43 protein-coding genes and 1 pseudogene are annotated in these 49,116 nt (G+C 40.4%); 12 read left to right on the top strand and 32 right to left on the bottom strand.

Features of this window, described 5'->3' with window-relative positions:
• The coding region (locus Q1W14_RS09620) for a beta-eliminating lyase-related protein (protein ID WP_300701114.1) at nt 1–369 on the top strand (369 nt) is incomplete at its 5' end.
• Nucleotides 370–374: 5 nt separating this feature from the next.
• Here the strand turns inward: Q1W14_RS09620 and Q1W14_RS09615 are convergent.
• From Q1W14_RS09615 to mutY, 4 genes are all read right to left on the bottom strand, one after another.
• Entirely contained in the window at nt 375–1,001 is a 627-nt protein-coding gene (locus tag Q1W14_RS09615; protein WP_300701112.1) for a 4'-phosphopantetheinyl transferase superfamily protein, read from the bottom strand.
• On the bottom strand, nt 979–2,331 hold the full coding sequence (locus Q1W14_RS09610; RefSeq protein WP_300701111.1) for a gliding motility-associated protein GldE: 1,353 nt from the start codon (nt 2,329–2,331) through the stop codon (nt 979–981). The genes Q1W14_RS09615 and Q1W14_RS09610 overlap by 23 nt, the downstream gene beginning before the upstream one ends.
• Nucleotides 2,332–2,354: 23 nt before the next feature.
• Entirely contained in the window at nt 2,355–2,825 is a 471-nt protein-coding gene (ssb, locus tag Q1W14_RS09605) for a single-stranded DNA-binding protein (RefSeq protein ID WP_300701110.1), read from the bottom strand.
• A gap of 71 nt (nt 2,826–2,896) precedes the next feature.
• On the bottom strand, nt 2,897–3,940 hold the full coding sequence (mutY, locus tag Q1W14_RS09600) for an A/G-specific adenine glycosylase (RefSeq protein ID WP_300701109.1): 1,044 nt from the start codon (nt 3,938–3,940) through the stop codon (nt 2,897–2,899).
• A 159-nt stretch (nt 3,941–4,099) separates the two neighbouring features.
• Here mutY and Q1W14_RS09595 point away from each other — a divergent pair, with 159 nt between their 5' ends.
• Both Q1W14_RS09595 and Q1W14_RS09590 read left to right on the top strand, forming a co-directional pair.
• Complete coding sequence (locus Q1W14_RS09595) at nt 4,100–4,375, top strand: HU family DNA-binding protein (protein WP_294585828.1); 276 nt, start codon at nt 4,100–4,102, stop codon at nt 4,373–4,375.
• Between the two features lie 240 nt (nt 4,376–4,615).
• Nucleotides 4,616–6,190 carry an Rne/Rng family ribonuclease gene (locus tag Q1W14_RS09590; RefSeq protein ID WP_300701106.1) on the top strand — a complete coding sequence of 525 codons (1,575 nt, stop codon included), beginning with the start codon at nt 4,616–4,618 and terminating at the stop codon, nt 6,188–6,190.
• A gap of 49 nt (nt 6,191–6,239) precedes the next feature.
• Here Q1W14_RS09590 and Q1W14_RS09585 read toward each other — a convergent pair whose 3' ends face one another.
• The 7 genes from Q1W14_RS09585 to Q1W14_RS09555 form a co-directional block, all read right to left on the bottom strand.
• Nucleotides 6,240–6,950 carry an HAD family hydrolase gene (locus Q1W14_RS09585; protein WP_300701104.1) on the bottom strand — a complete coding sequence of 237 codons (711 nt, stop codon included), beginning with the start codon at nt 6,948–6,950 and terminating at the stop codon, nt 6,240–6,242.
• 18 nt (nt 6,951–6,968) lie between these two features.
• On the bottom strand, nt 6,969–7,988 hold the full coding sequence (locus Q1W14_RS09580) for a lysylphosphatidylglycerol synthase transmembrane domain-containing protein (RefSeq protein WP_300701102.1): 1,020 nt from the start codon (nt 7,986–7,988) through the stop codon (nt 6,969–6,971).
• A gap of 3 nt (nt 7,989–7,991) precedes the next feature.
• Nucleotides 7,992–8,900 (bottom strand): CDP-alcohol phosphatidyltransferase family protein, encoded by a 909-nt coding sequence (locus Q1W14_RS09575; RefSeq protein ID WP_300701100.1) that lies wholly within the window; start codon nt 8,898–8,900, stop codon nt 7,992–7,994.
• Entirely contained in the window at nt 8,897–9,766 is an 870-nt protein-coding gene (locus tag Q1W14_RS09570) for a hypothetical protein (protein WP_300701098.1), read from the bottom strand. The genes Q1W14_RS09575 and Q1W14_RS09570 overlap by 4 nt, the downstream gene beginning before the upstream one ends.
• A gap of 7 nt (nt 9,767–9,773) precedes the next feature.
• Entirely contained in the window at nt 9,774–10,475 is a 702-nt protein-coding gene (locus Q1W14_RS09565) for an NDP-sugar synthase (RefSeq protein WP_300701096.1), read from the bottom strand.
• A 14-nt stretch (nt 10,476–10,489) separates the two neighbouring features.
• Nucleotides 10,490–11,779 (bottom strand): inositol-3-phosphate synthase, encoded by a 1,290-nt coding sequence (locus Q1W14_RS09560; protein WP_300701095.1) that lies wholly within the window; start codon nt 11,777–11,779, stop codon nt 10,490–10,492.
• 107 nt (nt 11,780–11,886) lie between these two features.
• Nucleotides 11,887–14,424: a DUF5686 and carboxypeptidase-like regulatory domain-containing protein gene (locus Q1W14_RS09555; RefSeq protein ID WP_300701093.1), complete on the bottom strand. Its 2,538-nt coding sequence runs from the start codon at nt 14,422–14,424 to the stop codon at nt 11,887–11,889.
• Between the two features lie 183 nt (nt 14,425–14,607).
• Between Q1W14_RS09555 and aspT the strand changes: the two genes are divergently transcribed.
• Both aspT and aspD read left to right on the top strand, forming a co-directional pair.
• Complete coding sequence (gene aspT, locus Q1W14_RS09550) at nt 14,608–16,302, top strand: aspartate-alanine antiporter (RefSeq protein WP_300701092.1); 1,695 nt, start codon at nt 14,608–14,610, stop codon at nt 16,300–16,302.
• A gap of 266 nt (nt 16,303–16,568) precedes the next feature.
• A complete protein-coding gene (gene aspD, locus Q1W14_RS09545; RefSeq protein ID WP_300701090.1) occupies nt 16,569–18,179 on the top strand; it encodes an aspartate 4-decarboxylase in 1,611 nt (536 codons plus the stop codon).
• Nucleotides 18,180–18,189: 10 nt separating this feature from the next.
• On the opposite strand, the gene Q1W14_RS09540 is transcribed toward aspD, so the two are convergent.
• The 8 genes from Q1W14_RS09540 to Q1W14_RS09505 form a co-directional block, all read right to left on the bottom strand.
• Nucleotides 18,190–19,503 (bottom strand): ATP-binding protein, encoded by a 1,314-nt coding sequence (locus Q1W14_RS09540; RefSeq protein WP_300701088.1) that lies wholly within the window; start codon nt 19,501–19,503, stop codon nt 18,190–18,192.
• Between the two features lie 5 nt (nt 19,504–19,508).
• On the bottom strand, nt 19,509–20,867 hold the full coding sequence (locus Q1W14_RS09535) for a sigma-54 dependent transcriptional regulator (protein ID WP_300701085.1): 1,359 nt from the start codon (nt 20,865–20,867) through the stop codon (nt 19,509–19,511).
• Between the two features lie 46 nt (nt 20,868–20,913).
• The gene (locus tag Q1W14_RS09530; RefSeq protein WP_300701083.1) at nt 20,914–22,401 is read right to left on the bottom strand and encodes a TolC family protein; all 1,488 of its coding nucleotides are present in this window, start codon (nt 22,399–22,401) and stop codon (nt 20,914–20,916) included.
• Between the two features lie 212 nt (nt 22,402–22,613).
• Nucleotides 22,614–23,714, bottom strand: coding sequence for a bifunctional histidinol-phosphatase/imidazoleglycerol-phosphate dehydratase HisB (gene hisB, locus Q1W14_RS09525; protein ID WP_300701118.1), 1,101 nt, complete (start codon nt 23,712–23,714; stop codon nt 22,614–22,616).
• A 3-nt stretch (nt 23,715–23,717) separates the two neighbouring features.
• Nucleotides 23,718–24,755, bottom strand: coding sequence for a histidinol-phosphate transaminase (hisC, locus tag Q1W14_RS09520; protein ID WP_300701081.1), 1,038 nt, complete (start codon nt 24,753–24,755; stop codon nt 23,718–23,720).
• 86 nt (nt 24,756–24,841) lie between these two features.
• Nucleotides 24,842–26,122 (bottom strand): histidinol dehydrogenase, encoded by a 1,281-nt coding sequence (gene hisD / locus Q1W14_RS09515; protein ID WP_300701079.1) that lies wholly within the window; start codon nt 26,120–26,122, stop codon nt 24,842–24,844.
• Nucleotides 26,123–26,137: 15 nt separating this feature from the next.
• On the bottom strand, nt 26,138–26,989 hold the full coding sequence (gene hisG / locus Q1W14_RS09510; RefSeq protein WP_300701078.1) for an ATP phosphoribosyltransferase: 852 nt from the start codon (nt 26,987–26,989) through the stop codon (nt 26,138–26,140).
• Between the two features lie 289 nt (nt 26,990–27,278).
• A complete protein-coding gene (locus Q1W14_RS09505; RefSeq protein WP_300701077.1) occupies nt 27,279–27,770 on the bottom strand; it encodes a PaaI family thioesterase in 492 nt (163 codons plus the stop codon).
• A gap of 200 nt (nt 27,771–27,970) precedes the next feature.
• Between Q1W14_RS09505 and Q1W14_RS09500 the strand changes: the two genes are divergently transcribed.
• Nucleotides 27,971–29,083: a DUF4421 domain-containing protein gene (locus tag Q1W14_RS09500; protein WP_300701076.1), complete on the top strand. Its 1,113-nt coding sequence runs from the start codon at nt 27,971–27,973 to the stop codon at nt 29,081–29,083.
• Between the two features lies 1 nt (nt 29,084).
• Here Q1W14_RS09500 and Q1W14_RS09495 read toward each other — a convergent pair whose 3' ends face one another.
• The 5 genes from Q1W14_RS09495 to Q1W14_RS09475 form a co-directional block, all read right to left on the bottom strand.
• Complete coding sequence (locus Q1W14_RS09495; RefSeq protein WP_300701075.1) at nt 29,085–29,747, bottom strand: DUF2490 domain-containing protein; 663 nt, start codon at nt 29,745–29,747, stop codon at nt 29,085–29,087.
• 265 nt (nt 29,748–30,012) lie between these two features.
• Nucleotides 30,013–31,287 (bottom strand): histidine-type phosphatase, encoded by a 1,275-nt coding sequence (locus Q1W14_RS09490; RefSeq protein WP_300701074.1) that lies wholly within the window; start codon nt 31,285–31,287, stop codon nt 30,013–30,015.
• 19 nt (nt 31,288–31,306) lie between these two features.
• The gene (locus Q1W14_RS09485; RefSeq protein WP_300701072.1) at nt 31,307–31,966 is read right to left on the bottom strand and encodes a CatA-like O-acetyltransferase; all 660 of its coding nucleotides are present in this window, start codon (nt 31,964–31,966) and stop codon (nt 31,307–31,309) included.
• A 55-nt stretch (nt 31,967–32,021) separates the two neighbouring features.
• A complete protein-coding gene (locus Q1W14_RS09480; RefSeq protein ID WP_300701070.1) occupies nt 32,022–34,049 on the bottom strand; it encodes a cytochrome c biogenesis protein CcdA in 2,028 nt (675 codons plus the stop codon).
• 27 nt (nt 34,050–34,076) lie between these two features.
• Nucleotides 34,077–34,376: a Dabb family protein gene (locus tag Q1W14_RS09475; protein WP_300701068.1), complete on the bottom strand. Its 300-nt coding sequence runs from the start codon at nt 34,374–34,376 to the stop codon at nt 34,077–34,079.
• Between the two features lie 114 nt (nt 34,377–34,490).
• Here Q1W14_RS09475 and udk point away from each other — a divergent pair, with 114 nt between their 5' ends.
• Entirely contained in the window at nt 34,491–35,099 is a 609-nt protein-coding gene (gene udk, locus Q1W14_RS09470) for a uridine kinase (protein WP_300701066.1), read from the top strand.
• Between the two features lie 30 nt (nt 35,100–35,129).
• Nucleotides 35,130–36,521 carry a transglycosylase SLT domain-containing protein gene (locus tag Q1W14_RS09465; protein WP_300701064.1) on the top strand — a complete coding sequence of 464 codons (1,392 nt, stop codon included), beginning with the start codon at nt 35,130–35,132 and terminating at the stop codon, nt 36,519–36,521.
• Between the two features lie 85 nt (nt 36,522–36,606).
• Here the strand turns inward: Q1W14_RS09465 and metH are convergent, their stop codons facing one another.
• From metH to Q1W14_RS09440, 5 genes are all read right to left on the bottom strand, one after another.
• Entirely contained in the window at nt 36,607–39,375 is a 2,769-nt protein-coding gene (gene metH / locus Q1W14_RS09460) for a methionine synthase (RefSeq protein ID WP_300701062.1), read from the bottom strand.
• Nucleotides 39,376–39,423: 48 nt separating this feature from the next.
• On the bottom strand, nt 39,424–39,876 hold the full coding sequence (gene smpB / locus Q1W14_RS09455) for an SsrA-binding protein SmpB (protein WP_300701060.1): 453 nt from the start codon (nt 39,874–39,876) through the stop codon (nt 39,424–39,426).
• Between the two features lie 7 nt (nt 39,877–39,883).
• Nucleotides 39,884–40,459 carry a Yip1 family protein gene (locus tag Q1W14_RS09450; RefSeq protein ID WP_300701058.1) on the bottom strand — a complete coding sequence of 192 codons (576 nt, stop codon included), beginning with the start codon at nt 40,457–40,459 and terminating at the stop codon, nt 39,884–39,886.
• A gap of 3 nt (nt 40,460–40,462) precedes the next feature.
• Nucleotides 40,463–41,278: a hypothetical protein gene (locus tag Q1W14_RS09445; RefSeq protein WP_300701055.1), complete on the bottom strand. Its 816-nt coding sequence runs from the start codon at nt 41,276–41,278 to the stop codon at nt 40,463–40,465.
• A 342-nt stretch (nt 41,279–41,620) separates the two neighbouring features.
• Nucleotides 41,621–42,127 carry a DMP19 family protein gene (locus Q1W14_RS09440; RefSeq protein ID WP_300701053.1) on the bottom strand — a complete coding sequence of 169 codons (507 nt, stop codon included), beginning with the start codon at nt 42,125–42,127 and terminating at the stop codon, nt 41,621–41,623.
• A 222-nt stretch (nt 42,128–42,349) separates the two neighbouring features.
• Here Q1W14_RS09440 and Q1W14_RS09435 point away from each other — a divergent pair, with 222 nt between their 5' ends.
• Both Q1W14_RS09435 and Q1W14_RS09430 read left to right on the top strand, forming a co-directional pair.
• Nucleotides 42,350–43,051, top strand: coding sequence for a hypothetical protein (locus Q1W14_RS09435; RefSeq protein WP_294585882.1), 702 nt, complete (start codon nt 42,350–42,352; stop codon nt 43,049–43,051).
• A 23-nt stretch (nt 43,052–43,074) separates the two neighbouring features.
• Nucleotides 43,075–44,085: a GGGtGRT protein gene (locus Q1W14_RS09430; protein ID WP_300701050.1), complete on the top strand. Its 1,011-nt coding sequence runs from the start codon at nt 43,075–43,077 to the stop codon at nt 44,083–44,085.
• Nucleotides 44,086–44,253: 168 nt separating this feature from the next.
• Here Q1W14_RS09430 and Q1W14_RS09425 read toward each other — a convergent pair whose 3' ends face one another.
• Together Q1W14_RS09425 and Q1W14_RS09420 are read right to left on the bottom strand one after the other, a co-directional pair.
• A complete protein-coding gene (locus Q1W14_RS09425; RefSeq protein WP_300701116.1) occupies nt 44,254–45,402 on the bottom strand; it encodes an elongation factor Tu in 1,149 nt (382 codons plus the stop codon).
• A 156-nt stretch (nt 45,403–45,558) separates the two neighbouring features.
• Nucleotides 45,559–45,927, bottom strand: a pseudogene (locus Q1W14_RS09420) (toll/interleukin-1 receptor domain-containing protein); the annotation flags it as partial.
• A 327-nt stretch (nt 45,928–46,254) separates the two neighbouring features.
• On the opposite strand from Q1W14_RS09420, the gene Q1W14_RS09415 reads away from it, so the two are divergent.
• Together Q1W14_RS09415 and Q1W14_RS09410 are read left to right on the top strand one after the other, a co-directional pair.
• Complete coding sequence (locus Q1W14_RS09415) at nt 46,255–46,854, top strand: hypothetical protein (RefSeq protein ID WP_300701048.1); 600 nt, start codon at nt 46,255–46,257, stop codon at nt 46,852–46,854.
• 303 nt (nt 46,855–47,157) lie between these two features.
• Nucleotides 47,158–48,591, top strand: coding sequence for an aspartate ammonia-lyase (locus Q1W14_RS09410; protein ID WP_300701047.1), 1,434 nt, complete (start codon nt 47,158–47,160; stop codon nt 48,589–48,591).
• A 279-nt stretch (nt 48,592–48,870) separates the two neighbouring features.
• Here the strand turns inward: Q1W14_RS09410 and Q1W14_RS09405 are convergent.
• The coding region (locus tag Q1W14_RS09405) for a hypothetical protein (protein WP_300701045.1) at nt 48,871–49,116 on the bottom strand (246 nt) is incomplete at its 5' end.

The following is a 49,116-nucleotide window of genomic DNA, read 5'->3' as shown; positions in this document are numbered from 1 at the left end:
TATCAACGTCCGGCAGGTGGACACGCCATCTTTGTAGATGCGCCCAAAGTATTGACTCATGTTCCAAAAGAAGAATTTCCCGCACAAACCTTAACCGTGGAACTCTATTTGGAAGCAGGTATACGTGGATGCGAAATCGGTTATTTACTTGCCGACCGTGATCCCTTAACCCGCGAAAATCGATTTAATGGGTTGGATTTACTTCGTCTGGCAATTCCAAGACGGGTATATACAGATAATCACATGAATGTAGTAGCTGCCGCACTAAAAAATGTATTTGATAAACGCGAAAGTATTATCCGGGGTGTACGTATTGCTTGGGAAGCTCCATTGATGCGCCATTTTACCGTACAATTGGAAAGATTATAAAAAAACTAATCAACATGCCAAGTTAAAACGAAATCAGGATGGAGCAAATAATCTATTTTAAAGTATTGTTGCAGCTCCGTCCTGTATTCGTAGGCATTAAAGACACCCTGTTCCTGCGGGACAAAAGGTTCTATATACAAATGTTTCCTAAAATCGACTTCTGCTATATCCATACACTTGAACATAACCTCCTTAGCCGACCAATGCAATAGAAGACTCCAAGTATCATCCCCCTGATAGGGATGTACAGTTTCATCTTCTCGCATATATTTATGAGCAACTTTATGTACCCGTTGTCCATACTGCTCAATATCAACACCTACCGGAGTTGTTCCAAGAAGTACCGCTACATATCCTTTGGTATGTGAAATACTAAGGTGGAAAGAACCATCCACCAGATATGGTTTACCGGAAGGCAAATAGCCTATTTCTTTTTGTTCATGGAGCAAATGATAGAGTAATACACGTACTGACAACCACTCCAATTGACGGTGTAAAGACGTGAATCGCCTAACTGCCTCTTCAAACAAGGTGGTATTTGATAACTCATCCTGTAAAGCCGCAAGCGATTCCTCCATCCGCCAAACACCTAATGTCCAGGAATCTTCTTTAAGCTGAATGAGAAGTGCCATTGGTAGAAGGTTCATTAATCTTAAACTTCACTTTCAAAATGCGACGATTATCCATCTCCAAGACTTCAAATTCATAACAGTCGTATGTGACTTTTTCGTGAAGTGCAGGGAACTCGCCTTTCAATTCAAGAAGAAGACCTGCCAAAGTATCGGCATCTCCTGCTACAGCATCGAAAGTTTCCTCGTATATCTTAGTGATTTTGTAGAAATCGGTCAATTGTGTCTTGGCTTCGAATATCCAAGTATGTTCATTAAGGACTACGTATGTACGCTCTTCGTCATCATATTCATCATGGATTTCCCCTACAATCTCTTCAATAATATCCTCCATAGTTACAATACCCGAAGTACCTCCGAACTCATCCACAACTATAGCAATATGAATCTTATTTGCTTGAAAGTCACGAAGCAAGTCATCTATCATTTTCGTCTCCGGAACAAAGTATGCAGGCCGGATCAACGACTGCCATCGGAAATTATCTCCTTTATTCAAATGAGGCAATAAGTCTTTTATATAAAGTACTCCCTTAATATTATCACGTGTATCTGCATAAACCGGGATACGTGAATAAGCGTTCTCTATAATACATTTCAGCACTTCCTTAAACGGAGTACGAATATCCAAATCGACTACATCCAAACGGGATGTCATAACCTCTTTCGCAGTTTCGCCACCAAAACGAATGATTCCTTCCAGAATATTATTCTCTTCTGAAAGTTCAGCTTTATCCGTCAGTTCAAGAGCATGCGAAAGTTCGTTTACCGAAATATTATGATTTTTACGTGCAATATGCTTGTTCAGGAAAGAAGTAGATCGTACTAGTAAAGAAGCTAACGGATAAAAAACAGAACGGAACATGGTAATGCCCGGTGCTGCAAAACGACAAAAAGTCAATGTTTTCTGCGCAGAATAAATCTTTGGCATTATTTCACCAAAAAGCAATAACAAGAAAGTAAGTGCTATCGTCAAGAGAACAAACTCTGCTATTTGCGAATGAAACTGGAACACATTCATAAAAAAGAAATTGCAGAGCATGATAATGGTTACATTCACAAAGTTATTGGTAATCAAAATCGTAGCTAGCAATCGTTCTGTGTTTTCCAGTAAATTACTGATTTTCTCATCCGAAGGATGTTTCTTCTCTGCAATAGAGTTTAAGTCGGATGGCGAAAGCGAGAAAAAAGCTATTTCAGAAGCCGAAGCAAAGCCGGAAACAAGCAGAAGCAATCCTGCCAATACAATTGATACGATAGCTGAAATAGAAGGAGTATGTACGGAAATTCCGTTAAAAACATCTGCCAACTGGCATAAATAAGCGTCTGGGTCCAAAGATTTTGGTTTTAGTTAAACAATTAGAACGGCAAATCGTCCGCAGGATTATTTTGCACTGGATTATTCTGTGGTTGTGTCGGTTGCTGTGTAGGAGCAGCTGGCTGTCCGGGTGTTCCGGTCTGAGGAGCAAAAGGAGTATTTCCCGGCGTAGCAGTACCTTTCGGCGACAGCATTTCCATAACATCCACAAAAATTTCCGTAACATTACGTTTAATTCCTGCCTGATCGTCATAAGAGCGGGTACGGATTTTACCCTCAATATAAAGTTTATCTCCTTTATGCACAAATTTTTCAGCTGTTTCTGCCAGTCCACGCCAAAGAACAAGATTATGCCACTCCGTACGCTCGGGTACCTGCGTACCATTTGCCAATGTATAAGCGCGGTCGGATGTAGCCAAAGAAAAAGTAGCCACTGCAACGCCACTATCGAGATATCTCACTTCTGGGTCTCTGCCGACATTTCCTAACAATATCACTTTATTTACTGACATAAGCTTCTAAATTTTAATTTGCTGCCAAAATTAACGAGAATATTCACACAATGCAAGAATACAAACAAATTTTATACATATTTCTCCAAGAAAGCATGTATCAACCGAGGTACGGCATATTGATCCAAATCTTCTATTCGAATCTTCTGGTAGCCTGAAAATGAAGATGTTCCTTCGGGTAATTCCACTTCATAAAAGTTAGTATAAATAACCCGGTGAGACAAGACATGTTTTACATTCCGAAGAACCGAACGCACCACCAACTCCCCTCCTACTTCCATAAAAAGTCTATGCAACTGCTGACACGAAAGAAATTCTTCTTCAGATAAATCTTTCTCCGTTTCAATCAATGGTAATTCAAACAGGTTCTTCCAAATATCATTTTCAGTCCTCTTATGTATTAATGTATACGCGCCCATACGTACATAAATATAATTAAAGTAACGGTTGGTTGTTTTCGTCTTATGCTGTTTCACCGGTAATTGCATAACTTTGCCTTTTGCTAATGCAGAACAACTATCCGACAAAGGACAAAACAAACAATTCGGAGTTTGCGGTGTACATTGAATAGCACCAAAATCCATTATAGCCTGATTATAATCAGCCGGATGGGATTTATCCAGCATTTCTTCCGCCAAAGCCGCAAAAATTTTCTTTCCTTCGGTAGAATCTATCGGGGTATCGATGCCGTAATAACGAGCAAGCACCCGATATACATTTCCATCTACAACCGCATAAGGCATGTTATAAGCAAAGGAACAAATGGCAGCAGCCGTATAATCACCTACGCCTTTCAACGCGCGTACCTCATTATAGGTTACAGGAAATACACCATTCATACTCCTCGCTGCAGCATGCAGATTACGTGCACGTGAATAGTATCCTAAACCTTGCCAATACTTCATCACTTCATCTTCTGAAGCCGAAGCCAGCGTCTCTACATCAGGAAAACGACGCACAAATCGAAGAAAATATTCATATCCTTGCACTACCCTGGTCTGCTGCAAGATAATTTCGGATATCCATATCACATAAGGGTCCTTAGTTTCCCTCCACGGTAGCTCGCGCTTATTGCCGGCATACCAATCCAGTAAAGCCTCAGTCAGTATATTCATTTCAGAACAAAAGTACTGCTTTTCAATCTAACAAAACTTAATCATCAGACTTTTTTAGAAAAATGTCTGGAATATATTTTTTAGAGCCGCCAAAAAGCTATATATTTGCAGTCCAAAAAATTAGGAAAACTATAGTAATAATATTTTTTTTAAAGAAAAATGACTAAAGCTGATATTGTAAACGAGATTACAAAGAACACCGGAATTGACAAAGTCACAGTACTTACAACCGTTGAAGCATTCATGGACGCAGTGAAAGCATCTTTATCTAAAGATGAAAATGTTTATCTTCGTGGATTTGGCAGTTTTGTAGTGAAGAAGAGAGCTCAGAAAACAGCTCGTAACATCTCCAAGAACACTACAATTATTATTCCGGAACATAACATTCCGGCTTTCAAGCCTGCTAAAACATTCACCATCTCAGTGAAGAAATAATAAACAATAGTATTAACCCATAAAATTAGAAGCTATGCCAAGCGGAAAGAAGAAAAAAAGACATAAAATGTCTACGCACAAGCGTAAAAAGAGACTAAGAAAGAACAGACATAAAAGCAAAAAGTAATTTTTTAGTCTGAAGGACAAAATAAAGAACAAACTTGTGAAGCAAAATGTCTCGCGAGTTTGTTCTTTGTTTAAGTACCCAATTGAATAATTAAAAATTAAAAGCTAATAATTGTGACAAGCGAACTCGTTGTAGATGTACAGCCCAAAGAGGTTTCCATCGCATTGCTCGAAGATAAGAGCCTGGTGGAACTTCAAAGCGAAGGAAGAAATATCTCCTTTTCAGTGGGCAATATGTATTTAGGACGCGTCAAGAAATTGATGCCCGGCCTGAATGCCTGCTTCGTGGATGTAGGTTACGAGAAAGATGCTTTCCTTCATTACCTGGACTTAGGTCCTCAATTTAACTCATTAGAGAAATACGTAAAGCAAACTTTAAGCGACAAAAAGAAATTAAACCCTATTACAAAAGCAACTATACTTCCTGACCTTGAAAAAGACGGCACTGTTGCCAATGCACTCAAAGTCGGACAAGAAGTTATAGTGCAAATTGTCAAGGAGCCTATCTCTACCAAGGGACCCAGACTGACTTCCGAACTTTCCTTTGCCGGAAGATATCTCGTCCTCATCCCTTTTAACGATAAGGTTTCTGTTTCACAAAAAATTAAATCAAGCGAAGAGCGCGCACGCCTCAAGCAATTGCTGATGAGCATCAAACCGAAGAATTTCGGTGTTATCGTCCGTACCGTTGCCGAAGGAAAACGTGTAGCTGAGCTTGACGGAGAGCTTAAAGTTTTATTGAAACATTGGGAAGATGCCATTACCAAGGTACAAAAAGCCACCAAGTTTCCGACGCTGATTTACGAAGAAACCAGCCGCGCCGTAGGATTACTACGCGACTTGTTCAATCCTTCTTTTGAAAACATCCACGTGAATAACGAAGCGGTATTCCACGAAATAAAGGATTACGTAACTCTCATCGCCCCAGAACGGGCAGGAATTGTAAAACTGTACAAAGGACAACTCCCCATCTATGACAATTTTGGTATCACCAAACAGATCAAATCGTCATTCGGCAAAACCATTTCATACAAAAGTGGTGCCTACCTGATTATTGAGCATACTGAGGCGCTTCACGTAGTAGACGTGAACAGCGGTAACCGCACCAAGAATGCCAACGGGCAGGAAGGCAACGCACTAGAGGTGAATCTGGGAGCAGCCGACGAACTGGCACGCCAGTTAAGACTGAGAGATATGGGTGGTATCATTGTAGTAGACTTCATTGATATGAATGAAGCCGAAAACAGACAAAAGCTTTACGAACGTATGTGTGCAAACATGCAGAAAGACAGAGCACGCCACAACATCCTGCCGCTCAGCAAATTCGGGTTGATGCAGATTACCCGCCAGCGCGTACGCCCGGCCATGGATGTCAATACTTTGGAAACCTGTCCCACCTGCTTTGGTAAAGGCACCATTAAATCATCTATCCTCTTCACAGATACTTTAGAGAGTAAAATTGACTATCTGGTCAACAAATTGAAGGTAAAGAAATTCTCGTTACATATCCACCCGTACATTGCCGCATACATCAACCAAGGATTTGTCTCCTTGAAGCGTAGATGGCAAATGAAGTACGGATTCGGTATCAAGATTATTCCGGATCAGAAACTCGCGTTTCTGGAATATATCTTCTTCGACCCGCAAGGGGAAGAGATTGATATGAAGGAAGAGATCGAAATCAAATAAAAAAGAGAGTGCATCAAACATTTCAGTAAAGATGCACTCTCTTTTATTTTTAAAGCAATGTCAAAAGTTGCCGCAACTCTGTCACGTAAGTTATTCCTACCGGCTTTTCTTTTGAATCAGGGCAACCCAGTATCACCTGACACCCCAAGCTGATACCCGGTAATATATCATTCTTCATCGAATCACCAACAATTAGTACTTCTTCAGGACGGAAGCCTGCACCCTCAATAGCCAGCCTCCAAAGAGTAGGATTGGGTTTACGTACACCGGCAATAGTAGAATCGGTAATTGATTTGAAATACGAAGCAATTTCTAAATCACCAGCTATTTTGCTGACATTACCATAGTAGTTAGACACCAGCAACAGAACATACTTTTTTTGCAATTCCGCAAGTACACTGCGTGAAGCTGCTACATATTCGGAAGAGTATTCGGTAGACAAAAGAGCCGCCTGCAAGGGAAGTTCATTCCTATTTTCCGATGTATCAGCTAATATCCCCTTCTCGATGAGATGAGAAAATTGTAAGTCTGTTTTAAATTTCTGAGTCTCTTGCAGCGAATGCGAAGGTTGCACCAATTGCAACCGTTCCATCATTTGCTCGGCATAGACGTAAGAATCCCTAAAGTTTTCACGTGTCAGCGGCAGATTCAATTTAGTGGTATATAGATACAAATAAATATCCATCCAGTGAAGGAAAGGTGAGTCTAAAGTTCCTCCAAAATCAAATGCAACCGCTTTTATATTACTTTTATTAATCATTTTTTCTATAGTGCAATGTTATTTCTCCAAATCCTTTACTTTAGCGGCGGCTTTCTTATTGCCAATCTTCATCAAAGCAAGCCCTATCACAATCCATACTAATTCGCGCACGCGGGTTATTAAAGCTGTATATACTCCATAGGCTCCCGAAAGGGCCAATCCGCCAACAGCTAAAGCAAAACCTCCTTCACGTCCACCCAACTGCATAGGCAAGAAGAATAAAAGATTTGCAAGCAAAGAAGAAAAAGCCAGAATGAGGAAGCAATTGATGAAGCTCACATCAGTAGTAAGCACATTCAATATCAACCATACTTCGGCACAACTTACAATGCGAGATGTGAATTCGAGGGTCAACGCACTATAAAATGTACTTTTACGCTGCTGGTGAAGCAAAGCAATCTGCTGATCGATATTTTCTAATTTTTCTTTATTCACCTCAGCAAAACGTACAACCTTCTTTTTCAGGAAAGGTATTTTGCTTCCTACACGCATACATGCCACCGCCATTCCATGTTTATATCCTTTCGCCATTAGTGTGCCCAAGAATATGCAAAAAATAGTAATAAGCCCCAGTATAATACCCATCTCCCAGTTTACAGGAAAAAAGAGAACGTATACAACCACTGCACTCATCCAAAATACAAAATGCGAGAAAATATGTGTCATCACATACAGAATAACGGAAGAAGTGGAACGCTCTACCCCTAAATAAGGAGTAAGCTCCATTATGCGATATGGCTCTCCCCCCATCAGTCCGACTGGAGTAACATAGTTGAGTGCAAAACCAGAAATGGTATACTTGAACAGTTTGCCAAAAGTCAAACCACCCAGTTTCCCCCCACTCTTTATGATGATATACCAAGAAAGGGTATTTATGCAATAAATTACCAACCATAGCAATAGTACCAGAGGCAAGTATATACCTGCACGCTTCAAATTGCCCAACAACTCATCATAAGACACATCGAAAGTAAACAGCATAATAATCACCGCTACAATGCCGAATACTAAAAAAACATTCCTGAACTTGCTACTCATAAATTACGAAAGTTTTCGGTACATAAATCTACTCAACGCTTCGTGTTTGAAAATCATATAAACCAATAAAATATTGAGCACTGTAAGTTCAAACACAAAATAAGCCCAAGGTACGTTGAATATTAATGAAACAAACAATGCAATGACACGCGTATTGAACGAAAGTATATTTGTATATTTCATCAGAGGCAAACTGCCTTTACGAAATTCGTCACTGATACTCTGAGGATATACTTCACCATAAGTGGTTGTCAATGCTTTAAAGAACCGCTGAAAAGCAGGCGAAAGTTGCTCTTGTGAAGCAGTGTAATTTCCATAAAACCATAAGAACGTTTTACGGATAAGATCTTTCTTCCAGGATAAAGAGGCAAATAGTTCCCGTTGCTGTTTGGAATTGTCAAACTCACTACCTGATTTCCCCTTGAGGAAAAACAGATGAATGTTGCGGTAATAGTCGGCCATAGCAGCTTGTTTGCTATGCGCAAAGCCTGCCACAGCAGCCAATAACCATATATACCAGCCCCACTCCGGAGTCATTCGAAGACAAAGCGCCGCATAAATCGATATGAACCACAAATCACCGGAAACTCCGTCAAGAATACGTCCCAACTCAGACTTCTGTCCGGTCATACGGGCCAGCTGCCCATCGGCACTATCGTACATGTTTGCCCAGATAAGCAAACACATTCCTATTAAATTAAGAAGTAAATTGTTATAATAAAAAAGAAAACCCGATGCGACTCCTAAAAAGATGGATACAATAGTAATTGCATTCGGCGTCACTCCCAGTTTCTCAAATAAAATCGCCCAACGGTAACCGATAGGGCGATAGAACAACAGGTCAATCCACTCTTCCGTATCCGAGGATTTTAACGAAGCTTGCAGATTTGACTTTTTTGTTTCTCCACTCATAAAATACGATTTTTAAATACTTGCAGAATTGTTTCACCGATAGCCTTGGATGCCTCTTTACGACAAGGTGCAAAACTGGGCCAGTCGTTAAAGTCTATGATCCGAATGCTTGAGTCGGGTGATACAATACAGTCTCCGCCATATATATGAACCTTTAGAACACGAGCGGCATTCTCGCAAAGCTGTTGTAACTCATCCAATGAAAAAGAGATTCCATGAGGTGCTCCATTAATGGCTTCAAGTCCGAACTTACTATGCCCTCCCTCTTGTGGATAAAACCAATAGAAAAAGTTAGTGCCGGCCACACCATAGAATTTTATCAGGTCTCCCTTCAGGTGTTCGTTAATCACTACCCGTTCAATACCACGTAAAGCATATTCAGCTACTACATCACGAAGCTCTTCAATACTGCGTACATAGGTTACATCTTCACGGTGAATGGCATGAAAATCGGCACGCTTTACCCAACATGGTTCGAACTTCTTCTCAAGTAAGTCCAATGGAATACTTTCTCCTGTATTGCAAATCAGGCTATCCGGATGGGCAACCTGATTTTCGAGTAGAAGAGTAGTCATTCGTTCGCGTGTGCAATTTTCGATTCCTAATCCCGAATTAACGGCTACAGTACCTTCAGCCTGTAGTTTTTGCAATTTACGTACGGCAGCTTTGCTGCGCATCATCGTAAATATATGTTTTTCTCCTTGCAGCGAGTCAGTCAGGAACTCCTGTTCAGTATACATATTCACTTTATGTCCATTCTCCGTAAGATATTGGGAAACAGCCGAAAACACAGCTGCATCATTTCCCACATGATTCGGAGAAAACAGGGAATATCTCTGTATTCCCGCAATAGTCAATGGTTTCATTATAAGTTTATGTCTCTAAAAAAAGTTCTGCTTTCCGAATGTCAGCCGTATGATCAATATCAATTATCTTGGAAAAAGGATGAGCTTGCATTTGCAAACCCGCATCCACCAAATATTGCTGAAAGCCACGCATACGGGCAACTCCAGCTTCCATAGCAGCAGGCAGTTGTGAAAGTGCTTTTTGATTCATACAGTATATACCACCTGAAATATACCGAAAGCCGTTATAAGGTTCGCTGGCATATCCGGTTATACGCATATCGGGAGACGTCTTCACATAGAGAGGCTTTTCATCATCAACATAATCGGTGACCGCCATCAGCGCATCATTAGTCTCATCCGCACAAAACGTTCGGATATAAGAAGAAAACTCTTGTTCGCGGAAGATAGGGTCAACTGTAGTCAGGCAAAACTTCCCCTTTCCCTGTAAATAAGGAGTAAGCTCATAAAAGCTATGAAAAGAATCAGGCGTAGACTTCACCACTATATCAAGAGGTACAGGAAGTTGTTGTTGCTTGAGAAAATCATAAACTTCGGTCATTTCTTTATTAATAATGATGCAGAAAGACTCTGCATCATTATTAAGAAAAATCCGAAACAGCCTGCTCAACAAAGGTACTCCTCCGACTCTAACCAACGGTTTGGGAATCTGCATTCCTTCCGAAACTAAGCGAGAACCTTGTCCTGCAGCAATCAGTGCATATTTCATTCAGAATCTATAAATTAGTCCAGATAACTCGGTGATGTTTCACCCACCATGTTACGAAGGGTTTCTTTCACCATTCTCCACTGAGTAAACAAATCATGTATCGGCTCATGCTCGAAGTCATGCATCGGGCTCTTGCAGAAGAATGACAACCAAGTCTGGATGCCACACATACCTACACGCATAGCAAGGTCACTAAAGATAACCAAGTCAAGTGCGATAGGAGCTGCAAGGATAGAGTCACGACAAAGGAAGTTAACCTTAATTTCCATCGGATATCCCATCCAACCAAAGATGTCGATGTTATCCCATGCTTCCTTATTGTCTTTACGAGGAGGATAATAGTTGATACGTACTTTATGATATACATCACCATACAAATCAGGGTATTTCTCAGGCTCGAAAATGTTATCAATAACAGACAACTTGCTGACTTCTTTTGTCTTGAAGTTTTCGGGTTGATCAAGTACCTCACCGTCACGGTTACCCAAGATATTAGTTGAAAACCAACCGCTTACGCCTAACATACGAGTCTTAAACATCGGAGCAAGAACTGTTTTCATCAATGTTTGACCGCTCTTAAAGTCCTTACCGGAGATAGGTACACACATTTTCTTAGAGAATTCCCACATAGCCGGAGTATCTACACACAAGTTAGGAGCACCCATGATAAATGGAGCACCTTCTGCGATAGCTGCATAAGCATAACACATACTTGGTGAAACAGCTTCGGTATTATTTTCCTTCATTGCTTTTTCCAAAGCAGCAAGAGATTCATGTTCTTTTGACAGAGGAACATAGATTTCCGTACTTGCAGCCCACAGTACAGCGATACGCTCGCAGTTGTTAGCAGCTTTAAAGTTACGGATGTCCTCACGAAGCTGTTCAACCATATCCCAACGAGTAGCGGCATTCTTAATATAAGTACCGTTCAAACGTTTTGCAAAATTATGGTCAAAGGCAGCAGGCATCGGTTTGATGGCTTGCAATTCATCTTTTACCAAATTCAAGTCTTTCTCTTTCAATACTTCTGCATACATGGCAGCTTCGTATGCATTGTCGGGAAATATATCCCAACCGCCAAAAACGATATCGTTTAAATCAGCCAAAGGCACAACGTCTTTAATGAGTTTTTCTTTACCGTCTTGCATGCGCATAGTAGCCATCTGTGAGATTGAGCCTATTGCTTTTGCCAAACCCTTACGGGCAGCTAATGTTCCGGTAATCATGGTGGTTGCAACCGCACCCCCTACTCCGACTACCAAGACGCCTAGACGTCCAGTTGCCGGCTTAATGTTTTCTTTCATTGCCATTGTTATTATTTAGAGTTTAAAAATTGTTCAAATTTAGACTATTTTGTCCAAAGTCAATTAGTCATTTTATCAGATTTAATGTCCCATTAGTAAGATTTAAGTTAAAAAGTCATGTGCAAACTAATTCTAAGTCCTGATTTGTCGATATTTGGTAAATTTCGGTAAGTCAAACGCCAGACATAATCTACTCGCAAAATTTTAAAAATATTTTCAATTCCTACCCCAGCTTCCACATAAGGCGTGTGTCCCATTGTAGTACTTCCTGCCGGGAAATGGAATAGATTTTCACTGAATGCAGGATTATTCTTGTCACTCAAATTGCCGTACAAGCCACGGCATGAAAGAACTTCCCGCCATTTCAACTTTTTAAACAAAGGTATGCGATTAAAAACAAACCCATTCAAATAGTAAGTTACATCCCATGAGGCATATTCGTCGTTCATAAATTCCATCGCATTCATCAGTGAATAAGATTCCGGCTGAATGGTATATGACAAGTTCGCATTAGGAATAATCAGTAACGGAAAAGGTACTTTGTTCCAGACCTTTCCGGCTTTTAGAATAACATCGGTATACCCGAATGCCGAAAACCAAAAACGCTTCTGAAAACCAGCCTCGGTATAATGATAGGTGTAATCTCCCCCTAAAACACCTTTGGCAGCCAGGGTATGTGTGAGTGTAAAAACCGGTGCATCAAGCGATACCGGAAAGCGATTCCATTGGGTCTGGAAGAACTTTTCATTAGGAGCATACCTCAGTTTCAGTTCCAATTCGCTAGTGGAAATACTTTTTACATAAGTTTCCTCCGCATTCTGCTTGATAAAAGGAATAAGATAAGAAGATTCATCCTTTCTAAGTCGGGTAGTCATTTGAAAGGAAAATCCAGAATGAAACTCATTAGTATAAGTCAGCTCAGCCTTTCTTTGATAACCGATACGATCATCTTTCTGGCGTTTTAATGCTAAGAAAACATTATCTTGGCTAGTATACAGATAGTGTTGCCCATACTGATTGACATCCGATAAATAGCTTACTTTCAATGAGTGGATAGGAAATTCATTAGCATATTCTTTTTTCTTGTGGAAAGAATATTCCAATTCGGCAAGTCCTTTCACCCGGTGATCACGAAATCCATAAGCGACATAACCTTTTCCAAACAAATATGGATTTAGCCAAGCAGTTGTCATTCCACCAGCTCTGAGACGTACTCCTTCCAAGGTGTTTCCACTAATTGTGGTGTTCATCATACCTATATAGAAAAAAGGATTCTTGTCTTTAGGAGCTGGTATATACCCTGTAAACAACACTTTCAAAACCTTTTCAGTCCAGTAATAAACAGGATAGCTACGTAGTTGTGCCATCATCTTATCCACAGACGTTTCTTTCTTACTTACCTCCACGTGTCGGTTGGCATCCCAATATTCTTCCGAACAGTTGGATGCTTCCAAATCCTCTATGATTTTTTCAGGTTTACGAAATGCTTGCAAGGCTTTATCATCTGGCTCGTATTCATAATTCCTATAAAACACATCCCGCTTAGCATAAATGCCATCACTGTTATCCGCCAACTTGAATTCCGTTGTAATGCTTTCACTGAGGAGCTGACGTGTACCATCTTCTGCACGGTCGAAGCTCTGCTCTATCTTCATATAATCCACAAAGTTCAGATTGATTTTCTGAGGAAAATTCATCACAATCCGACGTACAAAATAGGTACTATCCAACATTACGTACAAATGTCCTGTAAAGCCGAATGATTCGGAGTTAAACGGCACAAACGTCAAATCAACACAAGGTTTTCCAGCAATAGAAAGTGTATCCATCAGGTAATACTTGTAAAATGAAGGACCTAATGAAGAGAGTGGACTAACAAATTTATTAGTGAACAGAGATATATTATTCTCATAAATATCCACATCGGTCATTGTAACACTAATTGCCTGTTCCATTCCTTGTTGGGACATCATCTCATCAACTCCCGCCTGTCTGCGTGCCTTTACCCACTGTTTTTGACTATGTGGAGACTTCCGATAATAGTCCGTTGCAAGCAACTCCCGATTGGAGATTGCCAGTACCGGTTTGCCTGTAACAGCAGAGGTGTCGACATAGTTGGTCAGGAATTTAAATTTACGGTAAAGCCATTTTTGTTGCTTTACGCTATCAAAGTTATTAATAGCAAAGGTCATTTTCTCATAACGATCCCGCTGCCAAAATTCACGTTCATCGGGTGAATAGTCATCTCGATGCTCTATCATCTTCCGAACAAATTCCACCGCAGGATTATCCTTCTTCTTATACCGTTCCCGATGAGGTTTCACAACAACCTCGTTCAAAGAGTAGGTTGCAGGTGAAAGAGCTACATTTATACGGGAAGAGCGTGCGGGATGAATCAAACGGCTATATTCGTTATAGCCCACGACCGAAATGACCAGTACACCCTCCGAACGGTAAGTTTTAAAAGAGAATTTACCGTTATCATTAGTCATTCCTCCTTCCGTAGTCCCTTTCAGATAAACGGATGCATAAGGTATCGGCTCCTTTGTCAACGAGTCAGTAACAACACCTTGTACTATATATTGTGCCTGTAATGGCAGAACAATCAGTTGCATGAACAGAAATACCCTCAAAAATAATTTCATACCTATCTTTACCTATTTAGCCCGCAAAGGTACGAAAGAAAACTTTTTTTAAAAGTTCAGTTTTACAGAATAAATGTTCTAAAAAACCTCTTTCATTCCAAACACTTCACGTTAAAAGCCGTTGTATAGCGAAACGAAGCATAAAAGCATCGAATTAACCAGCAAAACCTAAACAAATTAATTATGGAATGGATCTTCAATCAGCTTAGGGAACGACCCGAATTAGCTATTTTTCTCACTATTTTCCTGGGATTCTGGCTGGGAAAGCTGCACATTGGCAAGTTTACACTTGGAACTGTTACCAGCGTACTGCTTGTCGGTGTTCTGGTAGGACAATTGAATATTGCCGTACCCGGTCCAATTAAATCAGTGTTCTTTCTATTGTTTCTGTTTGCTGTCGGCTATAAAGTAGGTCCCCAATTTTTCCGAGGATTAAAAAAGGATGGATTGCCTCAGGTGGCATTTGCAGTACTGATGTGCACATCTGTACTGGTCGTGACCTGGTTGCTCTCCATGTTAATGGGCTATAATCCCGGTGAAGCTGCAGGCTTACTAGCTGGCTCGCAAACGATTTCCGCCGTTATTGGAGTAGCGGAAGACACTATGGCAAATATGGGACTGGATGAAGCACAACGTCAAAGTTACGTTAATATCATCCCTGTATCGTATGCCGTAACTTACATTTTCGGTACAGCAGGTTCCGCATGGGTTTTATCATCTCTAGGACCCAAAATGCTGGGAGGACTGGAAAAAGTTAAAGCAGCCTGTAAGGAACTGGAAGCCAAGATGGGCAATTCTCAAGCAGACGAACCCGGATTTATGCCTGCAGCACGTCCTGTTACTTTTCGTGCCTATAAAGTAGAAAATGATTGGTTTAAGAATGGAAGAAGAGTTATCGACCTGGAAGTTTATTTCCAACAACATGATAAGCGTCTTTTCGTAGAACGTCTTCGTAAATCCGGAATCATAGTGGAAGTCAGCCCCAATATACAGATAGAGCCAGGTGACGAAGTTGTATTAAGCGGACGACGTGAATACGTGATAGGCGAAGAAGATTGGATCGGTCCCGAAGTACTCGATCCACAACTGCTCGATTTTCCTGCTGAAAAGCTACCGGTTATGGTAACCCGCAAAACATTTGCCGGAAAGACAATAGAAGTAATCCGCAAAGAAACATTTATGCACGGAGTAAGTATCCGAAGGATAAAGCGTGCAGGAATAGATATTCCGGTACTTGCCCAAACCATTGTAGATGCGGGCGACGTTATAGAAGTAGTAGGAACCAAACAAGAGGTTGAGACTGCTGCCAGACGACTGGGATATGTAGACCGCCCCACTAATCAGACTGATATGATTTTTGTAGGTTTCGGTATTCTTATCGGAGGATTATTCGGTGCCCTATCCATTCATATTGGTGGCATCCCCATCAGCCTGAGTACCAGTGGTGGTGCACTGATTGCCGGATTATTCTTCGGATGGTTACGTAGCAAACATCCTACTTTCGGACGTATTCCGGAGGCTTCCCAATGGGTATTGAATAATGTCGGATTGAACATGTTCATCGCAGTAGTAGGTATAGCAGCCGGTCCCAGCTTTGTACAAGGATTCCGTGATGTCGGCGTCAGTTTGTTCTTGGTTGGTGCAGTTGCCACTACCCTGCCACTGATTATCGGTCTGTTACTAGCAAGATATCTTTTCAAATTCCACCCGGCAATAGCCTTGGGAGTTTGTGCAGGAGCGCGTACTACTACCGCTGCACTAGGAGCTGTACAAGATGCTGTAGAAAGTGAAACACCTGCATTAGGATACACAGTAACCTATGCCGTAGGAAATACCTTATTAATAATATGGGGTGTAGTTATTGTTTTGCTGATTTAGCAGCATAACAAACTAATTCTAAACATACGAATATTTATAGTAAAAGATACCAGAAACTAAATTCTTCCTTACTAGAGACTATTCGTGTGACAATTGACATCTATTCGTTCGACAATTATCTAACAATCATTCGACAATTGTCGAATGAATAGAAAACAGATATCGAATGATTAATTCTTCATTACGGTAGAAATAGTTTGTCGGATGAACAAAAATAGTTTATCGAATGAACAGAAATAATTTAAAATAAACCTAAACTAGAAATTATGGATACAAAACTTTTAGAAAAGAAGATGGAAAATATCAGTCCCTTCGAGCTGAAAAACCGTCTTATAGACATGGCCGACGAAAGTCTAAAAAAGACAGCGCGTACTATGTTGGATGCCGGACGTGGTAACCCCAACTGGATTGCTACCACTCCGCGTGAAGCTTTCTTCCTGCTAGGACAATTCGGACTGGAAGAATGCCGCCGTGTAATGGATCTTCCCGAAGGTATTGCCGGAATTCCTGAAAAAACAGGCATTGCCTCACGCTTCGAAGCATTCTTAAAAAAGAATAAGAGTGTCTCAGGTGCCAAGTTGCTGGAACAAACCTACAGTTATCTTTTGATGCAGCATGCTGCTGACCCCGACTGTCTGGTTCATGAATGGGCAGAAAGTGTCATCGGTGACCAATATCCGGTACCCGACCGCATTCTCCATTTTACAGAACTGCTGGTTCAGGATTATCTCTCACAGGAGATGTGCGACAACCGCCCGCCACGTGGTATTTTCGACCTGTTTGCCACTGAAGGTGGAACAGCTGCCATGTGCTACATCTTCGACTCTCTACAGGAAAACTTCCTGCTGAATAAAGGAGATCGTATTGTACTTATGGTTCCGGTCTTTACCCCCTATATTGAGATTCCGCAACTGGACCGTTATCAGTTTCAAGTAACCAAATTACATGCCAATCGCATGAGTCCCGATGGTCTGCACCTGTGGCAATACAGCGACGAAGATATCGACAGGTTAAAAGATCCGTCTATCAAGGCACTATTTGTTACTAATCCCAGCAATCCGCCCAGCTATGCCCTCAGCCCGGAGACAATGGCACGTATCGTAAAGATTGTACGTGACGACAATCCGAATCTGATGATTATTACGGATGATGTTTATGGAACTTTCAGCCCCCATTTCCGTTCGTTCATGGCAGAAATACCTTATAATACACTCTGCGTGTATTCTTTCTCCAAATACTTCGGTGCAACCGGTTGGCGAGATGCCGTTATCGCGTTACACGAGTTCAATGTTTATGATCGACAGATATCTCGTTTACCTAAAGAGAAACGGGAAGCACTCAACCAGCGCTATGCGAGCCTGACATTACAGCCGGAGAAACTGAAATTCATCGACCGTATGGTGGCTGATAGCCGACAAGTAGCCTTAAACCATACTGCCGGTCTTTCACTTCCGCAACAGATGCAAATGAGTTTGTTCTCCTCTTTTGCTTTACTGGACAAAGAAAATAGTTATAAACTAAAGATGCAGGATATTATTCTTCGCCGTTTGCATGCCCTTTGGGATAATACAGGCTTTACATTGGCAAAAGATCCGCTTCGTGTGGGCTATTACACCGAGATCGATATGCTGGTGTGGGCAAAGAAATTCTATGGTGATGAATTCGTAGAATATCTGAAACGCACCTACAATCCGCTGAATGTCGTCTTTCGCCTTGCCAAAGAAACGTCTCTGGTACTGCTGAACGGAGGTGGATTTGATGGCCCGGAATGGAGTATACGCGCCTCTCTTGCTAACCTGAACGAAAAAGATTACGTCATTATCGGTCAGGGTATCAAGAGAATATTGGACGAGTATGCGAAAGAGTGGAAAAAGTAATCACTAACCACTAAGGAAATAATATGCGGAAGCGAGTCAAACCATCGTTGTAAGTACGCAGGGAGAAAGTACAACCATGACGACTCAGCACTTCCCGGATAAACACCAGGCCGATTCCCTGCCCGTTCGGTTTGGTGGAAAAGAAGGGGCTGAAGAGTTTAGCTTCGGCCTCTTTGCTAATCCCAGGACCATTGTCAACGACTTCAATAGAAGCGGGGGCAGTGGTCCTAACTATGATTTCACTTCTCTTATCTGATTCCGAAGCAGCACCTTCTATGCTTTCCGCTGCATTCTTAATGATATTTACCAGTACTTGTTCAAAAAGTGGGGCATCCAAACGAACCATTCCTACAGTCGGGTCGCACTCCAGACGCAAGTTGATATTGCGATCATTACACATGCCTTCCATAAAACGCTTGCACATAGACACCAAATTGTTCAATTGAACCGGAGCCAAGGTTGGTTCGGGAATCTTTACCACATCGGCAAAGCGAGTAATGAATCGGCTCATAGAAAAACAACGGTCGGTACAAACGCGCATTACCTCGCAAATATCTTCCATTCCATCTTCAGTAGAAAGAGCCTGTTCTACAGTATCCAAAGTCGAAGTTATACCGGCAGTTGTATTGTTCACTTCATGGGCAATCATTCGAATCACTTTTTCATACGCACGCTTTTCCGCACGCATCACTTCTTCTGTCATACGTTCTATCAAATAGAAAGGATGCTTGAATCCTCTATCTATAAAAAAGGAGTGGGTACATTTATAAATATTGGCATCATTCAAGCGAACAACAGAGGTTTCTTCTTTTTGAATTTCTGCCAGTTCCATTGCCAATGGAGAATCTACCGATTCCAATCGTTTATTCATGGCTTCATCCAAACGGACACCCAGCATTTTCACTGCCATTGGATTCAGCTGCGAAATTACACCATCCATTGTTGTAATAACAACGCCCATAGGCGATGCTTCAATCAATAAATCCAGAAAATGATTCTGCTCGCGCATGCGCAACCGTTCATTCTTTAACTGCTCCATCATGCGGTTAAAGATGTTCACTATACGATCCGCCTCATACTGCCCTACCTGACTCAATCTACTGCTGAAATCCTGCTCGCGCAACAATTCCATACCGCTACCAATAGTGTTCATCGGTTTTACAATCTTACGATAGAACACTGTCAAATAGATCAACACAAATAGAATAAGCCCCTCTATAATATATAGGTGCATAATCTGCTTTTCACCGATTAAAAAAATCAGTGCTCCACTCAAACCGAGCAGAAACAGGACGAGGATAAAAAAGAAGAATTTAATGCGCACGACGACTAATCATTAATCACTATATTATATTTTTCCAAACGGCGATAAAGTGCAGCACGACTAATGCCCAACGATATAGCTACCTGGCTAAGATTTCCTTTATGTTGATCCAAAGCTTGCAAAATAGTTTGGCGTTCTATTTCGTCCAAAGTCATTCCTGCAAATGAAGTACCTTCTGCTGCCTTTACCGGTTCATCGTGACGCAAGTATTGAGCATCGAAATCAGTAGCATCCAACACAGATTTACCACTAACCAGAATCGTACGTTCCACCAAATTCTTCAACTCACGTATATTGCCCGGGAACGGTAAACGTGAAAGGAAGTTCAGGGCATCTGCCGAGAAATCGGTACGAGGCAATCCATTCACTTCTGCTTGACGGTCGGCAAAATGACGTGCCAACAAAGGGATATCCTCACGACGTTCACGCAAAGAAGGCAGTTTCACTGTTATCAGGTTTATACGGTAAAATAGATCTTCGCGGAATGTACGCTCGGAAACCATCTTACGCAAGTCGGCATTGGTAGCCGAAACAACACGTACATCTACTTTACGGGGACGACTATCACCCAATACTTCAAAAGTCTGATCTTGCAAAACCCTCAAAAGCTTTACTTGGCAAGAAGGATCCAGATCACCAATTTCATCCAAAAAGATTGTACCTTTATTTGCCATTTCAAAGCGTCCTATGCGGTCGGCACTTGCATCGGTAAATGCACCTTTTTTATGACCGAACATTTCACTTTCGAACAAACTCTGTGATATACCACCCAAATTAACTTTAACAAAAGGTTGTTTCAATCGTTGGCTATTGATATGTATAGCTTCGGCTATCAACTCTTTACCGGTTCCACTTTCGCCAGTGATAAGTACGGAAGCATTGGTACGGGCTATACGGCCTACTGTATTCAGTACTTCCATCAATCCTTGTGATTTGCCGATAATATGGCTACGATTCAGCGTGCTACTTTGTTCCTCGGAAACTTCTTTAGGTGCAGCAGTCAATTCAAGAGCCGTTTCAATACGCTGCAACAAAGCTGCATTATTCCATGGTTTAGTGATGAAGTCGAATGCACCAGCTTGCATACCTTGAACAGCCAGTTGAATACTTCCCCACGCTGTCATCAAGATAACAGGGACATCAGGACGGAACACCTTTACTTGCTTCAACAAAGTAAGTCCTTCCTCACCGGTAGTAGAGAGAGTGAAATTCATATCCATCAGTATCAATGCAGGAGCCTCAGCACGGACTATATCCATTGCCTCACGAGGTCCCGGAGCCGTTTTAACTTCATATCCGGCACGTTTCAACATAAAACTCAATGAAGAACGTACAGCACTATCATCGTCTATTATCAGTATCATAATAAATTTGCAGTTTGTTTCCTGCAAAAATAGAGAAAAATATATATTATCCTCTTATGATATCATCAAAATCTGCTTCAAGTTCTGCGTTTCGTTCAAAATCCCAAAGTGTCAGACTACGGAGTTGATAGAAATAATACCAGAAATAATAAAGTTCGGAGATATGTTTCTGACGAGCCTCATCCTTAGAGTTCTGTGCATCATTCAAATCCAATGTACTAATTTTGCCAATCATAAAGGTTTCTACACTGGTTTTGTAACGCTTCTCAGCAATCACATCCGCTTCTTCTGCAATATCCAGTTGCTGAGCCTGATTATTGAAATTGGCTACTAACAAGAAGATATTCTGACTAAAATCCATTTGCTCCTGGCGAATCTTGGAGAGAGCGACCTCACGATTGCTCTTTGCTACGCGAACTTTTCCACGACGTTTTCCCCAATCAAGAATAGGAATCTTAACCCCCACCTGTACAATCTGGTTATCCATTAAATCCTTATATGCAGAAGAAAACTCATGATTTTGTCCGGTATAACCTACGCTGGCAAAAAGATCAACGCTACGCAAATTTCCTCGTGCAGTAGCTACTTCGTAATCAGCCTCTAATTGGCGGCGGCGAATATTCTGAGCAAACGAGTTACGCTCCAATGCTTTATTCAGTACTCGGTCGTATTCTATTTTAATATCAGGTACGGTAGCGGGCGGTACCGGATTCAAACTTTCTTGTTCTGATACTCCGAGAAAAGAACGAAGCTGGAACATTTTGGCATTCAGATTACTTTCAGCTTCCGTTACATCAGCTTTACCTTGCAAAGCATTTAGCTTAAGTTGCAGCAAATCATTTTCTGAGATCTGCCCCATCTTACGTTTAGCTATAGCTACTTCATAAAGTCGGTCAGAATTTCCTTTATTCTGCTGTGCAGTGGCAAGAGATTCTTTTGCAAGCAATAGTTGAAAGAAGTATGTGATAGTCTTCATTGTCACTTCTTCAGTAGCAGAAATAAAAGCAGCTTTCGCTTCGGCATAACGAACAGGCTCTATACGACGATTCCATTTCAAATTGTTTACTCCAAAAATGGGTTGTGTCAACTCAAGACTCACGGGAACGGACATAAATTGTTTATCACCTCCGGTTCCCAATTGCTTTATATAATCCAGCGAAGAAGTTAGAGATAATTTACCTCCCGTAATCCAGATGTTCTGATCTACGGAAAGCTGACCGGACAATCCCAAAGTATTATTTCGAACAAAGCTATAAGAACCATCCGAATTTTGGTAGGTGCTATATGATTTATTATAGTTAGGTAGCGTACCAGTGAAATTAACTTCCGGCAATAAATCTGCACGGAAAGTACGATATTCCCAATAAGCGGTCTTCAGCTCATTCAAGGCAACAGCTGCATCCACAGACTGAATACGTGCCAATGCAACAGCTTCCGATAAAGTAATGCTACGCCCATGCCCCAAGGTATCGTTTTGTGCCGATGCAGCCAACGGCATTAGAAAGCAAACTACAAGTAAAATATTCTTTTTCATGTTCGGTCTTTAAATTTATCCATAACAGAAAAGCAAAGACCGTGCCAAGTGGCAGGAATGGTATCAGAGAGGGGGATGTGTTCATTTTCGGACAGTGGGGATGTCCGTTTGCGGACGAATATTGATAAGGGGATAGGATTATAAGGTGGTAAAGTGATAGGGTGGTAAAGTATCATCACCCTACTACCCTAACACCTTACCACTTTATCACCTTATAGCACTCCTTTTGAGCTGGGTAATTCGAAATGATAAATATCCCGTTTCACAGACATCTTCAATGCTCTTGCCAATGCTTTGAAGATTCCTTCTATTTTATGGTGTTCATTCTGGCCTTCAGCCTTGATATTAAGATTCATCTTTGCGGCATCACTTAATGATTTAAAGAAATGCAGAAACATTTCGGTAGGCATCTCTCCTATCTTTTCACGTTTAAACTCCGCATCCCACACCAGCCAAGGACGTCCGCCAAAATCAAGACATACCTGGCACAAACAATCATCCATAGGCAAAGCATAACCATAACGTTCAATGCCCCTTTTGTTGCCCAATGCCTGATAAAGACATTCACCTAAAGCAAGTGCCGTATCTTCTATGGTATGATGTTCATCTACTTCCAAATCACCTTTCACATGAATAGTCAAGTCCAAGCCTCCATGTTTGCCTATTTGTTCCAGCATGTGGTCGAAAAATCCAAGACCGGTTTGGATATCACAATTTCCATTTCCATCCAAATTGAGCGACACATATATATCTGTTTCTTTGGTTGTACGACGTATTTCAGCTGTTCGTTCACCGGCAAAAAGGAATTCTGCTATCTTATCCCAGTCGGTTGTGACGAGTGCACAAGGCAGATCGGATTCATCTTGCAACAAGATAGCGCGGCATCCTAGATTCTTGGCTAATTCAACATCCGTAGGGCGATCACCAATTACAAAACTGTTTGCCAAGTCGTATTCCGGATTATTCAGATATTTCGTAAGCATACCCGTACGAGGTTTACGGGTTGGCGCATTGTCCTCGGGCATACTGCGGTCAATGCAGATTTCATCGAACGTAATGCCTTCACCTTCCAATGTTTTCAACATCAGGTTATGCGCAGGCCAAAATGTGTCTTCCGGAAACGAAGCTGTACCCAATCCGTCCTGATTAGTCACCATCACAAATTCAAAATCCAGTTTACTACGGATAAATCCGAGGTTTCGCATCACTTTAGGATAGAACTCCAGTTTCTCTAAAGAATCCAATTGATAATCGATAGGTGGTTCAATAACCAACGTACCGTCCCGATCTATAAATAGTACTTTCTTCATAATTAATCATTTATAGCTCTTCAGTGCTTCTACCAATTTCTTATTCTCTTCTGCAGTTCCAACCGTCACACGCAAGCAGTTTCCGCATAGTGAAACCGAATTACGATTGCGGACTATAATCCCTTTACCTACCAGATAATTGTAAATCTTCACAGCATCCGTCACACGCGCCAGGAAGAAATTGGCATCAGAAGGGAATATTTTCACAGTACAAGGCAGTTTGGCAAACTCAGCTTCCAAGCTCTCTCGCGCTTCTTTCAACATTTTTATCCAACGTCCTATTTCATCATAGCGTTGAAGCATCTCCATAGCTTGCTTCTGAGTCAATTCGTTCACATTATACGGGTATTTTATCTTACTGAAAATACTGATAATTTCAGATGAAGCAAACGCCATACCTAAACGGATCGCTGCACATCCCCATGCTTTAGAAAAGGTTTGAAATATAATGAGATTAGGATATTTATCTAATTCTTCCAAAAACGAAGGAGCTTCCGAGAAGTCGTTATAGGCTTCATCCAATACCACCAACCCTTCAAAGTTCTGAATCAATTTCTCTATTTCGCTACGAAGAAGATCATTTCCCGTCGGATTATTAGGAGAACAAAGAAAGATAAGTTTTGTATGTTCATCTGCTGCTGCTAATAATTTGTCTGCTGTAAACTGGTAATTTTCGTCCAGCAATACTTTGCGATACTCCACGTCGTTCACTTCTGCACATACCTGATACATACCGTATGTAGGATCAATAGCTACCACATTATCTATGCGGGGTTCACAGAAAGCACGAAAAACTAAATCGATCGCTTCATCACTACCGTTACCTAAAAAGATATTATCAAGATTGACTTTCTTTATTTTAGATAATTCGTTTTTCAAATCCCGCTGCATGGGGTCCGGATAACGGTTGTGCGGTAAATTATAAGGGTTTTCATTTGCATCGAGAAACACAGATGCAGCCGCACCATTATATTCATCACGTGCCGAAGAATAAGGTTTCAATCGTCCTATATTCGAGCGGGTAAGTTCTTGCAATGTTTTCATATATATAAGGATTTTGGAACGCAAATTACACGAATAACACAAATCAAAGCTAAAATGAGATTTGCGTAATCTGCGTAATTTGTGTTCTATAAAGTTTTTAGTCTCACAGTTACCGCATTTTTATGTGCATCCAGATGTTCATTGGCAGCCATCACTTCAATGGCAGGACCGATGGTAGTTATTCCTTCGGGCTTTATTTCCTGAAAAGTTATCTTACGGATAAAGCTATCAAGACTAACACCACTATATGCTTTGGCGTAACCATTCGTAGGTAATGTATGATTTGTACCCGAAGCATAATCCCCAGCACTTTCCGGCGTAAGAGAACCTAAGAAAACAGAACCAGAATTCACTACTCTTTCAGCAACAGACATATAATCAGCAGTTTCCACAATCAGGTGCTCGGGTGCGTATGCATTAGTCAATTCAATGGCTTCCTCCATATCACGCACCACTATTAATTTACTGTTAGCAAGAGATTTTTCAGCTATTTCCTTACGGGAAAGGAGAGCCAATTGGCGTTCTACCTCTTCTTTAACCGCTTGTTGTAATTTGGCTGACGTAGTAATCAACATAGCCTGACTATCTACTCCATGCTCTGCCTGACTCAACAAATCTGCTGCAACAAATACCGGATTAGCAGTTTCATCTGCCAACACTTCCACTTCAGACGGACCGGCAGGCATATCAATAGCAACATCACGCAGACTCACCAATTGTTTGGCTGCCGTTACATATTGATTACCCGGACCAAATATCTTATATACTTTCGGAACACTTTCCGTTCCGTATGCCATAGCCGCAATTGCTTGTACCCCTCCAGCCTTAAAGATACGGTTTACCCCGGCTACCTTTGCAGCAAACAACACGGCAGGATGTACTTTTCCATCTTTTCCCGGAGGTGTACAAAGCACAATTTCCCGGCATCCTGCAATCTTGGCAGGAACAGCCAACATCAATACAGTAGAGAACAGAGGAGCTGTTCCCCCGGGAATATACAATCCAACTTTCTCTATGGCAACCGCTTTCTGCCAACATGTAACACCCGGTTGTGTTTCCACCTTCTTACCTTCAAAGCGCTGAGCAGCATGGAAAGTCTCTATATTTTGTTTTGCCAGACGAATAGCAGCTTTCAATTCCTCGCTTACCAACGTTTCCGCTTCTGCAAGCTCTTCATCCGTCACAGCGAGCGAAGTCAAAACCGCCTTATCAAACTTTTCTTCATAATCTATAACAGCCCAGTCACCTTCCGCTTTTACACGGTCAATGATACTCCGCACTGTATCAAACAAATTCTCAACATTCATCACCGGACGTTTCAATATTTCCGCCCATTGCGATTTATCAGGATTCGATATTAATATCATAATAGTGATCAGTGATTAAAGTATCATTTTCTCTATCGGCAATACCAAAATACCTTCCGCTCCTAATGCTTTCAGTTTGCCGATAATCTCCCAAAAACATTTTTCATCGAGTACCGTATGCACGGAGCACCAACCTTCTTGCGCCAGAGGCATCACCGTTGGACTCTTCATACCCGGAAGTACAGCAACGATCTCTTCTAATTTATCTTTCGGAGCATTCATCAGCACATATTTCTTATCTTCAGCAGTCTTCACTGCATCCATACGGAACAAGAGCTCATTCAATATTTCCAGTTTGTCCTCACTCATATTCTTGCAGCCAATCAATAGAGCTTCGGATTTCATTACCACCTCTACTTCTTTCAGTCGATTGCTCACCAAGGTAGATCCTGAACTTACGATATCAAAAATAGCATCTGCCAAACCGATACCAGGTGCCACTTCTACAGAGCCTGTAATTACATGTATCTCAGCCTTTACCCCTTGCTTTTTCAAATAAGCAGATAGAATCTCCGGATAAGAAGTTGCAATCTTTTTCCCATGAAACCATTTTACACCAGGATATTCGATGTCCTTCGGCATAGCCAGTGAGAGACGGCACTTACTGAATCCCAAGCGTTTTATGATCTCTGCATCTTCGTTCTTCTCTACAAATTCATTTTCACCTACTATACCTATATCAGCTACTCCGGTTGCTACGGATTGTGGAATATCATCATCCCTCAGGAATAACACTTCCAAAGGAAAATTTGAAGATTGTACCAGCAATGTACGCTTAGTGGCACTTAATTTAATATCCGATTCCCCGAGGAACGACATTGTCTCTTCATAGAGACGACCTTTGGCTTGTACTGCAATTCTTAACATGTTCTTATTTTATTATTAAAAAAAACGAGGCTTACCAATATTCGGCAAGCCTCGTCATTTATGTTCTGCGTTATACATATACACTCATACGCCCACCGAGTTATTCGTTAGGATGATGATGGTGATGATGTGCAACGATATTCTTCATTTTTCTTTGTTTTGATGCGACAAAAGTAAACTATTCGTTTGAAACTTCCAAAAATTTATCACAAAAAGTTTATTTTTCCTTTCAATTCAATAAGATCATCCGGATTTTGCTGATAAGATTGACGTTTCTATTACAATGTCATTAAATGAACGACAATATCTCCTCCGGCTCTACATCGCAACGATGGAAACACATTTCCGCCTCAGCTTTTTCTTTTGGGAAAGTGAAGTAAGTACAAGTGGCCTCTGTGCAAAGTTCTCCCAAACTATTATATAAACGTGCCTCGATAATTGCAATATTGCGCTTCTGCTCACGAAGGAATGCACGCAATACCACATGCGTGTCATTGGTCGATATAGATTTACGGAAACGAGTCTCCATCTTCGACGTTACCCCACCTGTTTGCAGTTTACGGAATACTACCCAACCACAGATTTCATCCAGTAATACCGATTGGATGCCTCCATGCAAGGTGTTCAGCCATCCTTGGTATTCCGAACGTGGTTTCCAGATACTCACAATCTCGTCACCCTCCTCATAAAACTCCATTCTCACACCGGCTTCATTGTCCGGAGAACAACCGAAGCAGTTGTAACCTTCCATACTTTTCCATGGATTAATAATCTTTTTCATTCATTCAAATTATTGGTCGTTGTAAATACTGTTATTCTTCACTATTATGCAAAGATAATAAAGATGTTAATTTTGATCTTAGAAATAGCATAAAAAAACACCAAACTTTACTACCTTTGTTCTGAAATACTTTTTAGTCATAACACTTTGTTCATATTCTTGTTTATATATGACAAGAACAATCTATTAAAGCAAAAGCAATGCCGAAAAGGAATATTATCTGGTTATGGATATGCATGCTCCCTTTATCTTTGTTTGCACAAAGTGAAAGGAGCGATTCTATTGCATACGATAGTATTAGTTCACGCCATGTCGGGGGAAACTTTAAAAGTGCTATAAAACAATTCTTAAATTTCAGCGATTTCGACACCACCTACATTAGTCCTAACCGATTTAACTATGCTTTGATGCTCGATCATTTTACAAACTACGAATATTACTCCATAAGTAATTCTCTTCCTACCTACCAGCACATCAATTTCTCTCCAAATCCTCGAAATAAAATAGGAGTTTATTTTGGTTGGCGTTGGATATTCTTAGGATGGTCTATAGATACAGATGGTATTTACGGGAAGAAAAATGGAAAAACCAAAGGTACGGAGTTCGATCTCAGCCTTTATAGTTCAAAGATAGGGGTAGATATTACCTACCGCAATACCGGAAATAACTATCGGATAAATGAAATTTCAGGATTCCCCGGAATATCCAAAGACTTCTCTGCTGATTTCAGTGGTTTGAAGGTTAAAATGAAAGGTTTGAACTTATATTACATTTTCAACAATCGCCGGTTTTCCTATCCGGCCAGCTTCAGTCAATCTACCAACCAACGCCGTAATGCAGGTTCTTTTATACTCGGTTTCTCCGCTTCTACACATAACCTGAGATTCGACTACACCAAACTGCCTGAAATAATTCAAGAGACAATGAATCCGGAAATGAAAGTGAAGCACATTAAATATACCAATATCAGTTTGAATCTGGGATATGCCTACAACTGGGTATTTGCACGCAACTGCCTTGCATGTTTATCACTCAGTCCGGCCATTGCATATAAGACGTCTCGTATTGAAAAAGAAGAAAATACAAAAAAAGACTGGTACAAAAATCTAAATATAGACTTCATTGTACGGGCAGGCATCGTTTACAACAATAGCAAGTATTTTGTAGGTACCTCGTTTGTTGGTAGAACATACGATTATTACCGCAACAGCTTCTCATTAAACAATGGCTTCGGTACGCTACAAGTTTATGCAGGATTTAATTTTCACTTGAAGAAAGAATTCAGAAAAACCAAACAAACTAAATCAAAATAACTCAAAAGCTATAATTGCATGTCAAGCCAAAAATATTTTTCTGTTCTTTCTGTTCCCACTGGCGGCAATAAAATATATCCGCTTTCCAATGGTCAGACAAGGGTAATGTAATGCCACCCCGGTATCTCATTCGTTTCACGTCAAAACGGTCTCCGGCATTCAATCCGTTATACATTTCTACTGATGCATAAGGTTCCAATATACAATTCGGCACATCATAAGCAACTTTAAATTGAGAACGCAAGCGATACTCATTATTACTTTTTTCAAAGGTATGTTGAAAACGTTCCCGCAAAGAAAGTTTTATATCTTTTAATCGTGTAGAAAGAGTACCATCGAAATAATAACGTTGACGGAACTTCCATCCGGCTTCTCCCCGATTGCGATAATGAAGTTCGTAACCCGCTCCTACTTTCAAAAAGGGTAATAAGGTATAGGCTCCTCCAATGTTCAATCCCCAACGATCTGTCTTGCTCAGGTCATCTTTTGTACGCCACTCCAAACCACCGGATACTGCAAATGCCGGTTTCACTTTATATTCAACACCGATATTTGCCCAAGTGGCAAAATCTTTCTCCTGCGCATGTAGAGAAAGCTGTGATATACACAGCAATACAACGAGTAAAAAGTATACTCTACTATTGAAAGAAATTCTTTTTATCATATCCTTATAAAATTTCATTCACAAAACGGCATTGAAATTACAAAACTAAAGATGAATTCTGTAATAAATCTGTAAAATCAAATTTCCCTGAATTCGATAAGAACAAGAAAATCATAAAAACGTTCATTAAATCCGCAATAAATATTAGGTAGAAAGTAACAAGGATTGGCATAAGCGATAAAGCAATTACGTTCAAACATAAAAAGGCTGGAATCTAACTTCTTTCAATTAAAGTTAGATTCCAGCCTTTTTTATATTAGTATTCTCAATTATGTGAATTTACAGCTAATTTGTTTCTGTAATAGCTTTCCACATCTTTCCAATGATAATAAGGAGCAATATCACTCTTTACCGGAAGTTTCATTTCATGTTCATTCAGCAAAACTTTCACTAAGACATCATCACTCCCTTTTTTACGGAAAAAGACGAATTGAATATTACTTGCCATCGGGAAAATATTATAGTTGCGCCAAACCTTATCCAGTTTACCCAAGTCATCCGTCTGATATCCACAGTTTCCTAATTCTAACAGACAAGCCAAAGGTAACAAGCAGGACTCATGACCGAAACGCAATGTCACACTGTTTTCGTCCTTTACGATACATGTATCCGCCGTATTCAAGATATTCCTTAGCAGATTGGCTTCCATATACGGTATTTCACCTTTGGATAGTGGTGAAGCACCGTAAGTAATATACCAACCTTTATTACTGATCTGCCACAAATCATAACACTCTTCTTTAGTGAAAAGAGAATAAAGCTCCATATCTGTGTCAAGACTTTGCATATTACTTGCCACATCAAACAGTTGAGTCATCAATTTATCAGAATCGACTTTCCACTTCACATAATTTGGATTGTTGAACAATGCTTTCATTAAGCGTTCCGGATGAATATGCTCTTTCTTAATAGCCGCTTTTGCCGTAACCATCTCATCAGTTTGGCGCAAAGTCTTGACATATGGATCATCATAATTCATATAGTACATGTCATGGTAACTAGCATCATTCTTGAAATCCAGTTTCGGATTCATAGCCTTCAGTTGCATACACTCCGACATCATGGAAAGGATGCAACGAATTACGACTGTGGAACGAGCATCTACCTTGACTTCGCCCTTAAAGACCTCAGGGAAGTTATTGTACATTCTTTCCGCAATACCTTTATGCTGGCGCGCACCTAATGGAGTGAGTTCTCCATACCTGTTTTTAGCCATGCGCGAAACACTATCCAAAACACAAAGAGTCTTCTTTCCTAACTCTGTAAGAATCCCGTTCTGATCAGCTTCACGCATCACTTCCAACGGTTTTTCATAATCATCCGGATTAATTAGAAAACGGGATCCATGACGCGCATAATGGCTCAGATAGAAAGGTTTGTAACCAGCCGGCGGCGCTGTTTGTTTAGCATTTGGTTCAGGATAAGCATAGTAATTAGCTGCCGAACGATGAATGTTCTCGTAAATTTCTTCTTTAGCTGTCTGTGCACTCATTCCAAGCACCAGGCAATAGACAACGATTAGTAGAATAAAACGTTTCATTAGTTCTTATTTTAGTGAATTATACGTGTGAAATTCTTTTCAAGTGTTCTTCTATTTTCTGGAAGAACAAAGCAAGATGAGAACCATCTACAAAAGCATGATTGATGTAAATAGAAAGTGGAAACACCAAACGCCCTTCACGAGTGACAACTTTGCCCGTAGTCATCAAAGGATGGCTACAGCCATTACCTGCCTCAGCTAACGTATAAGTAGTTGAAGTGAAGAACATCTTGGGAACTGCACTTAGATGTACTACATCATAATCTCCTTTCACGGATAACTCTTTCTCTGTTCCGTATGGATCACCGTCTTCGGGAATATTCGTAATCATGGAATAAGCTTTGGAATAGAAACCCTCAAAATCTTCATGATAGGGAATACGAACGGTATAAAATGTCTTTCCGGGCACTGCTATCGGAGATATGATATCCACCTGATCATGAAAGACTACTTGTCCGTTCTTATCTATACGGTATCGTAGTTCATCCACTTCATTAGCTGAACGTAATACGGCATAAAGATAATAGAGGAAAAAAGAATGTCCTGCCGCTCTGGCAGCAGCACTCGCTTCCGTACAATCAATTTCTGTCGTAACAGAATACCAGGAGTTTACAAAACCACGGAAAAAGCCGTAGTTATCACGACGTTCCCAAGCATCAATGTCTATAATATGTTTCATGTTAAAAAGGGTATTAAGAAAAAAGGATGCTTATTTTGCAAGCATCCTCTTTCCATTATTTTTCTTTCTTGTAGTTTTCAAGACCAGTCTGCAAGAATTCTATATACTTTGGAATGTCTTCATCGTAAGAGTAAGACTTGTTCAGCGGATTGCCTTCATTATCAATCAGCACATAGAATGGTTGAGCATTGGCTCCGAACTTCACTCGTTGCAGGTAGCTCCACTTATCGCCTACAGTCCGTAAAGTACGTTCAGTACCATTTTCAACAATCTTTACCGGAGCAGTAAGCGGAGTCTTATTATCCACATAAAGCGTGATTAGTACATAGTCATTATTAATAATATCACTTACTTTCGGGTCAGTCCATACGGCAAGTTCCATCTTCCGGCAGTTCACACAACCATATCCGGTGAAATCCAGCATCACAGGTTTGCCTTGCTGGCGGGCATACTCCATACCCAGATCGTAATCGTCGAATCGGGCATGTACTTCATTATTATATAAATTAAAGTCCTGTGTCTGCAAAGGAGGTGCAAAAGCACTAACAGCTTTCAACGGTGCTCCCCACAATCCGGGAACCATATACATGGCAAATGCCAACGAAGCCAAAGCCATAAAGAAGCGAGGTACGCTGACCTTCGTATCATCATCATCATGTGGGAACTTGATTTTACCCAACAGATAAAATCCGAGCAATGTAAACAGTACAATCCATAAAGCAAGGAATGTTTCACGGTCAAGAATACGCCAGCCGTATGCAAGATCGGCTACCGAAAGGAATTTTAATGCAAATGCCAATTCAAGGAAACCAAGCGTAACCTTTATCACATTCATCCAACCGCCGGACTTTGGCATAGATTTCAACCATGACGGGAACAGAGCAAAAAGTGTAAATGGCAATGCCAATGCAATAGCAAAACCTAACATACCGATTGCCGGAGCTACCACGCTACCCGTTGTAGAAACTTGTACCAAAAGGAAACCGATAATAGGACCCGTACAAGAGAATGATACCAATGATAAAGTAAATGCCATCAAGAAAATGCTCAGCAGTCCACTTGTTGTCTCTGCCTTACTATCTACAGCATTACTCCACTTAGATGGAAGCGTAATCTCGAATGCCCCAAAGAAAGAAGCAGCGAATACGATCAACATCAAGCAGAACAAGATATTAAAAATCGCATTAGTAGATAGTGCGTTCAATGCACTGGCACCGAAGATAAGTGTAATAGCCAGTCCCAAGGCGACATAAATTACAACAATAGATGCACCATAGGTCCAGGCATCACGAATACCTTTCTTCTTATCTTTGCTACGTTTCAAGAAGAAACTGACTGTCATCGGGATAATAGGCCATACGCACGGCGTAAATAAAGCCAATAATCCACCTATAAATCCGGTGAAAAAGATATATATCCACGACATATCCTCATGGGAGATTGTTTCTCCTAAAGATTGCAATTCATTGATGACCGGTTTCCAAAGATCAATTTCACCTGCCACGTTGATATTTGTTGTACCCTCTGCACCGCCAATTGTTGCCGGAGCCACAGTGTCAGCAGTTACTTCGGATTGTGCAGGCTGATCATCAGCCTTTGCTTCGGTAACAGGTGTCTCTTTTGCAGCCCCAACTGCCTTACCTGAAAACTTAAAAGGAACTTGAGTAGGCGGCAAGCAATTTTCATCATTACATGCGCCGTATTCCAAATAGCCATCTATCTGATAAGCACCACCGGTTAACTTCAATTTCTGTACGAACTGAGCAGTATTCGCAAAATAACGTACTTTCATTTCGAACAACTTATCGAAAGCTGCAACTTCCTTACCAATAGGTTTCAATTTACCTACAATTGTAGCACCCGAAAGTTTCTCGGTATTAAAAGTCGCCGAGATAGGACCACCATCCCCCAAGTCCGTTGAATAAACATGCCAACCTTTATCAATGGTTCCGGTAAATATTACTTCTACTTCGTCATCCGATAAAGTCTTCAATTCAGTCTTGAACTTGACGGGTTCATGAATCTGTGCCTGCACCACCACCGCCAAAAGCAGTAGAAGAGTTGCAAAAAACGTCTTCTTCATCACTTATTTTTTAGTTTTTATTTTCAATTAATCCTCATAATCCACACATGCACGGCTTTCTTTTACCGCTGCAATAAGCTTACCCGCAGCCACATGATCGGGGTGTGTAGCGTAGTATTTCACATCGTCCAGTGTATCAAACTCACTATAAAGAGCAATGCTCCAAGTCTCAGCCGGATTAATGTTCAATCCTACTTCAATCTTACGAATAACTGATATCTTAGCAGGTAGTGCTTCGATGGCTTTCTTAAAATTATTCATTGCGGCTAACTTTTCGTCAGCTGGAGCCTCATCTTTAAGCTTAAATAATACAATGTGCTTTACCATAACTTTGTTATTTAAATGATTTATGTCTATATTTGTCAGCCGAAGCGACATTCTCTTTGAGAATGTTTGAGAATGCAAAAATACTCGTTTTGTTTCAAATATACACTTAAACGGATGTTAATAATAGGAATTGCAGGCGGAACCGGTTCCGGAAAGACCACCGTCGTACGTAAAATAATAGAAAGTCTGCCAGCTGGTGAAGTGGTTTTATTACCGCAAGACTCTTATTACAAAGATAGTAGCCACGTGCCTGTCGAAGAACGCCAGAATATAAACTTCGACCATCCGGATGCCTTTGAATGGAGCCTCCTCTCCAAACATGTAGCCACGCTACGCGAAGGTAAAAGCATTGAGCAACCCACCTATTCGTACCTGACGTGTACACGTCAACCTGAAACCATCCACATCGAGCCACGTGAAGTCATTATCATAGAAGGAATTCTTGCCTTATGCGATAAAAAGCTACGCAGCATGATGGACCTTAAAATTTTTGTGGATGCTGATCCTGATGAGCGACTCATCCGAGTGATACAGCGGGACGTCATTGAACGCGGTCGTACCGCCGAAGCAGTCATGGAGCGTTATACGCGTATATTAAAACCGATGCACCTACAATTCATTGAACCTTGTAAACGCTATGCCGACCTTATTGTACCCGAAGGTGGAAACAATCAGGTGGCTATAGACATTCTAACAATGTATATCAAGAAACACTTGAAATAGTGATTAGTGTTCAGTGATTAATGATTAGTTATGAGAAAGGAAAGTTGGATTTTCGTATTTGTGGCGCTTGTGCTATGCTGCTTCATCATTGGATGCGGAGGAAGCCATCGTGCAGAAGACAAAAATGCGGAAGGTGATCTTCAGCAGATAAAAGATAGCGGAGAATTAGTAGTATTAACACTATATAGTTCAACTTCTTATTTCATCTATCGTGGTCAGGACATGGGTTTCCAATACGAATTAAGTGAACAGTTTGCTAAAAGCTTGGGGGTAAAATTACGGGTGGAAGTAGCGAGAAATGTTCATGAACTAATAGAAAAGCTATTAGCCGGCAAAGGAGATTTGATTGCCTATAATCTGCCCATTACTAAAGAATGGAAAGATAGTTTGATTTATTGCGGAGAAGAAGTTATCACTCACCAAGTCATAGTACAGCGTACCAACGGCCATACCAAACCATTGAAAGATGTAACCGAACTTATTGGAAAAGATGTATACGTAAAACCGGGAAAGTACTATGAGCGATTGGTTAATCTCGACAAAGAGCTTGGTGGAGGTATTCATATCCATAAAGTGACAAATGATAGTGTTAGTGTAGAAGACCTCATCACGCAAGTTTCCCAAGGTAAAATACCTTATACAGTTGCTGATAATGATTTGGCACGACTCAATACCACCTATTACCCCAATTTGAATATCAGTCTTTCTATTAGTTTTGATCAGCGTGCATCGTGGGCAGTACGAAAAGATTGTCCAGAGCTTGCTGCTGCTGCCGACAAATGGCATCAAGAAAATATGACCTCGCCTGCTTATACAGCCAGTATGAAACGCTATTTTGAAATTAGCAAGGCTATTCCCCACTCTCCTATTCTTTCCTTGCGGGAAGGCAAGATTTCACATTTTGATAATTTATTCAAGAAGTATGCTCCCGAAATCAATTGGGACTGGCGGTTATTGGCATCTTTGGCTTATACAGAATCAAACTTTGATTCCACAGCTATATCTTGGGCGGGCGCAAGAGGACTAATGCAATTGATGCCGGCTACCGCACGTGCTATGGGAATCCCCGCAGGAAAGGAGCATAATCCCGAAGAGAGTATAAAAGCCGCTACTAAATATATCAATGCTACAGCCAAAAGCTTTGCTTCCGTACCCAAGGAAGAACGAATCAATTTTATTCTAGCATCCTATAATTCAGGGATAGGGCATGTATTAGATGCCATGGCTTTAGCAGAGAAGTATGGCAAAAACAAGAATGTGTGGCGAGATAACGTAGAAAACTTTATTTTGCTGAAAAGCAATGAAGAATATTTCACCGATCCTGTCGTAAAGAATGGTTACTTCCGCGGTATAGAAACGTACAACTTCGTGAGAGATGTTACTTCACGATTTGAACAATACAAAAAGAAGATAAAGAAATAAATGAAGAACTATAAATGAAGAATGAAGAATTACATTGCGGCGTATTGTGCGCTACCATTCTTCATTCTCCATTTATAGTTCTTCACTAAAACAAGTTTAGCTTATTTTTCTGTGCCTCCTCCAAAGAAACGGTCTTCACTTGTCGATCCTTATTCTTATCGCGCAGTTGCTGATATACTTCATCTAATTCGACTTTTAAATCCTCCTTTACTTTTGGATTCATTAGCTTGGCAGCTACAGCCGCATTTTGTGAAGCATCTTTCAAATGAATAACAGGGGCATGATAAACCGGAGCTATTTTCAATGCAGTGTGAAGTTGTGAAGTAGTAGCTCCACCTATCAATAAAGGTAAATCTAAACCTGATTTTTCAAGTTCGAGTGCTACATGTACCATTTCATCTAAAGAAGGAGTTATCAGACCGCTTAGTCCTATCATATCAACTTTTTCTTCTATAGCACGCTGAATGATGGTTTCTGCTGGTACCATCACTCCAAGATCTATAATTTCATAGCCATTGCAAGCCATTACAACTGAAACAATGTTCTTGCCTATATCATGGACATCGCCCTTCACTGTTGCAACTAATACCTTTCCGGCAGAAGTTGTTCCTTCTTGCTTTTCCGATTCAATAACAGGTTGAAGTATAGCAACGGCTTTCTTCATTGTACGAGCAGTTTTTACTACTTGCGGAAGAAACATTTTTCCGGCACCAAACAAATCGCCTACATGATTCATACCTGCCATTAAGGGGCCTTCAATGATGTCGACTGCTTTAGGATACAGTTGCAAAGCCTCCGTAAGGTCTTCTTCCAAATAATCACCGATACCTTTAGTCAATGCATATTTCAATCGTTCTTCTACGGTGGCATTTTCCCGCCATGAGAGTTGGGAATGTGACGACGACTGTGCATCGTCAGTACCGGATGCTTTTGCAGCGTCTGCTTCTGCTTTAAGACGTTCGGCTGTTTCAATCAATCGCTCGGCAGCATCCGGACGGCGGTTCAAAACCACATCTTCAATACGTTCCAATATATCAGAAGGGATATCTGTATAAAGTACAGAGGTTGCCGGATTTACAATTCCCATATCCATACCTTCACAGATAGCGTAATAGAGGAATACGGCATGCATCGCCTCACGAATGTAATTATTGCCACGGAAAGAGAAAGAAAGGTTGCTGACTCCCCCACTGACATGAGCGCCAAAGAGATTCTTTCTGATCCATGCGGTAGCTTGAATAAAGTCGACTGCATAGTTGTTATGCTCCTCCATACCAGTAGCTACGGCAAGTACATTCGGGTCGAAAATAATATCATGAGGATTGAAATTCACTTTGTCTACCAACAAGCGATAAGCTCGTTCGCAAACTTCAATCTTACGTTCGCAAGTATCTGCCTGACCTTTCTCATCGAAAGCCATTACTACAGCTGCAGCGCCATATTGCTTAATGATACGGGCATGTTCCAAGAATTTAGCTTCTCCTTCTTTCAAGGAAATAGAGTTAACTATGGATTTACCTTGCAGACATTTCAGTCCGGCAACAATAACGTCCCATTTGGAAGAGTCAATCATTACCGGAACCCGGGCTATTTCAGGCTCGGAAGCTACCAAATTGAGGAAAGTCGTCATCTCGGTCTCTGCATCCAACAAACCATCATCCATGTTGATATCTACTACCTGTGCTCCATCTTCCACCTGCTGGCGGGCGATGCTGAGAGCTTCATCATACTTTTTCTCATTAACCAGGCGGAGGAACTTACGTGAACCTGCAACGTTGCAACGCTCACCAACATTCACAAAATTATTCTCAGGCTTGACTTCCAGAAGTTCAAGACCCGAAAGCCAAAGACTATCAGGTTTTCGGGCAGGTTGGCGAGGAGTAGCACCGGCTATTAAAGCAGAATATTCGGCAATATATGCATCAGTCGTTCCACAACAGCCACCAATGATATTCACCAAACCTTCATGAATATATTCTTTTATTTCCAGTGCCATATCGGCAGGAGTCTGGTCGTACTTACCCAGACTGTTCGGTAATCCGGCATTAGGATAAGCGCTTATATAATAAGGAGCACGGGTAGCTAGTTGCATAAGGAAAGGCTTCAATTGGCGGGCACCAAACGAGCAGTTCAACCCTACAGAGAAGATATCGGCATGTTGCACGGATGCAAGGAAAGCATCTAAAGTCTGACCGGAAAGTGTACGTCCACCTGTATCGGAGACGGTAACCGAAAGCATTAAAGGAACGCGGATACCAGTAGCTTCCATCGCCTGTTCTGCAGCAAAAATGGCAGCTTTGGCATTCAATGTATCAAAAATCGTCTCTATCAACAAGGCATCTACCCCACCTTCCAGCAAAGCTTCCATCTGTTCGCGGTAAGCAGCGGCCAGTCCATCGTATGACAAAGCACGATAAGCCGGATTGTTCACATCGGGACTCATGGAACAAGTCTTATTCGTAGGCCCTACAGAACCGGCAACAAATCGAGGTTTATCGGGTGTCAGGGCAGTAAATTCATCCGCCACTTCACGAGCCAGTTTCACAGCAGCCAGATTCATTTCCCGCACATACTCTTGCACATGATAATCCGCCATACTGACACGGGTGGAACTGAATGTATTGGTTTCAATAATATCAGCACCTGCCACCAAATATTTCCGATGTATATCTTGAATAACATCAGGACGAGTCAAACAGAGCAAATCATTATTTCCCTTTAATTGTCCCGGAATATGCGCAAAACGTTCACTCCGGAAGTCATCTTCCGTCAAATTATATTGTTGTATCATGGTGCCCATAGCACCATCTAAGATAAGGATGCGCTCCCGCACCAAACTGCCAAGCATATTCATTAGTAATTAGTGATTTATAAGTAGTGATTGGTGGTTAACCACTAATCACTATTTTTTAAACATCCGCGCCATATCGCGTTTGTCATCTTTTTCTCTTAGGGATTGACGTTTATCGTACTCTTTTTTACCTTTAGCCAGAGCGATTACTACCTTAGCCAGTCCTTTTTCATTGATAAACAAGCGTACAGGAACCATGGTAAAGCCCGGATTCTTCGAGTCTTTCACCAAGTTATTCAGTTCTTTTTTAGTCAAGAGAAGTTTTCGCTCCCTCCGTGCCGAGTGATTATTGTACGAACCATAGAAGTACTCGGCAATATGCATATTCTTCACCCACAACTCACCGTTGGCGAAGTAACAAAACGTATCGACCAAACTAGCCTTTCCCATACGGATGGATTTAATCTCCGTACCCGTGAGTACAATACCGGCCGTATACGTATCTATCAGTTCATAATCGAACGTAGCACGCTTATTTTTTATATTTACAGAAGGCTGTTTCATTATATAATCAGTTTAGCACTACCGTCAGCTTATTAAAAATCCATTCAATAACTGCCGGACAAGCTATTAACAATATTGAAGAGAAAATGGTGAACCGCAAGCGATCTTTTTCTGCTACTTGCATCACTTTGACACTTCCTTCCCACACTACATATACAATATAAAATTGAAGCAATAAAGCTATAATTCTGATATCGGGCAAAATGCCAATAATAATTTTAAGCAAGAAAAGTACCACCAATGCATATCCCGCAAACTGCTGTGCCAAAGGTATGTCGCTATTCATTTTCAACATACGGACACGCAATTCATTGATAAGATATGCAGCTAAAAAGTATCCTCCAAACAAGGATACAGCCACGGCACAGCATTGTGTCATGGCATATTGAAAACTTTGTGGACCACCCCATCCCATTGTTATCAATGAACCGATGAAGACGGACAATCCACATAAACCAATCATAGGATAAACAAAAGCTGTAAACACCTTTCGCTTATCCTCTTCCAAACGAATTTCCTCCCAAGCACGAGCCGGAGAGGAAATCAGTTGTAATGCTATTTGAAATAAATCTTTGTAATTCAAATTTTATTTTTCAGTTTCGTTTTTATAAGTAACTGTATATGTTTTCTCAGCAGTTTGAGCATCATCCAACTTATAAGTATATGAATTTTCCTTTGTTATAATCTCAACGGTAGTCGGATTATCAATAGTATGTGTAGCGCTCTTGTATGCGGTAAATATATTCGTCAAATCATAAGCTTTATTGAAGAATCCAAGATAACCTTGCTGCGCATAATTATAAGATGTAGTATTTGAGGTTTCATCCTTTTTAGCATTATGGCGCAAATAAAGTTTTAATGTAGTATCATCTTCATTTGGATAATAAACCAATGTCAAATAATGAATAGCATTATACATGAAGTAATTAACAGGTAACAACAAAGTCGTTTTATCAAAGAATGAAGGTTTAATTTCACTACTTTCAGAAATACCTAATTTTATAATAGCAGCATTATTCACAGAATCATTAGCAGCACCTTTCTCAGATACAACTTCAGTTGTATTATTCAGATCCAATACTGCCATCAATTCCACATTCTTTATATCTTTTGGATTCGAAATTTCAGTTACTGTAGGATCCCAACGATAAGAGATATAAACTACATGTCCCGTCATTTTAGAAACATCAACCCCTTGTGCAAGCAATGACGAAACGGATGCAGTTGTAGGAGTGATTGTAACATCATCCGACGTAAAGGAAATACCCATTCCCAGATAGCTGCGGACTTTAGCGTAACCACCACCATAGCTATACGGATCACTTTCCGAGTTCAAACAAGAAGTTAAAGATATACCCATCAACAGGGTAAAAGCAATCATTAAGAATTTTAATTGTTTCATTTTTCTTATAAATATTAGAGTTTGCAAATTTAGATAAAAGAATTGAGTAATAGAGTACCCTCTTCATTTTTTCATTGTTTTTAAGATTAAATGAAAAGTTAATCTAAATACTGCACATCATATCTCCTATTTAATATATATTCACTATTTCTCAGTATAAGCACAATATTTATCAATGAATCATTCATGCTACAAATACAACAACCGATTCTGTTCTATTTATCTTTTTCTCCCTAGCAGCTCCCTATTTTCTCCGCTTCTAAAGAGGGAGAAAATAGGGGGAGTCGGTATGGAGCGGGTACGGACCAGATACGGAGCGGGTACGGTATTGAATAAATTGGTCTATTTCTCCGATTCAATTTTAGCAAATAACTCCAAATGCTCGTCTACATATCCCGCAATCATAGCCGTAAATTCTTCTTCTTTTTCTAAAAATTCTTCTTCCAGTTCATCAAAAGCCTCATACTGCTCGTACATAGCCATAAATTCATCATCCGTGCGTTCACGTTCCAAATCCTCACGATGTTCGTCATACATCTTTTTTGCAGCATAGACCAATTTACTTAAATCAGCTGCTCCCCAAAGACGCATTACTTTTGCGAACGGATTGGAAAAAATATACCCGCCATATCCATTCTGTATCAACTGACAGAATCCTCCTTCCATTATTTCATCCCGGAATATCTGGTAAGCCAACAATGAATGTTGCTCACCCGTAAGCAAAGGCATCGTTACAGCAGTCAGTTCGCCGCCTATTGTTTCCTTATACTTATCTGTAAATACTTTAATAAATGCATCCATTCCTTCACTTGCGGCTTGACGCAAAGCTGCATCTGTCAATTCTACCATAACTTTGTGTTTATTAAATTATGCTACAAAGTTATATCTTTGATTTCACATAACTGTAAACTCCACTTTACATTCTGTAGAATTTCAACTTCTTATTACCTATTTTTAATAAAAAAGTCAAATCATACGGTTGTCAGAAACCAAGAAAAGGAGTACCTTTGCATCCGATTTAAACAGAGAAACTACGTTTTTTAATTATATCACTTAAAAAAAGAGCTAATTATGACTTATTCACACGAAGTGGAACACATGTGTGTTGTAAAGAAGGGTCCTAACCACGGACCGGCTCCCATACCCGAAGAAGGCAAATGGGTAAAATCTAAAGAAATTGTTGATATTTCTGGTTTGACACATGGTGTAGGTTGGTGCGCTCCTCAACAGGGTGCTTGTAAACTGACTTTGAACGTTAAAGAAGGTATCATCCAGGAAGCACTGGTTGAAACTATCGGTTGTTCTGGTATGACCCACTCAGCAGCTATGGCAGCTGAAATCTTACCCGGCAAAACTGTACTCGAAGCATTGAATACCGACCTCGTTTGCGACGCTATCAATACAGCAATGCGTGAACTCTTCCTGCAAATCGTTTACGGACGTACTCAATCGGCTTTCTCAGAAGGCGGTTTGATTATCGGTGCCGGTTTGGAAGATCTTGGTAAAGGTTTGCGTAGCCAGGTAGGTACTTTGTATGGTACTTTGGCTAAGGGTCCTCGTTACCTCGAAATGGCTGAAGGTTACATCAAGAACATCTATCTTGACAAAAACGACGAAATCTGCGGATACGAATTCGTTCACATGGGTAAGTTCATGGACGAAATCAAGAAAGGTACTGACGCTAACGAAGCTTTGAAGAAAGTAACCGGTACTTACGGACGCGTAACAGCAGAACAGGGAGCAGTTAAACATATTGATCCACGTCACGAATAATTTTATAAGGAGGAAAGAAAACTATGATTAGAGAAGTAAAATTTGAAAGTCAAGACCGTCGTATCAAAGGTATCATCGAAGCTTTGAACGCAAACGGCATCAAAGACATCGAAGAAGCAAACGCTATCTGCGAAGCTGCTGGAGTCGATCCTTATAAAACATGTGAAGAAACTCAGCCTATCTGCTTTGAAAATGCAAAATGGGCTTACGTGGTAGGTTGTGCTATCGCTATCAAGAAAGGCTGCACAAATGCTGCTGAAGCTGCTGAAGCTATTGGTATCGGTTTGCAAGCATTCTGTATTCCGGGTTCAGTAGCCGACGACCGTAAGGTTGGTATCGGTCATGGAAACCTGGCTGCTATGTTGCTGCGCGAAGAAACTAAATGTTTCGCATTCTTGGCTGGTCACGAATCATTCGCTGCTGCCGAAGGTGCTATCAAAATCGCTGCTAAAGCTGACAAAGTACGTAAAGAACCTTTGCGTTGTATCTTGAACGGTCTTGGAAAAGACGCCGCTCAGATCATCTCTCGTATCAACGGCTTTACTTACGTTCAAACTCAATTTGACTACTACACAGGTGAACTGAAAGTAGTTCGTGAAATAGCTTATTCTGATGGTAACCGTGCTAAAGTAAAATGCTACGGTGCTGACGATGTTCGCGAAGGTGTAGCTATCATGTGGAAAGAAGGTGTAGATGTATCTATCACAGGTAACTCTACTAATCCTACTCGTTTCCAACACCCGGTAGCCGGTACTTACAAGAAAGAACGTGTTCTTGCAGGTAAGCCTTATTTCTCAGTAGCTTCCGGTGGTGGTACAGGTCGTACTCTTCACCCGGATAATATGGCAGCCGGTCCTGCTTCTTACGGCATGACAGACACTATGGGTCGTATGCACTCAGACGCTCAGTTCGCCGGTTCTTCATCAGTTCCTGCTCACGTAGAAATGATGGGATTTCTGGGTATTGGTAACAATCCTATGGTAGGTTGTACTGTAGCTTGTGCTGTAGACGTATCTCAGGCTTTGAGCAAGTAATTTAAGTTACTTCATATAGATAAACTCCTGTAATCTTTGTGATTGCAGGAGTTTTTTATTTGCAGTAATTTGAAATAGGTGACGGTTTCAAATATCTAGTTTCACTTATCATTCAAAGTTATTACATGATAGATTTATGAGGGTAAAACATATTCTTCTACAAATTAATTAAAATACTCTCGTAATCAGTCCTGCTCCAATGGTCTTATTTTTGTCTCTAATAGCAAAACGAAGACCTACATTAATTACAGCAAAAGAAGTAAGTTCTACAGCTACTGATACATTGTCTCCCGGACTTACTTGATTTATGCCTTTAGGTAGAATAATTTTCCCTAATACATCAAGCGTTCTGAGATAAAACTGAGGGCAATAATTATTATAAATTGCTGTACTACGCCCACCTTCATCTTTCGAAAGAAAATAAACCTCTGCTTCAAATTTTTTATATGCTTTAATACATCCCTGTTTAGCAATAACCATCCCCCGCTTGACATCTTCTTTTGTAGTACCTCTTATTAAAAGGCCAACATTATCCCCCGCTTCACCTTGATCAACAAGTTTACGGAACATCTCAATACCTATACAAGTTACAGTTTTAGTTGTATCACTAAGTCCAACTATCTCAAGAGTATCTTGCACGCGAACAATACCATTCTCTATTTTTCCAGTCAGAACAACTCCGCGTCCTGTAATTGAAAAAACATCTTCAACTGGCATTAAAAATGGCTTGTTCATATCTTTAATGGGACTTGGAATATATTCATCTACAGTATCCATAAGTTCTAGTATCTTTCCTTCCCATTGAGACATACCATTAAGAGCTCCTAAAGCCGAGCCACAGATAACAGGCGTATTATCACCATCATACCCATAATAACTCAATAATTTGCGAATCTCTATTTCGGTAAGGTCAATTGATTCCGTGTCTTCCAACAGATCTATCTTATTTAGAAACACAACAAACCTTGGTACGTTTGATTGACGTGCAAGTAAGATTTGCTCCCTAACTTGAGAAGTTACGCCTTCCATTACATCAACAACTACTATAGCTCCATTAAATTTATGGTATCCAACAACCATATATTTCACAAAGTCTTCATGAGGTCTATACAATACACTAGAATAAAACCTCTTATTAGTTTGGTATTGCACGCATCCCCCATTGTTTGCAGTTTCTCTCTGCTGTTTTGAAACAACATATTTTTCTAATACAGTGATTATTGCAGCCGTTAATGTTGTTTTACCATGATTATCAGAACCTATTATCCCAATAGTTACATTAGGTTTAGAAGAATTTTCAGATACGGAAGTTTCTATATTTGGAAGAGGCTCAGGTTCGACGCAACTTTGAACAGGTGGTATTATATCATTCTCAGTTGACGAGTTTTGTTGAGATGAAGTATTACCACCTAAAGCATTGGTGATAAAATTATATAATCTATCGAAATTGCCTTTTGAATAGGTAAACGACTGATATTGACGAAGTGATCTTTGCAACTCTACCGTTGACATGCCTTCAATTACAGAGTATATTTGTGCATTCTTCTTAATACCGCTTCTTATATCATTAATAAATCCACTCCATTCCGATTCAACCCATTGCGATTCAATGTTAGCCTTACTTGTACCAACCACAACCATAATTTTAGCCGAATCCAAAGCATTATCAATCGCCTTGAGATAGGCAGAAGACCCCAACCTCTCGAGGCTATAATTACTAAAAAATACAGATAGCCCTTTGCTTTGCAAAAAACGATACAACTCCTCTGCAATTTCACAATCCCTGCTCTTTTTTCCATCAGCATCAAGATTCTTGAAACTTATAAATATATCGTAGTTCATATTGTATTAAATTTCGTTTTCTCTATAATATAAGTACTGTTTCACAAAAGTAAATTAAATCTTTGACAATCCGTAAAGTTCCGAACAGTAAATCTAAAAACATATTCATCAACATATTTTGCAAATGTTCTTTTGCTTACTATACTATATATTCCTTTTATAATCCGTTTGATGAAAGTTTAAGAATTTTAAAGCCATAACAAATAAAAGAAATAAGACTTAGCAACCATACGTTCAATAATGTTGTTAAGTAAAAAAGAATAGCTACATTTGCACAAAATCATAATTATAGCAAATTATGGAATACATTAATGAATTTCACAAGCAATGGATAGAGCGAACTCGCCAGTCAATAGCATCTTGGAGCAAGCAGCCTGCATCATTAGAAGAAAAAAAGAAACAGCAAGAACGCTTGAACCAACAGAAAGCTATAAGAGAGGGCAAATCGAAGAGCTAATATCATTTGCTAACTCAAATAACTTGTGGATTACTGTTCAAGCTCTAAATGTTGAATTTCTTAGCAAAGGGGGAGAAAATGAAGTTTATACAAGTGATGCAGACATAGTTCTTAAACTGAACAACTTTGAATATGCAGGAGATAATTTAGAGAATTTCTTTATTCGTATCTCTGCACATAACAAGTTCTTTAGCAATGTCCCTTATCAAATGATAGGTTTTGCCTATAATAGTCAACAGGAATTTTGTGCGGTTCTAATTCAGCCTCATATACAAGCAGAGCGTGAAGCTACTGAAGATGAAATTGCGGAATACATGGAGGCACTTGGTTTTGAAATGGATTACATAGATGAATTTCATAACCAAGAATGTGAAGTGTTTGATGTTGTCCCCAATAATGTCTTATATGGTATAGATGGAGATTTATATTTCATCGATACGCAAATCAAATTAAAATCCCAATCCTATTAATAAGGACCACTCCCCTATTTTTCAAAATCTATTAGATATCTTCATTGTAGAATATGATATCCAGCCACATGAATTATCATATTAACACAAATAAACACAGAAACTCAATACATAACAAGTAAATTCATTGTTTGCAATGCAACTATTTGCCATTTTAAATTTCAAAATGTCATTTTATATATCTACCTTTGTAAATGACATATGAATGTAAAAGGAAAACATGCATTGTCCCCCGATTAGCGGAGTAACGATAATAGTGAACTTTAATCTAACATTAATATAAGAACTTATTAAGAAAACGTTATGGAAACAGAATTGACTAGTAAAACACGCACTGAGAGTGATTTGCTCGGTGCACGTGAAATTCCCGAAGAAGCTTTGTATGGAGTTCAAACTCTCAGAGGTATTGAGAACTTCCCCATCAGTAAATTCCACTTGGGGGAATATTCTATGTTTTTGAAAGGTCTTGCCATCACTAAGATGGCGGCAGCACATGCTAACCGTGAACTGAAATTACTAACTGATGAACAATATAAAGCCATCACGCAGGCCTGCCAAGAAATTTTGGACGGAAAGCATGCTGAACATTTTCCTATTGATATGATTCAAGGAGGTGCCGGAACTTCTACCAATATGAATGCCAATGAAGTAATTGCCAATCGTGCCCTTGAATTGATGGGACACCATCGTGGCGAATATCAATATTGCTCTCCAAATGATCACGTAAACTGTTCGCAGTCAACTAATGACGCTTATCCAACCGCAATCCATGTAGGTTTATACTTCAAACATTTGGAACTAATCCCTCATTTAGAAAAGCTGATTGCCTCTTTCCGCAATAAAGGTCATGAGTTTGCGCACATTATTAAAATGGGACGTACACAACTTGAAGATGCTGTTCCTATGACATTGGGACAAACATTCAACGGTTTTGCAAGTATTCTGGAAGACGAGATCAAGCATTTGAATGAGGCGGCTGAAGATTTTTTGACCGTCAACATGGGAGCTACAGCTATCGGTACCGGTATCTGTGCCGAACCCGGTTATGCAGAGAAGTGTATCGCTTCCATGCGTAAAATCACAGGATGGGATATAAAATTGGCGGACGACCTAGTAGGAGCTACTTCAGATACATCTTGCATGGTAGGATATTCATCAGCTATGAAAAGGCTTTGCGTGAAAATCAACAAAATATGTAATGACTTACGTTTGCTAGCAAGCGGTCCCCGCTGTGGCTTGGGTGAATTTAACCTGCCCGCCATGCAGCCCGGTTCTTCCATTATGCCGGGTAAAGTGAATCCCGTAATTCCGGAAGTCATGAACCAGATAGCTTATAAGGTGATGGGTAACGATGTCTGTGTAACGATGGCCGGCGATGCAGCTCAAATGGAACTGAATGCTATGGAGCCCGTCATGGCTCAATGCTGTTTTGAATCTATCGACTTACTGATAAATGGCTTTGACACGTTGCGTATGCGTTGTGTAGACGGTATTACAGCGAATGCCGATCATTGCATTGAAGAAGTACACCATAGCATAGGCGTGGTTACAGCCCTAAATCCAGTTATTGGATACAAAAACTCCACAAAGATTGCCAAAGAAGCATTGGAAACAGGCAAAAGCGTATATCAGTTGGTACTGGATCACGGAATTTTAACCAAAGAGGAACTGGATACCGTTCTTAGCCCTGAAAATATGATCCATCCTGTAAAACTGGATATCAAACCAAGACGATAAATAATGATGGATAAATGGGGATGAATCGAGTCATTCATCCCCATCCGTAATAAATTTTCTACACTCTCGTTGAAATAAATTCAACACCACTCTCCAATAAGGCTCATAACATCAGGCTATCTTTGCAAACAAATAGCAAACAAACAAAAAGATACCATGAGCCAATACTGCAAACTGCTATGTCATAGCGGCTTTTATTTCGTATGCGGAATTCTATTTTTCGCCAATTCCTTATTTGCACAGCATGCAGACAATATAGAAAGACATCTAAATTACCCCTTAAACAAATCTTTCGTCCTCTACGATTTTTCGAACAATATCAATGAAATCAATAGTCTGCACAGCTATATCACACGAACCCTTAACGATCCATTGATAAGTATATGTAGCATCGAAATCACCGGTTACAGCTCCCCCGAAGGCAGCTTTGAGCAAAACGAAAAGTTGGCTACCCAACGTGCCGAGAGCCTGAAAAACTACCTGCGTCCTTTCTTTGAAGAAACGGAGATTGAAACCACCTGCGTG

This window comes from Bacteroides sp. (assembly GCF_030151085.1).
Lineage (GTDB): Bacteria > Bacteroidota > Bacteroidia > Bacteroidales > Bacteroidaceae > Bacteroides.
This window is presented reverse-complemented; position numbering and strand designations above follow the sequence as displayed.

What these genes read in the sequence shown, in the direction of transcription:
- Q1W14_RS09430 (WP_300701050.1), top strand. Translation starts at nt 43,075, where the DNA reads ATGATTAGAGAAGTAAAATTTGAAAGTCAAGACCGTCGTATCAAAGGT.
- Q1W14_RS09585 (WP_300701104.1), bottom strand. Translation starts at nt 6,950, where the DNA reads ATGATTAATAAAAGTAATATAAAAGCGGTTGCATTTGATTTTGGAGGA.
- Q1W14_RS09495 (WP_300701075.1), bottom strand. Translation starts at nt 29,747, where the DNA reads ATGATAAAAAGAATTTCTTTCAATAGTAGAGTATACTTTTTACTCGTT.
- Q1W14_RS09500 (WP_300701076.1), top strand. Translation starts at nt 27,971, where the DNA reads ATGCCGAAAAGGAATATTATCTGGTTATGGATATGCATGCTCCCTTTA.
- Q1W14_RS09435 (WP_294585882.1), top strand. Translation starts at nt 42,350, where the DNA reads ATGACTTATTCACACGAAGTGGAACACATGTGTGTTGTAAAGAAGGGT.
- Q1W14_RS09480 (WP_300701070.1), bottom strand. Translation starts at nt 34,049, where the DNA reads ATGAAGAAGACGTTTTTTGCAACTCTTCTACTGCTTTTGGCGGTGGTG.
- metH (WP_300701062.1), bottom strand. Translation starts at nt 39,375, where the DNA reads ATGAATATGCTTGGCAGTTTGGTGCGGGAGCGCATCCTTATCTTAGAT.
- aspD (WP_300701090.1), top strand. Translation starts at nt 16,569, where the DNA reads ATGGATACAAAACTTTTAGAAAAGAAGATGGAAAATATCAGTCCCTTC.
- Q1W14_RS09505 (WP_300701077.1), bottom strand. Translation starts at nt 27,770, where the DNA reads ATGAAAAAGATTATTAATCCATGGAAAAGTATGGAAGGTTACAACTGC.
- Q1W14_RS09485 (WP_300701072.1), bottom strand. Translation starts at nt 31,966, where the DNA reads ATGAAACATATTATAGACATTGATGCTTGGGAACGTCGTGATAACTAC.
- aspT (WP_300701092.1), top strand. Translation starts at nt 14,608, where the DNA reads ATGGAATGGATCTTCAATCAGCTTAGGGAACGACCCGAATTAGCTATT.
- Q1W14_RS09570 (WP_300701098.1), bottom strand. Translation starts at nt 9,766, where the DNA reads ATGAAACCATTGACTATTGCGGGAATACAGAGATATTCCCTGTTTTCT.
- Q1W14_RS09535 (WP_300701085.1), bottom strand. Translation starts at nt 20,867, where the DNA reads ATGATACTGATAATAGACGATGATAGTGCTGTACGTTCTTCATTGAGT.
- Q1W14_RS09445 (WP_300701055.1), bottom strand. Translation starts at nt 41,278, where the DNA reads ATGAAACAATTAAAATTCTTAATGATTGCTTTTACCCTGTTGATGGGT.
- Q1W14_RS09490 (WP_300701074.1), bottom strand. Translation starts at nt 31,287, where the DNA reads ATGAAACGTTTTATTCTACTAATCGTTGTCTATTGCCTGGTGCTTGGA.
- hisG (WP_300701078.1), bottom strand. Translation starts at nt 26,989, where the DNA reads ATGTTAAGAATTGCAGTACAAGCCAAAGGTCGTCTCTATGAAGAGACA.
- Q1W14_RS09595 (WP_294585828.1), top strand. Translation starts at nt 4,100, where the DNA reads ATGACTAAAGCTGATATTGTAAACGAGATTACAAAGAACACCGGAATT.
- Q1W14_RS09440 (WP_300701053.1), bottom strand. Translation starts at nt 42,127, where the DNA reads ATGGTAGAATTGACAGATGCAGCTTTGCGTCAAGCCGCAAGTGAAGGA.
- hisD (WP_300701079.1), bottom strand. Translation starts at nt 26,122, where the DNA reads ATGATATTAATATCGAATCCTGATAAATCGCAATGGGCGGAAATATTG.
- Q1W14_RS09530 (WP_300701083.1), bottom strand. Translation starts at nt 22,401, where the DNA reads ATGAAAAAGAATATTTTACTTGTAGTTTGCTTTCTAATGCCGTTGGCT.
- Q1W14_RS09410 (WP_300701047.1), top strand. Translation starts at nt 47,158, where the DNA reads ATGGAAACAGAATTGACTAGTAAAACACGCACTGAGAGTGATTTGCTC.
- Q1W14_RS09475 (WP_300701068.1), bottom strand. Translation starts at nt 34,376, where the DNA reads ATGGTAAAGCACATTGTATTATTTAAGCTTAAAGATGAGGCTCCAGCT.
- mutY (WP_300701109.1), bottom strand. Translation starts at nt 3,940, where the DNA reads ATGAATATACTGACTGAGGCTTTACTGGATTGGTATGCCGGCAATAAG.
- udk (WP_300701066.1), top strand. Translation starts at nt 34,491, where the DNA reads ATGTTAATAATAGGAATTGCAGGCGGAACCGGTTCCGGAAAGACCACC.
- Q1W14_RS09565 (WP_300701096.1), bottom strand. Translation starts at nt 10,475, where the DNA reads ATGAAATATGCACTGATTGCTGCAGGACAAGGTTCTCGCTTAGTTTCG.
- Q1W14_RS09415 (WP_300701048.1), top strand. Translation starts at nt 46,255, where the DNA reads ATGGATAGAGCGAACTCGCCAGTCAATAGCATCTTGGAGCAAGCAGCC.
- Q1W14_RS09560 (WP_300701095.1), bottom strand. Translation starts at nt 11,779, where the DNA reads ATGAAAGAAAACATTAAGCCGGCAACTGGACGTCTAGGCGTCTTGGTA.
- Q1W14_RS09555 (WP_300701093.1), bottom strand. Translation starts at nt 14,424, where the DNA reads ATGAAATTATTTTTGAGGGTATTTCTGTTCATGCAACTGATTGTTCTG.
- smpB (WP_300701060.1), bottom strand. Translation starts at nt 39,876, where the DNA reads ATGAAACAGCCTTCTGTAAATATAAAAAATAAGCGTGCTACGTTCGAT.
- Q1W14_RS09465 (WP_300701064.1), top strand. Translation starts at nt 35,130, where the DNA reads ATGAGAAAGGAAAGTTGGATTTTCGTATTTGTGGCGCTTGTGCTATGC.
- Q1W14_RS09615 (WP_300701112.1), bottom strand. Translation starts at nt 1,001, where the DNA reads ATGGCACTTCTCATTCAGCTTAAAGAAGATTCCTGGACATTAGGTGTT.
- Q1W14_RS09580 (WP_300701102.1), bottom strand. Translation starts at nt 7,988, where the DNA reads ATGAGTAGCAAGTTCAGGAATGTTTTTTTAGTATTCGGCATTGTAGCG.
- hisC (WP_300701081.1), bottom strand. Translation starts at nt 24,755, where the DNA reads ATGAAAACATTGCAAGAACTTACCCGCTCGAATATAGGACGATTGAAA.
- Q1W14_RS09575 (WP_300701100.1), bottom strand. Translation starts at nt 8,900, where the DNA reads ATGAGTGGAGAAACAAAAAAGTCAAATCTGCAAGCTTCGTTAAAATCC.
- ssb (WP_300701110.1), bottom strand. Translation starts at nt 2,825, where the DNA reads ATGTCAGTAAATAAAGTGATATTGTTAGGAAATGTCGGCAGAGACCCA.